The sequence below is a fragment of the Ewingella allii genome (assembly GCF_044430645.1).
GTDB lineage: Bacteria > Pseudomonadota > Gammaproteobacteria > Enterobacterales > Enterobacteriaceae > Ewingella > Ewingella allii.
Genome location: NZ_JAWUDN010000011.1, coordinates 1 through 56609 on the forward strand (window position 1 = coordinate 1; position 56609 = coordinate 56609).

General features: G+C 53.7%; 57 protein-coding genes (1 of these 57 running past the window's edge). 18 read left to right on the forward strand and 39 right to left on the reverse strand.

Features of this window, described 5'->3' with window-relative positions; genetic code table 11:
• Positions 1-123: 123 nt before the first annotated feature.
• Genes hemG through pepQ form a run of 4 tightly spaced genes read right to left on the reverse strand, consistent with a single transcriptional unit; the run spans position 124 to position 4127 of the window.
• Complete coding sequence (hemG, locus tag SBO83_RS19300) at positions 124-663, reverse strand: menaquinone-dependent protoporphyrinogen IX dehydrogenase (protein WP_396132623.1); 540 nt, start codon at positions 661-663, stop codon at positions 124-126.
• A gap of 30 nt (positions 664-693) precedes the next feature.
• On the reverse strand, positions 694-2145 hold the full coding sequence (trkH, locus tag SBO83_RS19305; RefSeq protein ID WP_353504431.1) for a Trk system potassium transporter TrkH: 1452 nt from the start codon (positions 2143-2145) through the stop codon (positions 694-696).
• A gap of 39 nt (positions 2146-2184) precedes the next feature.
• Positions 2185-2796 carry an IMPACT family protein gene (locus SBO83_RS19310; protein ID WP_396132624.1) on the reverse strand — a complete coding sequence of 204 codons (612 nt, stop codon included), beginning with the start codon at positions 2794-2796 and terminating at the stop codon, positions 2185-2187.
• Positions 2796-4127, reverse strand: a complete 1332-nt coding sequence (gene pepQ / locus SBO83_RS19315) for a Xaa-Pro dipeptidase (protein ID WP_396132625.1) — start codon at positions 4125-4127, stop codon at positions 2796-2798. Before pepQ ends, SBO83_RS19310 begins: the two co-directional genes overlap by 1 nt.
• Before the next feature lie 186 nt (positions 4128-4313).
• Between pepQ and fadB the strand changes: the two genes are divergently transcribed.
• Both fadB and fadA read left to right on the forward strand, forming a co-directional pair.
• Positions 4314-6494 (forward strand): fatty acid oxidation complex subunit alpha FadB, encoded by a 2181-nt coding sequence (gene fadB / locus SBO83_RS19320; protein WP_396132626.1) that lies wholly within the window; start codon positions 4314-4316, stop codon positions 6492-6494.
• An 11-nt stretch (positions 6495-6505) separates the two neighbouring features.
• Positions 6506-7669: an acetyl-CoA C-acyltransferase FadA gene (gene fadA / locus SBO83_RS19325; protein WP_396132627.1), complete on the forward strand. Its 1164-nt coding sequence runs from the start codon at positions 6506-6508 to the stop codon at positions 7667-7669.
• Positions 7670-7970: 301 nt separating this feature from the next.
• On the opposite strand, the gene fre is transcribed toward fadA, so the two are convergent.
• The 3 genes from fre to pepE form a co-directional block, all read right to left on the reverse strand.
• Positions 7971-8672, reverse strand: a complete 702-nt coding sequence (gene fre, locus SBO83_RS19330; protein WP_353504426.1) for an NAD(P)H-flavin reductase — start codon at positions 8670-8672, stop codon at positions 7971-7973.
• A 71-nt stretch (positions 8673-8743) separates the two neighbouring features.
• Positions 8744-10252, reverse strand: coding sequence for a 4-hydroxy-3-polyprenylbenzoate decarboxylase (gene ubiD, locus SBO83_RS19335; RefSeq protein WP_353504435.1), 1509 nt, complete (start codon positions 10250-10252; stop codon positions 8744-8746).
• A gap of 165 nt (positions 10253-10417) precedes the next feature.
• Positions 10418-11143: a dipeptidase PepE gene (gene pepE / locus SBO83_RS19340; protein WP_396132628.1), complete on the reverse strand. Its 726-nt coding sequence runs from the start codon at positions 11141-11143 to the stop codon at positions 10418-10420.
• A 126-nt stretch (positions 11144-11269) separates the two neighbouring features.
• Between pepE and rfaH the strand changes: the two genes are divergently transcribed.
• A complete protein-coding gene (gene rfaH / locus SBO83_RS19345; RefSeq protein WP_034794942.1) occupies positions 11270-11758 on the forward strand; it encodes a transcription/translation regulatory transformer protein RfaH in 489 nt (162 codons plus the stop codon).
• 36 nt (positions 11759-11794) lie between these two features.
• Here the strand turns inward: rfaH and tatD are convergent, their stop codons facing one another.
• The 12 genes from tatD to katE form a co-directional block, all read right to left on the reverse strand.
• Entirely contained in the window at positions 11795-12574 is a 780-nt protein-coding gene (tatD, locus tag SBO83_RS19350) for a 3'-5' ssDNA/RNA exonuclease TatD (protein WP_396132629.1), read from the reverse strand.
• Between the two features lie 57 nt (positions 12575-12631).
• On the reverse strand, positions 12632-13396 hold the full coding sequence (tatC, locus tag SBO83_RS19355) for a Sec-independent protein translocase subunit TatC (RefSeq protein ID WP_353504423.1): 765 nt from the start codon (positions 13394-13396) through the stop codon (positions 12632-12634).
• A gap of 3 nt (positions 13397-13399) precedes the next feature.
• Complete coding sequence (gene tatB, locus SBO83_RS19360) at positions 13400-14068, reverse strand: Sec-independent protein translocase protein TatB (RefSeq protein ID WP_396132630.1); 669 nt, start codon at positions 14066-14068, stop codon at positions 13400-13402.
• Between the two features lie 3 nt (positions 14069-14071).
• The gene (tatE, locus tag SBO83_RS19365) at positions 14072-14341 is read right to left on the reverse strand and encodes a twin-arginine translocase subunit TatE (protein WP_353504434.1); all 270 of its coding nucleotides are present in this window, start codon (positions 14339-14341) and stop codon (positions 14072-14074) included.
• A gap of 109 nt (positions 14342-14450) precedes the next feature.
• The gene (gene ubiB, locus SBO83_RS19370; RefSeq protein WP_396132631.1) at positions 14451-16082 is read right to left on the reverse strand and encodes a ubiquinone biosynthesis regulatory protein kinase UbiB; all 1632 of its coding nucleotides are present in this window, start codon (positions 16080-16082) and stop codon (positions 14451-14453) included.
• Positions 16079-16687 (reverse strand): ubiquinone biosynthesis protein UbiJ, encoded by a 609-nt coding sequence (gene ubiJ, locus SBO83_RS19375; protein WP_396132632.1) that lies wholly within the window; start codon positions 16685-16687, stop codon positions 16079-16081. Before ubiJ ends, ubiB begins: the two co-directional genes overlap by 4 nt.
• 13 nt (positions 16688-16700) lie before the next feature.
• Positions 16701-17456: a bifunctional demethylmenaquinone methyltransferase/2-methoxy-6-polyprenyl-1,4-benzoquinol methylase UbiE gene (gene ubiE, locus SBO83_RS19380; protein WP_353504419.1), complete on the reverse strand. Its 756-nt coding sequence runs from the start codon at positions 17454-17456 to the stop codon at positions 16701-16703.
• 138 nt (positions 17457-17594) lie between these two features.
• Entirely contained in the window at positions 17595-19151 is a 1557-nt protein-coding gene (gene rmuC / locus SBO83_RS19385; RefSeq protein ID WP_396132633.1) for a DNA recombination protein RmuC, read from the reverse strand.
• A gap of 157 nt (positions 19152-19308) precedes the next feature.
• Positions 19309-19836 carry a DedA family protein gene (locus SBO83_RS19390; RefSeq protein ID WP_353504417.1) on the reverse strand — a complete coding sequence of 176 codons (528 nt, stop codon included), beginning with the start codon at positions 19834-19836 and terminating at the stop codon, positions 19309-19311.
• Between the two features lie 58 nt (positions 19837-19894).
• Positions 19895-20677, reverse strand: a complete 783-nt coding sequence (locus SBO83_RS19395) for a tyrosine-protein phosphatase (RefSeq protein ID WP_396132634.1) — start codon at positions 20675-20677, stop codon at positions 19895-19897.
• 105 nt (positions 20678-20782) lie between these two features.
• Positions 20783-21544, reverse strand: a complete 762-nt coding sequence (gene udp / locus SBO83_RS19400; protein ID WP_185688811.1) for a uridine phosphorylase — start codon at positions 21542-21544, stop codon at positions 20783-20785.
• 277 nt (positions 21545-21821) lie between these two features.
• Positions 21822-24098: a catalase HPII gene (gene katE / locus SBO83_RS19405; protein ID WP_396132635.1), complete on the reverse strand. Its 2277-nt coding sequence runs from the start codon at positions 24096-24098 to the stop codon at positions 21822-21824.
• A 181-nt stretch (positions 24099-24279) separates the two neighbouring features.
• Here katE and SBO83_RS19410 point away from each other — a divergent pair, with 181 nt between their 5' ends.
• Positions 24280-25119: a dienelactone hydrolase family protein gene (locus SBO83_RS19410; RefSeq protein WP_353504414.1), complete on the forward strand. Its 840-nt coding sequence runs from the start codon at positions 24280-24282 to the stop codon at positions 25117-25119.
• Between the two features lie 55 nt (positions 25120-25174).
• Here SBO83_RS19410 and SBO83_RS19415 read toward each other — a convergent pair whose 3' ends face one another.
• A complete protein-coding gene (locus tag SBO83_RS19415) occupies positions 25175-25939 on the reverse strand; it encodes a glucose 1-dehydrogenase (protein WP_396132636.1) in 765 nt (254 codons plus the stop codon).
• Between the two features lie 157 nt (positions 25940-26096).
• Complete coding sequence (gene metE / locus SBO83_RS19420; RefSeq protein ID WP_396132637.1) at positions 26097-28373, reverse strand: 5-methyltetrahydropteroyltriglutamate--homocysteine S-methyltransferase; 2277 nt, start codon at positions 28371-28373, stop codon at positions 26097-26099.
• 103 nt (positions 28374-28476) lie between these two features.
• Here metE and metR point away from each other — a divergent pair, with 103 nt between their 5' ends.
• Positions 28477-29430 (forward strand): HTH-type transcriptional regulator MetR, encoded by a 954-nt coding sequence (gene metR / locus SBO83_RS19425; RefSeq protein WP_353504411.1) that lies wholly within the window; start codon positions 28477-28479, stop codon positions 29428-29430.
• Here the strand turns inward: metR and SBO83_RS19430 are convergent.
• On the reverse strand, positions 29318-30217 hold the full coding sequence (locus SBO83_RS19430; RefSeq protein WP_396132638.1) for a carboxylate/amino acid/amine transporter: 900 nt from the start codon (positions 30215-30217) through the stop codon (positions 29318-29320). The genes metR and SBO83_RS19430 overlap by 113 nt on opposite strands.
• 200 nt (positions 30218-30417) lie before the next feature.
• Between SBO83_RS19430 and SBO83_RS19435 the strand changes: the two genes are divergently transcribed.
• Complete coding sequence (locus tag SBO83_RS19435; RefSeq protein WP_353504409.1) at positions 30418-30717, forward strand: DUF2756 domain-containing protein; 300 nt, start codon at positions 30418-30420, stop codon at positions 30715-30717.
• A 43-nt stretch (positions 30718-30760) separates the two neighbouring features.
• Here SBO83_RS19435 and SBO83_RS19440 read toward each other — a convergent pair whose 3' ends face one another.
• On the reverse strand, positions 30761-31684 hold the full coding sequence (locus tag SBO83_RS19440; RefSeq protein WP_396132639.1) for a LysR substrate-binding domain-containing protein: 924 nt from the start codon (positions 31682-31684) through the stop codon (positions 30761-30763).
• A gap of 246 nt (positions 31685-31930) precedes the next feature.
• Here SBO83_RS19440 and SBO83_RS19445 point away from each other — a divergent pair, with 246 nt between their 5' ends.
• Genes SBO83_RS19445 through SBO83_RS19480 form a run of 8 tightly spaced genes read left to right on the forward strand, consistent with a single transcriptional unit; the run spans position 31931 to position 37894 of the window.
• Entirely contained in the window at positions 31931-32545 is a 615-nt protein-coding gene (locus tag SBO83_RS19445; protein ID WP_396132640.1) for a hypothetical protein, read from the forward strand.
• A 27-nt stretch (positions 32546-32572) separates the two neighbouring features.
• On the forward strand, positions 32573-33352 hold the full coding sequence (locus tag SBO83_RS19450) for an AfsA-related hotdog domain-containing protein (RefSeq protein ID WP_396132641.1): 780 nt from the start codon (positions 32573-32575) through the stop codon (positions 33350-33352).
• Positions 33345-34178, forward strand: coding sequence for a hypothetical protein (locus SBO83_RS19455; RefSeq protein ID WP_396132642.1), 834 nt, complete (start codon positions 33345-33347; stop codon positions 34176-34178). The genes SBO83_RS19450 and SBO83_RS19455 overlap by 8 nt, the downstream gene beginning before the upstream one ends.
• A 9-nt stretch (positions 34179-34187) precedes the next feature.
• On the forward strand, positions 34188-34418 hold the full coding sequence (locus SBO83_RS19460; RefSeq protein ID WP_396132643.1) for a tautomerase family protein: 231 nt from the start codon (positions 34188-34190) through the stop codon (positions 34416-34418).
• Positions 34415-35089 carry an HAD-IB family hydrolase gene (locus SBO83_RS19465; RefSeq protein ID WP_396132644.1) on the forward strand — a complete coding sequence of 225 codons (675 nt, stop codon included), beginning with the start codon at positions 34415-34417 and terminating at the stop codon, positions 35087-35089. Before SBO83_RS19460 ends, SBO83_RS19465 begins: the two co-directional genes overlap by 4 nt.
• Before the next feature lie 8 nt (positions 35090-35097).
• A complete protein-coding gene (locus SBO83_RS19470; protein WP_396132645.1) occupies positions 35098-36312 on the forward strand; it encodes an MFS transporter in 1215 nt (404 codons plus the stop codon).
• Positions 36309-36701, forward strand: a complete 393-nt coding sequence (locus tag SBO83_RS19475) for a carboxymuconolactone decarboxylase family protein (protein ID WP_396132646.1) — start codon at positions 36309-36311, stop codon at positions 36699-36701. The genes SBO83_RS19470 and SBO83_RS19475 overlap by 4 nt, the downstream gene beginning before the upstream one ends.
• A gap of 14 nt (positions 36702-36715) precedes the next feature.
• The gene (locus SBO83_RS19480; protein WP_396132647.1) at positions 36716-37894 is read left to right on the forward strand and encodes an acetyl-CoA C-acyltransferase; all 1179 of its coding nucleotides are present in this window, start codon (positions 36716-36718) and stop codon (positions 37892-37894) included.
• A 97-nt stretch (positions 37895-37991) separates the two neighbouring features.
• On the opposite strand, the gene SBO83_RS19485 is transcribed toward SBO83_RS19480, so the two are convergent.
• From SBO83_RS19485 to SBO83_RS19535, 11 genes are all read right to left on the reverse strand, one after another.
• Positions 37992-38990, reverse strand: a complete 999-nt coding sequence (locus SBO83_RS19485; RefSeq protein WP_396132648.1) for an aldo/keto reductase — start codon at positions 38988-38990, stop codon at positions 37992-37994.
• Between the two features lie 135 nt (positions 38991-39125).
• The gene (ugpQ, locus tag SBO83_RS19490) at positions 39126-39866 is read right to left on the reverse strand and encodes a glycerophosphodiester phosphodiesterase (protein WP_396132649.1); all 741 of its coding nucleotides are present in this window, start codon (positions 39864-39866) and stop codon (positions 39126-39128) included.
• Between the two features lie 2 nt (positions 39867-39868).
• Positions 39869-40942: a sn-glycerol-3-phosphate import ATP-binding protein UgpC gene (locus SBO83_RS19495; protein WP_353504403.1), complete on the reverse strand. Its 1074-nt coding sequence runs from the start codon at positions 40940-40942 to the stop codon at positions 39869-39871.
• A 6-nt stretch (positions 40943-40948) separates the two neighbouring features.
• The gene (ugpE, locus tag SBO83_RS19500; protein WP_396132650.1) at positions 40949-41794 is read right to left on the reverse strand and encodes a sn-glycerol-3-phosphate ABC transporter permease UgpE; all 846 of its coding nucleotides are present in this window, start codon (positions 41792-41794) and stop codon (positions 40949-40951) included.
• Positions 41791-42678 (reverse strand): sn-glycerol-3-phosphate ABC transporter permease UgpA, encoded by an 888-nt coding sequence (ugpA, locus tag SBO83_RS19505; protein WP_396132651.1) that lies wholly within the window; start codon positions 42676-42678, stop codon positions 41791-41793. The genes ugpE and ugpA overlap by 4 nt, the downstream gene beginning before the upstream one ends.
• 183 nt (positions 42679-42861) lie before the next feature.
• Positions 42862-44178 carry a sn-glycerol-3-phosphate ABC transporter substrate-binding protein UgpB gene (gene ugpB / locus SBO83_RS19510; RefSeq protein ID WP_185688829.1) on the reverse strand — a complete coding sequence of 439 codons (1317 nt, stop codon included), beginning with the start codon at positions 44176-44178 and terminating at the stop codon, positions 42862-42864.
• A 193-nt stretch (positions 44179-44371) separates the two neighbouring features.
• Entirely contained in the window at positions 44372-45073 is a 702-nt protein-coding gene (gene livF / locus SBO83_RS19515; protein ID WP_353504401.1) for a high-affinity branched-chain amino acid ABC transporter ATP-binding protein LivF, read from the reverse strand.
• A 13-nt stretch (positions 45074-45086) separates the two neighbouring features.
• Positions 45087-45857: a high-affinity branched-chain amino acid ABC transporter ATP-binding protein LivG gene (livG, locus tag SBO83_RS19520; protein WP_100935239.1), complete on the reverse strand. Its 771-nt coding sequence runs from the start codon at positions 45855-45857 to the stop codon at positions 45087-45089.
• Complete coding sequence (locus tag SBO83_RS19525; RefSeq protein WP_100935238.1) at positions 45854-47143, reverse strand: high-affinity branched-chain amino acid ABC transporter permease LivM; 1290 nt, start codon at positions 47141-47143, stop codon at positions 45854-45856. The genes livG and SBO83_RS19525 overlap by 4 nt, the downstream gene beginning before the upstream one ends.
• Complete coding sequence (gene livH, locus SBO83_RS19530) at positions 47140-48066, reverse strand: high-affinity branched-chain amino acid ABC transporter permease LivH (RefSeq protein WP_034794855.1); 927 nt, start codon at positions 48064-48066, stop codon at positions 47140-47142. Before livH ends, SBO83_RS19525 begins: the two co-directional genes overlap by 4 nt.
• 87 nt (positions 48067-48153) lie before the next feature.
• On the reverse strand, positions 48154-49269 hold the full coding sequence (locus SBO83_RS19535) for a high-affinity branched-chain amino acid ABC transporter substrate-binding protein (RefSeq protein ID WP_396132652.1): 1116 nt from the start codon (positions 49267-49269) through the stop codon (positions 48154-48156).
• Between the two features lie 420 nt (positions 49270-49689).
• On the opposite strand from SBO83_RS19535, the gene panM reads away from it, so the two are divergent.
• The gene (gene panM / locus SBO83_RS19540; RefSeq protein WP_396132653.1) at positions 49690-50073 is read left to right on the forward strand and encodes an aspartate 1-decarboxylase autocleavage activator PanM; all 384 of its coding nucleotides are present in this window, start codon (positions 49690-49692) and stop codon (positions 50071-50073) included.
• A gap of 90 nt (positions 50074-50163) precedes the next feature.
• Here panM and rpoH read toward each other — a convergent pair whose 3' ends face one another.
• The 4 genes from rpoH to ftsY all read right to left on the reverse strand — a co-directional run bounded on the left by rpoH (position 50164) and on the right by ftsY (position 54632).
• A complete protein-coding gene (gene rpoH / locus SBO83_RS19545) occupies positions 50164-51021 on the reverse strand; it encodes an RNA polymerase sigma factor RpoH (RefSeq protein ID WP_034794850.1) in 858 nt (285 codons plus the stop codon).
• 410 nt (positions 51022-51431) lie between these two features.
• Entirely contained in the window at positions 51432-52412 is a 981-nt protein-coding gene (gene ftsX / locus SBO83_RS19550; RefSeq protein WP_353504397.1) for a permease-like cell division protein FtsX, read from the reverse strand.
• The gene (ftsE, locus tag SBO83_RS19555; protein ID WP_396132654.1) at positions 52402-53073 is read right to left on the reverse strand and encodes a cell division ATP-binding protein FtsE; all 672 of its coding nucleotides are present in this window, start codon (positions 53071-53073) and stop codon (positions 52402-52404) included. Before ftsE ends, ftsX begins: the two co-directional genes overlap by 11 nt.
• A gap of 5 nt (positions 53074-53078) precedes the next feature.
• Entirely contained in the window at positions 53079-54632 is a 1554-nt protein-coding gene (ftsY, locus tag SBO83_RS19560; RefSeq protein WP_396132655.1) for a signal recognition particle-docking protein FtsY, read from the reverse strand.
• A 225-nt stretch (positions 54633-54857) separates the two neighbouring features.
• Between ftsY and rsmD the strand changes: the two genes are divergently transcribed.
• Together rsmD and SBO83_RS19570 are read left to right on the forward strand one after the other, a co-directional pair.
• Positions 54858-55475 carry a 16S rRNA (guanine(966)-N(2))-methyltransferase gene (gene rsmD, locus SBO83_RS19565; protein WP_396132656.1) on the forward strand — a complete coding sequence of 206 codons (618 nt, stop codon included), beginning with the start codon at positions 54858-54860 and terminating at the stop codon, positions 55473-55475.
• A gap of 1 nt (position 55476) precedes the next feature.
• Positions 55477-55755 carry a DUF1145 family protein gene (locus SBO83_RS19570; protein WP_034794836.1) on the forward strand — a complete coding sequence of 93 codons (279 nt, stop codon included), beginning with the start codon at positions 55477-55479 and terminating at the stop codon, positions 55753-55755.
• A 13-nt stretch (positions 55756-55768) separates the two neighbouring features.
• Here SBO83_RS19570 and SBO83_RS19575 read toward each other — a convergent pair whose 3' ends face one another.
• Positions 55769-56140: a DUF2500 domain-containing protein gene (locus SBO83_RS19575; RefSeq protein WP_396132657.1), complete on the reverse strand. Its 372-nt coding sequence runs from the start codon at positions 56138-56140 to the stop codon at positions 55769-55771.
• 194 nt (positions 56141-56334) lie between these two features.
• Here SBO83_RS19575 and SBO83_RS19580 point away from each other — a divergent pair, with 194 nt between their 5' ends.
• Positions 56335-56609 carry the 5' end (the start) of a lysoplasmalogenase gene (locus tag SBO83_RS19580; protein ID WP_396132658.1) on the forward strand. The gene runs 352 nt beyond the window's last position, so the window shows 275 of its 627 coding nt (coding positions 1-275); its start codon is at positions 56335-56337; its stop codon lies beyond the right edge, outside the window.

The window sequence follows — 56609 nt, forward strand, 5'->3', positions numbered from 1 at the left end:
TCTCAGTCGTTGTTCCCGGTCAGTGGAGGCGCATTATAGGGAGTTCTCAGAAGGCCGCAACCCCTAATTTCAAATAATTTTCCAACCGCGTTTTTTTTCAACGATATGCCCAGAGATCCAGCATTACAGCGCTTTTTTGTACGATAACTTGGAAAAATCCTCAGCAAACCTCTTCACTTGCTCCCAATCGGTGTATTCCACTTCTTTACTGGTATCCGTTTCGCCGCCGGTCATACGCATAATAAGTTGGATCATCACCTTATCTATCCAGCGGTAACGCGGGTAACGCAGCGCCCCGGCGAAGACACCACATAAAGCTGGCTGCCAAGGCGTCGCCAACAGGAACTTGCGGACATAAGGATTGGTCTGGGGCGTGCGCTTCTCAGGTTTGCGGGCGGTGAGGTTTACGCAGAAGAAAGCCGAAGGCATGTTGTTGAGCTGGTCGACGTTACGCTTGATGAATTTATCCAGCACGGCATTGAAGTGTCCATAGCGGATAGAAGCGCCAATCAGCACTTGGTCATACTGTGAAAGATTGACGTGCTCGCCGTGAACCAGATCAATCACGTCACACTCGGCCTTCTCTTTCATGCAACTTGCTATATAAGAAGCAATGGCATGGGTTTGCCCATCACGTGTTGAATAGAGTACCAGTGCTTTCATATCAAGTTCCCTCCTAAATAAGACAAGTCATTACTCACGCCAGAAGGTTGGAGTAAACAGAACCAACAGCGTAAAGACTTCAAGGCGACCAAAAAGCATGGTCACAATCAGAATCCACTTCGCAGTGGGGTTCATCGAAGCAAAGTTATCAGCCACCACGCCCAGCCCCGGCCCGAGGTTATTGAGGGTGGCAGTCACGGCGGCAAAAGCAGAGAAGTTATCCACCCCCGTCGCGACGATAGCCAGCATACTGACGATAAACACCAAAGCGTAGGCGGAGAAGAAACCCCATACCGCTTCGATAATACGTTCCGGCAGTGCGCGGTTACCCAGTTTAATGGTGTAAACCGCGTTCGGGTGGACCAGACGTTTCAGTTCACGCGAACCCTGTAAATAGAGCAGCAGGATACGGATAACCTTCAAGCCGCCGCCGGTCGAACCCGCACAGCCGCCGATAAAGGCAGAACATAGAAGAAGGATTGGCAGGAACAGAGGCCATTTCGAAATGCTATCCGTGGTGTAGCCCGCGGTAGTCGCCATCGACACCACCTGGAAGAACGCCTGATTGAGCGTCTCTAAGCCGGAGCTATAAACATTGTGCAACCACAGCACTGAGGTACAGACAATCACCAGCGTCAGCTGCACGCCAATGAACATACGGAATTCGGGGTCGCGCCAATACACTTTAAGGTTACGGCCGCTGAGCATCGCGAAGTGCAAACCGTAGTTACAGCCGGAGATCAGCAGGAACACCGCGATAATGGTGTTAATAGTGCCGCTGTGGAAATAGCCAATGCTGGCGTCATGGGTAGAGAAGCCGCCGATGGCGATGGTGGAGAAGCTATGGGAGATGGCGTCGAACACCGGCATCCCCGCGCCCCACAGTGACAGAGCACAGGCAATCGTCAGCAAAACGTAGATTAGCCACAGGGTTTTTGCCGTCTCGGCGATGCGCGGGCGCATTTTGTTATCTTTCAGCGGCCCTGGCATTTCTGCCCTGTAGAGCTGCATGCCGCCGACGCCCAATATAGGCAGGATAGCCACGGCGAGCACGATGATCCCCATACCGCCAAACCATTGCAGCATCTGCCGATAGAATAGAATGGCCTTCGGCAGTGAGTCCAGCCCGACCAGCGTGGTCGCGCCCGTGGTGGTCAAGCCGGAGAAAGATTCAAAGAAAGCATCGGTGAGGGAAAGGTTTGGGCGCTCGGAAAACAGAAACGGCAATGCCCCCACGCTGCCCAGCACGGTCCAGAAAAGCACCACGATGAGGAAGCCCTCTCGCGGCTTTAGCTCGCTTTTTTGCTTTCTATTGGGCAACCAGAGGAACAGGCCAATGGTCAGCGCCACGAAGAAAGTTTGGCTAAACGCGCGCCCTGCGCCATCGCGGTAAATCAGTGCGACCAATCCGGGAATAATCATCGTTCCGGAGAACAGGATGACAAGCACCCCCACGATGCGAGTTATGGCACGAAAATGCATGCTGGCGTGTTCCTCAGCGAATGAGTCATTAGAGAGTAATTATAAAACCGGCTGCAAATTGAGCGTGCCGCGACTGAGATCGTATAAACGGGTGACAATAGCCGAGGCTTCTGTGGCCGGTAAGGCCAGGCGCATGTCGACTCCCGCCCCGTAATTGCTTTGTAAAATATGTCCGCCCACCTGCTGCAACAGGTTTTCCACCAGCGTTAACTGAGCGTAGTCACATTGCAGCGTAAATTCCCTGAGTGGGACTTTTTCATGTATCGAAAGCAGCTTTAATGCCTGCTGAACACCACCGCCGTAGGCTTTTACCAAGCCGCCGGTGCCTAACATAATGCCGCCATAATAACGCACCACGACGGCGGTTATCTCGCCGACGCCGCTGCCTAGCAACTGGGCCAGAATCGGCTTGCCCGCCGTGCCCGCTGGCTCGCCGTCATCAGAGAAGCCGAGCTGCTGGGAGTCCGTTGGCGTGCCTGCCACGAAAGCCCAGCAGTGATGCCGAGCCGTCGGATGCTGACTTTTTACATCATTTATAAAGGACTTAGCCGCCTCTACCCCTTCGGTATGCGCCAAAAGGGTAATAAAGCGGCTTTTCTTTATCTCTTCACTGAAACTGACAGATTCAGCAGGTACGGGATAAGGCTGCATCAGACAAGTTTCAAATCACGCGTCATATTTTCAATGTGATTGTCGTGAATGACAATATTGTCTTCGATACGAATGCCGCCATAAGGTTTCAGCGCTTCAATGCGATCCCACGCAAAGTGCTTGCTGAACTGCCCGTCGCGCCAAGGCGCAAGCAAAGACTCGATGAAGTACAGGCCCGGCTCAATGGTCAGCACCATTCTCGGCTGGATAATGCGGGTACAACGCAAGAACGGATATTTTGACGGCGCGGCCAGATGAGTGCCGGTTTCATCCTGCATGAAGCCTGCGACATCATGGACTTGCAAGCCCAGCGGGTGCCCCAAACCATGTGGCAGGAAAGGCCCCGTCAGGTTCTGCTCCACCATGGCTTCTTCGCTGATATCCACCACCAGCTTGTGCGCTTTCAGCAACTTAGCAATGCGATGGTGCATCTGCACATGGTAATCGGTGTAGCTGACACCGGCTTTAATCGAGTCAATCAGCGCCAACTCTTCGGTATTTAAATCTTTAATCAGATCGGCGAAGTCGTTGTTCTGCTTGGCGGCGTAGGTACGCGTCAAATCCGCCGCGTAGCCGTTGTACTCAGCCCCGGCGTCGAGCAGGAAGCTGCGCATTTCGGCTGGCGGTTGGTGGTCAAGCTTGGTGTAATGCAGCACCGCCGCGTGCTCATTCAATGCCACGATGTTGTCATAAGGCACGTCAGTATCGCGATGGCCGGTCGCCGTAAGGTAGGCAAGGTTGATGTCGAACTCGCTCATGCCGGACAAAAAGGCTTCCTGCGCGGCGCGATGACCACTGACCGCCACCTTTTGCGCTTCACGCATACAGGCAATTTCATAGTCAGTTTTATAAGCGCGGTGGTAGTGCAGGTAGTCCAGCACGGCTTTCGGGTTGACGTTATCTGCCGCCACGCCCAGATTAATCGCTCGCTGCGGGCTTGAGCCAATGTAAGCCACGCGCTTCAAATCAGCAGGAAGTTGGTTTTTGATGTCGTCGGCTTTGGCCAGCGGCGACAGTGACACTTCGTGCGTCCAGAAAGAGTCAGGCAGAGGCTCTACCTTGTGCCAGTAGTCCACCGGCGAGTAAAACCAAAGTTTTGGTGCATTAACTCCATCGACCCACAGCCAGCAGTTCGGCACTTTGGTGACCGGCACCCAGGCTTTGAATTGCGGGTTCACTTTGAACGGATAGCTGTGGTCATCGAGGAAGGTCGTTATTAGATCACCGGAGTGAATTAATAACGCATCAAGTTGATTACGTTGCAGTATTTCACGCGCACGTTGCTCTAGCGTGGCGATATGTTCTTTGTAAAGCGTAGTAAGCGATTCCATCAAACGGTCCTTTTTTCCTGCAAAACGATGGCGCATCTTATCACAGCCGCGCACAGGTCGTAGCCCCGGAAGGTTTGTGATCCCTCCAGCAAATTACACTCATCTCATTTGCAAATTATTAACATAAAAACCACACTCCATTCATCTGGTCATACCAGATCATCCCAGATGATTCAGGAGAGACACATGCTCTACCAAGGCGAAACATTACACCTGCACTGGCTCCAAGACGGCATTGCCGAGCTGGTGTTTGATGCTCCAGGCTCTGTTAACAAGCTCGACACCCGCACCGTGGCTAGCCTCGGCGAAGCCATTAGCGTGCTTGAGAAGCAAACTGATCTGAAAGCTCTGCTGCTCAGTTCGGCCAAACCGGCGTTTATTGTCGGGGCTGACATCACCGAGTTCCTTTCCCTGTTCAATGCGCCAGCCGAAAAACTGCATCAGTGGCTTAATTTTGCCAATAGCATCTTTAACCGTCTGGAAGATCTTAACGTTCCGACGCTTTCCGCTATTACTGGCTATGCGCTGGGCGGCGGCTGCGAATGCGTGCTGGCGACGGATTTCCGTATCGCCACGGCGGACGCCCGTATCGGCCTGCCGGAAACTCGTTTAGGCATTATGCCGGGCTTTGGTGGTTCAGTGCGCATGCCGCGCCTGCTGGGTGCCGATAGCGCGCTGGAAATTATCGCCGCCGGTAAAGACATCAGTGGCAAAGACGCATTAAAAGTCGGATTGGTCGATGCCGTGGTGGAAGCGGATAAATTGCGCGACGCCGGGCTGAACATGCTCAAGCAAGCCATTGCCGGCAAGCTCGACTGGCAGGGCCGCCGCGACGTGAAGCGCCAGCCGCTGAAACTCAGCCAGATTGAAGCCACCATGAGCTTCAGCGTGGCCAAAAGCATGGTGCTGCAAACCGCAGGCAAACACTACCCTGCGCCAATGACCGCGGTGAAAACCATTGAAGCCGCGGCCAAGCTTGGTCGCGACGAAGCCCTGAAACTGGAAACCGCCAGCTTTGTTCCCCTCGCGCAATCCAAAGAGGCCCGCGCGCTGGTTGGTATCTTCCTCAATGACCAGTTTATCAAAAGCAAAGCCAAGAAATTGGCGAGCGAAAGTGAGAAAACCACGCAGGCTGCGGTACTGGGTGCTGGGATCATGGGCGGCGGCATTGCCTATCAGTCAGCCCTGAAAGGCGTGCCGGTCATTATGAAAGACATTAATGATAAGTCGCTGACGCTGGGAATGAATGAAGCGGCCAAGCTGCTGAATAAACAGCTGGAACGCGGCAAACTCGACGGCCTGAAGATGGCGAAAGTGCTTTCTACTATTCAGCCAACCCTGAGCTACAGCGGCATCGAACGCGCCAAAGTGGTGGTTGAAGCTGTGGTTGAGAATCCAAAAATCAAATCGGCGGTGCTGGCCGAGGCCGAAGCCCTGCTGGACAGCGACACCGTGCTGGCGTCCAACACCTCGACCATTCCCATTGACCAGTTAGCCACGGCGCTGAAGCGCCCGGAAAACTTCTGCGGCATGCACTTCTTCAACCCGGTGCACCGTATGCCGCTGGTTGAAATCGTCCGTGGGGCCAAAACCTCCGAAAAAACGCTGTCGCGCATCGTCTCTTATGCTCTGAGCATGGGGAAAACGCCAATTGTGGTGAATGACTGCCCGGGCTTCTTCGTCAACCGCGTGCTGTTCCCTTACTTCGCGGGCTTCAGCCTGCTGCTGCGCGACGGCGCGGACTTCCGCCAAATCGACAAAGTGATGGAGAAGCAGTTCGGCTGGCCGATGGGCCCGGCTTACCTGCTCGACGTGGTGGGTATTGATACCGCGCATCACGCCCAGGCCGTCATGGCGGCGGGCTTCCCGGACAGAATGGCGAAAGACTATCGCGATGCGATCGACGTGCTGTTTGATAGCCAGCGCTTTGGGCAGAAAAACCAGCTGGGCTTCTATCGCTACAGCGAAGACAGCAAAGGCAAGCCGCGCAAAGAGAATGACGAGCAGGTGGATAAGCTGCTGGCGGGCCAAAAAGCCGAGTTCGCGCCGGATGACATTATCGCCCGCATGATGATCCCGATGATCAACGAAGTGGTGCGCTGCCTGGAAGAAGGCATTGTCGCCAGCCCGGCCGAGGCCGATATGGCGCTGGTGTACGGCATCGGTTTCCCTCCGTTCCACGGCGGCGCGTTCCGCTATTTGGACACGCTGGGCACCGCCGCGTACCTGAAACTCGCCGAACAATATTCGCATCTGGGTGCGCTGTATCAGGTGCCAGAGGGTTTGCGCGCTAAAGCGAAAACCAATGACACTTACTATCCGGTCGCAACTCCGCTGGAAGACTTCAGCACCGGCACTCAGGCATAAGGACCGAAATCATGGAAAACGTAGTCATTGTTGATGCAGTCCGCACCCCGATGGGCCGCTCCAAAGGCGGGGCGTTTCGCAACGTGCGCGCTGAGGACCTGTCCGCGCACCTGATGCGCGCCATCGTCAGCCGCAATGCGGCGCTCGACCCGAAAGAAATTGATGATATTTACTGGGGCTGCGTCCAGCAGACGCTGGAACAAGGCTTCAATATTGCCCGTAACGCCGCCCTGCTGGCGGAGATCCCGCGCAATGTACCCGCTACCACGGTGAACCGCCTGTGCGGATCTTCCATGCAGGCGCTGCACGACGCGGCACGCGCCATTATGGTGGGCGATGCACAGGTCGGCCTGATTGGCGGCGTTGAGCACATGGGCCACGTGCCGATGAATCACGGGGTGGATTTCCATCCGGGCTTGAGCCGCACCGTCGCCAAAGCGGCGGGGATGATGGGGTTGACCGCCGAAATGCTGGCGAAAATGCACAATATCAGCCGCGAAATGCAGGATGAGTTTGCCGCACGCTCTCACCAGCGCGCTCACGCGGCGACCGTAGCCGGGCACTTCGCCAATGAAATCATTGCCACCGACGGCCATGACGCCGACGGCGTGCTTACCAGCTATAGCTATGATGAAGTGATCCGCCCGGAAACCACGGTAGCAACCCTGTCTACACTGCGCCCGGCGTTCGCCCCGGTGAATGGCACCGTGACGGCAGGCAGTTCGTCGGCGCTGTCCGATGGCGCTTCAGCGATGCTTATCATGAGCGAGTCCAAGGCCAAGTCTCTGGGTTTACAGGCTCGCGCGCGCATCAAGTCGATGGCGGTGGTCGGCTGCGACCCTTCAATCATGGGTTACGGCCCGGTTCCGGCAACACGTTTAGCATTGAAACGTGCCGGATTGAGCGTGCAGGACATCGGCCTGTTCGAGCTGAATGAGGCATTCGCCGCGCAGGCTCTGCCATGCATGAAGGATCTGGGCTTGCTGGAAACCATGGAAGAGCGCGTGAACCTCAACGGCGGCGCGATTGCCCTCGGCCACCCGTTAGGCTGCTCCGGCTCGCGTATCTCCACCACCCTGCTCAACCTGATGGAACGCAAAGACGTGCAGTTCGGCGTCGCCACCATGTGCATCGGTTTGGGTCAGGGGATTGCCACGGTATTCGAAAGAGTCTGATAATCTGATGAAAAGCAAAAAGCGGGCAATAGCCCGCTTTTTTAATGACGATTTGATGCTCATTCGTGTTGTATCAAGGCGGCAAATGAGAGAACCCCCAGGAGCTTACATTAGTAAGTGACTGGGGTGAGCGAAGGCAGCCAACGCCGAGACAACGCGAGGGATGGCTCAATCTCTTTCCTTAAATCATTCGTGTTGTATCAAGGCGGCAACTGAGAGAACCCCAGAAGCTTACATTAGTAAGTGACTGGGGTGAGCGAAGGCAGCCAACGCCGAGACAGCACGAAGGATGACGGGAAAGTTAGATGAAGGAGAAAGCGTCTCCAAACATCCGATCTTCCTGCGCTGCGCGCTCGGCAACAAAACGCTCGCGAGCGATTTTCGCCATTTCAAAACGTCCGGCAATGTAGATATCGTGACCCGCCAGCGAGGAGAAGTCCTGTAAAACGGCGCTCAGGACGGTGCCGCTTCGGCCCTGCCAACCTGCTTCCGGCTGTTCGACCACCGGGATCACTTTCAGATTCGGGTGATTCACGCTCAGCGCTTCCAGCTCGCCCAAGTCATAAAGATGCTTCAGCTCGCGGCCACCCCAGTAGATGGAGATATCGCGGTTTGGCTGCTGCTCGAGCGCGGCGACCAGAATGGAGCGCGCATAAGAGAAGCCCGTGCCACCGGCAATCAGCACCAGCGGACGCTCGCCGTCTTCGCGCAACCAGGCATCACCGTGGGGAATATCCACGGTAATAGATTTCTCTTTCAGGATGCGATCCATTACTGCCATGGCATACAAATTCAGCTCGGAGGCACCGATGTGTAACTCGATATCGCTCCCCTCGCCGGGCGTAGAAGCCAGAGAGAACGGGCGCTTGTCGCGCTCGTCCATCACCACCATCAGATACTGACCGGCACGGAAAGAAAAAGGCGTTTCCGGCGATAACCGAACCCGATACACAGTATCAGTAATGGCCTCAACCGAGGTGACTTTACAGCTCAATGTGGTCATGCATTCCCTCTGTGGGTCATTTTGCAAAGCGTTAGGGCGCGGCGAGAGTGATCACCAAGCCGCAGCCTGCGTTATTTTTTAGGCTTAGGCGCTTTATGCGCGTATTTCTCGTCAGCGAAAATACCCAAGTCATCCCAAATAGCGTCTACTCGCGCAGTCACTGCGGGATCTTTCACAATCGGACGTCCCCACTCGCGCTGCGTCTCACCCGGCCATTTGTTGGTGGCATCAAGCCCCATCTTGGAGCCGAGCCCGGAAACCGGAGACGCAAAGTCGAGGTAGTCGATTGGCGTATTTTCTACGAGCACCGTGTCGCGCGCAGGGTCCATCCGCGTAGTGATTGCCCAGATAACATCATTCCAGTCACGAGCATTCACATCGTCATCACAGACGATAACAAACTTGGTGTACATAAACTGACGCAAGAATGACCAAACACCCATCATGACGCGCTTGGCATGGCCTGCGTACTGTTTCTTCATCGTAACGACAGCAAGGCGGTAAGAGCAACCCTCTGGCGGCAGATAAAAATCAACAATTTCTGGGAACTGCTTTTTCAGAATGGGCACGAAGACTTCGTTTAGCGCCACACCCAGCACTGCTGGCTCATCCGGCGGACGGCCGGTATAAGTCGAATGGTAAATCGGGTTTTTACGCTGCGTGATGTGCGTGATCGTAAAGACCGGGAAGCTGTCTACTTCATTATAGTAGCCCGTGTGGTCGCCATAAGGCCCTTCGGGTGCCGTTTCGGCCGGGTCGATATAGCCTTCAAGCACGATTTCAGCACTGGCGGGCACTTCGAGGTCGTTGGAAATACACTTCACAACTTCGGTTTTATTGCCGCGCAGCAAGCCCGCAAAGGCATATTCTGACAGGGTATCTGGCACTGGCGTGACCGCGCCGAGAATGGTGGCCGGGTCGGCACCCAAGGCGACGGAAACCGGGAAACGCTGCCCCGGATTTTGCTGGCACCACTCTTGGAAGTCTAACGCGCCGCCCCGATGGGACAGCCAGCGCATAATGACTTTGTTCTTTCCCAGCACCTGCTGGCGATAAATACCCAAGTTCTGGCGCTGCTTGTGCGGGCCGCGAGTGACCGTCAGGCCCCAGGTGATCAGCGGCGCGGCATCTTCTGGCCAGCAGTGCATAACCGGAATGCGCGTCAAATCAACGTCATCCCCTTCCCAAACCTGTTCCTGACAAGGTGCTGAGTGCAGCACCTTGGTCGGCATATTCATCACTTGTTTGAATTTGGGCATTTTGTCGTAGAAATCGCGGAAGCCGCGCGGCGGCTCAGGCTCTTTCAGAAACGCCAATAATTCACCGACTTCGCGCAACGCACTGACATCCTCCTGCCCCATCCCTAACGCGACGCGCTCGGGGGTGCCAAAAAGGTTGCACAGCACCGGCATGTCGTAGCCTTTAGGATTTTCAAACAGTAATGCAGGGCCACCGGCACGCAGGGTGCGGTCTGCAATTTCAGTCATTTCCAGATAGGTATCGACAGGCTGAGTAATGCGTTTCAGCTCGCCTCGCTTTTCAAGTAACGAGATGAAGTCTCGTAAATCACGGTATTTCATGCTGATTTTTATCGCCAAATTGAAGGAGAGCATTATAGAGCCTCTCCAGGGTTGTTGCTGCCTTTTTGTTATCAGTAGGTAAAAAGTAATAACAAAAAGGCAGGGTAACCGTCAGTCAGCACGCTGGCTAAACTGACGGTGCGAAAATTTCATGCGCCTAGCCTATTAGAGACATTCAAACGGAACCAGCGCGCTAAGTGCCTTGGTGTCCTGATATTCCTTCGTCTCGTGGCCATGGCGGAAGACTTTAAAGCCCTGACCTTTGGCGCTGAAATAGCTCAGTTGATCACCCGACACGTGCAGCAGGCTGCCTTCACGCAGCGCCACCACGGACTCACTTGGGTTTACCGCGCAGAACTCGGCAAGACGCTCGTCGCGCGTTTCACCCATGTGGCCACTCAGGTGGGCATCAATGTAGTGCGGGTTGATTTGCACCGGGAACAGGCCCAGCGCGGGCAGCACGACGGAGTTGCTCACTGGCATATCATTGGTGGTGCGAATGCTTGGCGTAGCCACGTTGCAGCCCGCACTCCAGCCAATGTAAGGCACGTTGCGCTCACGCACGGCGCGCTGGATCGGCACGATCAGGCTGTTGGCGTGCAGCATATGGTTCAGCATCCAGGTATTCCCGCCGCTAATCAAAATGCATTCGGCGCTGGCGATAGCCTCGGCCGGAGAATCAGCGTGGTGAATGCTTTTCACTTTGATACCCAGCGCCTGCTCGAGATCTTGCGCTCGGGCGTCGTAATCGCTGCGGATTAAGGCGTAAGGGATAAGGATGGCTGAGGAAATCTTGCGGGCTTTCAACATCGCCTGAATGTGTTCGCTAGCGTAACCTAACAGGGTTGACTCATCTGAAAGCTTACCGTTACTCAGCAAAAACAACTCCATGATGCTTCTCCGTATTGTCATTTGATTCAGAATGTAGAGACCAGATCTCGCGAGTTGGCGAGGCATCTGTCTATCGCTAGCCACTTTTGCTATGCTTCATGGCTAAGTTTGAAGGCGTATGAAACTATGGAATCCTGGTACTTATTATATTGCAAACGCGGTCAGCTTCTGCGCGCTAAAGAACATTTAGAGCGCCAACAGGTTAACTGTTTAACTCCAATGATCACACTGGAAAAAATGGTGCGTGGACGCCGTACTCCGGTCAGTGAACCCCTGTTTCCAAACTACATGTTCATCGAGTTTGACCCAGAGAGCATCCATACTACGACCATTAGCGCCACGCGCGGCGTTAGCCACTTTGTTCGTTTTGGCAACCGACTGGCGACGGTACACCCCGAGGTTATCAAACAGTTGATGACCCAGCCTATGCCGGATGTGCAGGACCCTGATACCCCTCACCCCGGTGACGTGGTGGTTATCACCGAAGGGATGTTCGAAGGTCTTGAAGCCATTTATACCGAACCGGACGGCGAAGCCCGCTCGCACCTCTTGTTGAATTTGATTAACCAGCAAGTGAAGCAAAGTTTAGATAACAAACACTTCCAAAAACTCTAACCAGCTCAAAGGCGCATGATTGCGCCTTTGCCTCGATTACAGGCCAAACAGGCCGCGCGCATTACTCTCTGTTTTCTCCGCCAGCCACGCTGGATCCTCTCGGCGCCACGTCGCGACCTGCTTAATGATATGCGGTAAGAACGCTGGCTCATTGCGGCGGTTCTTCGGCTTTTCGGGCATATCACGAGGTAATAGATAGGGCGCGTCGGTTTCCAGTAATAGCCGGTCAGCAGGAATGCAGCCGAGCATGTCGCGCAGTTTCAAACCGCGCCGCTCGTCGCACACCCAGCCCGTGATGCCGATATACAGCCCCAGCGATAGATAGAGCTCCAGCTCTTGCTGGCTGCCAGTAAAGCAGTGAACCACGGCGCCGGGAATTTTTCCCAGCCAAGGGGTTAACAGCTCAGCAAAGCGCGGATGGGCATCACGGCAATGCAGAAACAGCGGCATGCTCAGCTCCGCGGCTAAAGCCAACTGGGCGCTAAAGGCAGACTCCTGCTGGTCGGCCGGGGAGAAGTTACGGTTGAAGTCCAAACCACACTCACCCAACGCGACCACCTGCGGCTTAGCGGCAAGCTCCCTTATGGCTTCTTCAGTTTGGATGTTCCATTCACTGGCCTGATGGGGATGAACCCCCGTCGTCGACCAGCAAAAGTCAGGATACTGCGCGGCAAGCCGTTGAGCTTCAAGGCTCTCTTCGGCCGATGTCCCGGTGATTAACATCCCAGAAAGCCCAGCCTGTCTTGCTCGCGCAACGACATCATGGCGGTCTTTATCAAACTGATTGCTGGTCAGATTTACGCCTATCTCAAACATATAACGTCCTAAAAAAGAAACCGCCCTGCTGGGCGGTTTTTTACTTCAATGATTCTGTTACGACGCTGAGTCTTGCTCATCATCTTCGACGTCTGAACGACGGCGTTTCCCCACATAGAAACGGGCAAAGAACACGCCGATTTCAAACAGCAGGTACATCGGGATCGCCAGCAGCGTTTGCGAGAAAACGTCCGGTGGCGTCAGCAACATACCGACAACGAAAGCACCTACCAGCACATACGGACGCTTTTTCTTCAGATCTTCCGGCGTGGTCACGCCGCTCCAGCACAGCAATACGATAGCAATCGGCACTTCAAACGACACGCCGAAGGCCATAAACAGAGCCATGACGAAATCGAGATAGTTGTTGATGTCGGTCGCTATCTGCACGCCGGCCGGGGCCGTTTTCGCAAAGAAAGCGAAAGCCAGTGGGAAGACGATGAAGTAGGCGAAAGCCATACCGAGATAGAAGAGCGCGGAGCTGGAAAACAGCAGCGGCATCATCAGGCGGCGTTCATGCTTGTACAGAGCTGGCGCAACAAAGCCCCACACCTGATACAAGATGAAAGGGGCAGACACGAACACCGACACAATCATCGTCAATTTTATTGGCGTGAAGAATGGCGATGCCACGTCGGTGGCAATCATGCTGGCGCCCAGCGGCATCTGTTTGATGAGCGGAGCTGAAACCAGATAGTAAATGTCGTTAGCAAAGTAGGCCAACGCCAAGAACACCACCAGAATACAGATGATGGAGTTCAGCAGACGCTTACGCAGTTCTATCAGATGGCTGATAAGCGGTTGGGTATCTTCAACAGCCATGTTTTAACGTTCGCCTGTAGATTGAGTGGAAGGAGCCGGTTTAACCGTATTGACCACGTCTTCAGTAGCCACAGAGGTATCCACCGTTTTTGGCTTATCCGCCGGCGCTTCAGGTGAAACCTCTGCCGCGTGAGTCACCTGATTCTCAGCAACTTGCGCGGCATGCGCCGCCTCAGCCTGTTGAACAGGTTTATGCGAGGCTACGGCAGCTTCAACGGCATTGCTTGGTGCCTGAGCCGGAGCAGATGCAGTATGTTCCGCCGTCGCCGGGGAGATACCTTCGTCATGCAGCGCTTCTGCTTCCTGAATGGCCGGATTGTGAATGGTATTGCCTGCGGACTTAGCAGCCTCGATAGATTGCTCCAGCTCGCTCTTTTCCGTGGCGAAAGAGCGTTTCATTGACTCAGCGGCTTCTTTCAGCTCATCCATTGAGGCTTTGATTTCTGGCGTCAGATTCTTAAGACCGGCTTCTTCAGCTTTCTTAAGGCTATCCTGCAATTCCTGAAGTTTCAGTTCTTGCGATAACTCATTCTGTACAGAGGCGGCCATGGCGCGCAGTGCGCGGATCCAGCCAGCGACTGTTCTGACGGCCACTGGTAAACGTTCCGGCCCCAGTACTACCAGGCCAATCACCAATACCAGTAACAGTTCACTAAATCCAATGTCGAACACGGCTTATACCTGCTCTTTGTTTTGGCTCTTGGTCTCTTCTGCTTTAACTTCCGGTTTTACCTCGATAGGTTTTGCCGTGAAGTCAGCATCAGCACTCTTTATATCGCTCTCTTTTTGCGCTTTGGTGGTGGTGTCATCGTCATTCATGGCTTTCTTAAAGCCTTTGATTGAAGACCCCAGGTCCGAGCCCAAGCCACGCAGTTTTTTGGTACCGAACAGAAGTACCACGATCACCGCGATGATCAGAAGTTGTGTAATGCTAATACCGCCCATTTTCTTCACCTCAATATGAAGGGAACTACATCCATTACCGCCAGAGGCGGCGCTTAATTTCAAAATCGAAGAATTTCACAATCCAAGAGTTACCGCGCGCGAAATTCAGTTAGCGGCTGCGTCTCCAGCCGATAATCCATGAAACGACTCCTGCGGCGATAAGCCAGGCAGGATAAACCTCTACTTTACCTAGCAACAGCGCAGTACCGCTAAGCAGCAGGGTGGCACCAATACCCAAAAGATATCTTGATTGCCCCTGCCTCACTCCCTGCTGTTGCATCTGCGTAGAGAGCTTTTCGAGGTTGAACTGCAAAAGCTTGTGCTGCTGAAGGCTTTGGTACACCAGATCTGGAAGTTCAGGCATTTTTTCTATCCAGAATGGCGCTTTCTCTTTGAACGCTCGCAGCATGGCGGGTAAACCCACCTGGTCTTTAACCCAACTTTCAAGGAAGGGTTTTGCCGTGGTCCAAAGATCGAGCTGAGGATAAAGCTGACGCCCTAAGCCCTCAACATACAGCAGTGTTTTTTGCAGAAGAACCAGCTGCGGCTGTACTTCCATATTAAAGCGGCGTGCCGTGTTAAACAGGTTTAACAAGACATTGCCGAAAGAGATTTCCGCCAGCGGCTTCTCGAAGATAGGTTCACAAACGGTACGAATAGCGAACTCGAACTCTTCGACATTGGTATCACGAGGAACCCAGCCAGAATCGACATGTAACTCTGCCACTTTACGGTAGTCGCGGTTAAAGAACGCGATAAAGTTCTCAGCCAGATAACGTTTGTCATCTTTGTTCAAAGAACCAACTATGCCGCAATCAATGCCTATGTAGCAAGGGTCTTCCGGCGTGTCGTAGCTGACGAAAATGTTACCGGGATGCATATCAGCATGGAAGAAACTGTCGCGGAAAACTTGGGTAAAGAAGACCTGCACGCCGCGTTCTGCCAGCAGTTTCATATTGGTACCCTGCTTTTCTAACGCAGCAACGTCAGAAACCGGGATACCGTAAATACGCTCCATGACCATCAGGCGCTCGCTGCAATAATCCGGATAGACTTCCGGTACATAGAGCATCGGGCTGCCGCTGAAATTTCGGCGCAGTTGAATGGCGTTAGCCGACTCGCGCAGCAGGTTCAACTCATCCAGCAGCGTCTTTTCATATTCACGCACCACTTCACGCGGTTTAAGGCGACGGCCATCAGGCAGCAGGACCGGCACCCAGCCCGCCAAGCGCGACATCAGGCGAATATCGGCCTTGATGATTGGCAAGATATCCGGGCGAATCACTTTCAGCACCACCGGCTTGCCATTCTCTTTCAGCGTGGCGGTATGCACTTGGGCAATAGAGGCCGATGCCAGAGGAGTTTGGTCGAAATCGTCGAACCAATTTTCCAGCGGGCCACCCAAGGCCACCTCAATTTGCTTACGCGCCAAGGCACCGTCGAATGGCGCAACGTGGTCTTGCAATAGCGCCAGTTGGTCAGCGATATGAGGAGGGAAGAGGTCGCGGCGAGTCGAGAGCATTTGGCCGAACTTGATCCAAACCGGGCCAAGCTGCTCCAACGCCATACGCAGACGCGTGCCCAGCGGCTTATCTTTGTGGCGATGGGGCAGCCAGAAGAACAGGTATCTGCCTAAACGTAACGGCAGCGTGAGGCGAATCTTGGGGATTAGCTCATCCAGGCCGTAAGTCAGAAACATGCGAATGATCAGGTACAGGCGTCGCATTTCACCTGGAGTCATAGTTTGTCCTCCAGTTTTTCGAAGCGTTTATCCAGCGCGTCAAGTTCGCGGGTTAATGCAGAGACTTCTTCACTAAACCAGACGACTTCTAACGGGCCGGGCGCCAGCTTCCACTCTTCCGTCAAGGTCTGAGCAACATAGCTTTGCTGCTGCTTAACGCCATGACGCAGAAAACGCAAACCACCGCTGATAGCTTGCGAAATGCCCTGAGCCGCAACATCCCCCAGATAAGGAGCCAGCAGCTCGGCAGGCTCCCACTCGACCAGTTCAAACAACGCAGAAAATTGCTGCACGACGGAGATATCACCTTCAACGATAAGCTCGCCGCTGCGCATGAGGGGAGAAAGCTGCTGTCTGTCGCGCAGTTTTTGCAGGACGGAGAGCTTTGTTGTCACGGTGCAATCCGCCTCGCCGTCCCACTGCCCGAGCACATCGATTTTCTGCTCGCTGAACACGAAGGTCAGCGGAGCATTCAGCTCTTGAAGCTCAATTCGCAGCACTTTTCCTACTAAGCGAGTGCGTGCAGCCTTCAGCCCACGCTCTCTAAACAGCAGATAATTCAGCGAGGTTTCAATCCCAGCGGTCAGTAACGGCGTCAACAACATCGGCTTATCCATCTTAGAACTTGAAACCACGGTGCAGAGCTACGATGCCGCCAGTCATGTTGCTGTAGGTCACATTCTCGAAACCGGCATCCGCCATCATCCCTTTCAGAGTTTCCTGATCAGGGTGCATACGGATAGATTCCGCCAGATAGCGATAGCTTTCCTCGTCCTGAGCAACCCATCCGCCAATACGCGGTAAAATATGGAAAGAGTAGGTGTCATAGGCTTTGCTCAATGGGGCCAGCAGGGGCTTGGAGAATTCCAGCACCAGCAGACGGCCACCCGGCTTCAGCACGCGGAACATCGAGCGCAGAGCTTTTTCTTTTTCGGTGACGTTACGCAAGCCGAAAGAGATGGTGATGCAGTCAAAGTAGTTGTCTGGGAACGGCAAGGCTTCGGCGTTGGCCTGCACGTAATTGACGTTACCGACGATGCCCAGATTGCGCAGCTTCTCACGGCCCATTTTCAGCATAGAGTCATTGATATCAGCCAAAACGACTTCGCCCTGCTCGCCCACTAAGCGCGAGAACTTGGCCGTCAGATCGCCGGTACCGCCAGCTAAATCCAACACGCGCTGGCCGCGACGAACGCCGCTGCTATCAATGGTGAAACGCTTCCAGATACGGTGAATGCCGAAGGACATCAGGTCATTCATCAAGTCATATTTAGCGGCAACGGAGTGAAAAACCTCTGCGACCATTTCTGCTTTTTCATCTTTGGCTACGGTACGAAAACCGAAATGGGTGGTTTCCTGCGTCTGCTTTTCCATATTTTATGCCCGCTTATTCAGTCAAACTATTGGGGAAAGTGTACCAGAACCCCAAGGAAAGCCCCATCACCGATGCTGATAGAAAAGCCAAAGATATTCACTAATCGCATCCTTGGCTAATAGCAGTGAGTGAAGCCGTTATTCGCGCGCCGGGAAGTTCTCCTCCGGCTGCTGGTCTGAACGACTCAATGGAAGATTGTTTTCGTCATCGGCCAGCGGCTCGTCGAGAGCCTCCGTGGCTTCTGGCTCATGCTCAGAAACAGCCTGTTCAGCCAGAGAGGGGCTGATGGGGCGCTTAACTTCCACACCCAGGGTACGGAAACTTTCCACCTGCCCGACCAGATTGCCCCTGCCCTGCGCCAATTTATTCATAGCCAGTCGATAACTGCCCTGCGCTTTCTCAAGGCTTTGACCAATAGACTCCATGTCATCAACAAATAGCCGAAGTTTGTCATAAAGCTTGGCAGCGCGGTCGGCGATGCGTTTGGCATTCTGACTTTGATGCTCGTAGCGCCACAGGTTGCTGATGGTGCGCAGGGCCACCAGCAGGGTGGTTGGGCTGACCAGCATAATATTGTGCTTGAGCGCCTCGCTGATAAGCTCCGGCTCGCGGTCAATCGCCAGCAGGAACGCCGGCTCCACCGGGATAAACATCAAGACGTAATCCAGACTGCGTAGCCCCGGCAGTTGCTGATAATCTTTACGGCCCAGTAGGCGAATGTGCCCGCGCACCGAAGCAATATGCTCGTTCAGGGCGATTTCACGCTCGGTGTCGTCCTGACTGTTGAAGTAGCGCTCATAGGCTACCAGCGTCATTTTGGCGTCAATCACCACGTCTTTGTTTTGCGGCAAACGGACAATCACGTCCGGCTGCATGCGGCTGTTGGTATCAACCTGCACGCTGACCTGCGTTTGGTACTCATAGCCTTCGCGCAGGCCAGAGGCTTCGAGCACCCGGCTGAGTACCACTTCACCCCAGTTACCTTGGGTTTTATTGTCGCCTTTCAAGGCCTTGGTGAGGTTGATAGCTTCGCGCGCCATCTGCTCATTCAGCTGCTGGAGGTTGCGAATTTCATGGGAAAGGGTATGGCGCTCGCGCGCTTCCTGCCCAAAGCTATCCTGCACCTGACGGCGGAACCCATCGAGCTGTTCGCGCAGGGGCAGCAGAAGCTTATCGAGGCTCTGCTTGTTTTGCTCGTCGGCCCGACGCCCATTGTGTTCAAAGATACGGTTAGCCAGATTTTCAAACTGACTGGTGAGGCGTTGTTCACTGTTGATCAGCAAACGCTGTTTATCTTCAGCGGCCATTCGGGTTTCATCCAGACGGGTAGAAACTTCGCGCAGCTCCGCCTCTTGGGCGCTGTTAATTTCGCGCTGGGCGCGCAGCTCCTGATTGAGCTGTTCACACTCACTTTGCCAGTGAGCCAGCCCTTGCAGCTTTTCACGGTTAGCCGCGACTTGGCTATGCAGTTGGCGAAGCTCAAGCTCGGCCTCGCGCTGTTGCTGCTGCGACTGCTGGCGCTCGGCTTTCAGCTGGTCGATCTCCGCCTTTTGCTGGTCAACGGTTTGCTGAATCAGCCGACGCTGAGTCTCATGCTCACTTTGATTCTTTTGTTGGCGCAAACTGGCAATCAGCCAGCCTAATAGCAAGCCCGCCAAAGTCCCGCCCACGAGGTATAAAATGCTGATATCCACGCGTTCTCCATCTCAATCGATTCTAGCGGTCAAGGTAATGTCACACTGTATGCATGTCCAGCACATTATGCATCAGTGAGAAGCTTTGCGAGGCTTCTCGCAAGAGTGGATTTATCCCACTCTTCCCCCTTGTGCCGCAGCATTCCCGACGGCAGGATTAGAACCAGTGACTGAGCCACTGGATGCCAAAAGCGCCCGGCGCCAGCACGCCAAAGGCCCAAATCAGTGCTGATGAAATGTTGGCGATTTGGAAATAACGTTGCGGCATGCCGCAAATTCCCGCCACCAGCGGCACCACGGCGCGCAGTGGTCCGAAGAAGCGGCCAATAAAGGCCCCCGGCATGCCCCACTTTTCAAAGAAGGCGTGCCCGCGTACCAGCATTTGCGGGTGTTTGGAGAAGGGCCAGAAGTTGCCGACGCGATCCTGAAAATGCGCGCCAACCCAATACGAGAGCCAATCGCCGAAGAAAGCACCGGCGGCCGCAGCTGCCCAAATCGGCCAGAATGGGATGCCGCTTTCGCCAATCAGCGCCCCAAGCCCGAGCAAAATCACCGTGGCAGGCAAAAGCAGTGAGAGGAAGGCCAATGACTCACCGAATGCCAGAAAGAAGACAATGGGTATGGCCCACGGCTCGTGCGCCCGAACAAACTCAGTAGTGAGGTGGATTACGTCATTAATGGTCAAAGGGCTTCCTTGTGAGTATCGTCAGGCAATATCAATAATATCAGCAAAATAGAGGCAGTTACTCGAGATAACGGTCGCGCAGGTTCTGGCGCAACTCAGCCGTTAATCCGTACTCTTTCTCTAACCAAAGGTCGGTTGAGCCATAGAGGTCATCAATGGATTTTAACGCCGTGTCCATAAACGCTTCCCGCACGGAGAGGACATAACCGAACTTCTCCAGCGCCTTGTCGTTGAGCTTTATCGACATCTTGTTGAGCATGTAAGTGCGGAAAGGCGCGAGGGTGGTTTCTGTCAGCAGATAATCTTCCAGCACCGTGTTGCGATCGGCCCCCAGCGCGAACAGCACCAGCGCCGAGCCTATGCCCGTGCGATCTTTACCCACGGCGCAGTGCTGAACAATCGCGCCGCCATTAGGCTGGGTCAGCAGGGTTGCCAACTGCTGATAAGCCGGATTATTAAAAGGCAAGCGACGATACAGCTCGAGCATAAAGGTTTCAGGGTCGAAGGCGTCGATGGTCTGCTGGGTCAAATGTTCGAGGTTGGCGCTCACTTCGTGACTCAGAGGGTTGGCGGGCGCGTGGTGATACTGGACACCTTGCCAAAGCACGTCGGGCTTGGCCGCCACTTCGTCGGCGTCGCGATAGTCGAGAATATGGGCCACCGGCACCTTGCTTAAGAAGTCGCAATCTTTCGGCGTGAGTGAGTCGAGGGAGCCTGAACGATAGAGCCAGCCGCGCTTGATGCGTCGGCCATCGGCAGCCGTGTTGCCGCCAAGTTCGCGAAAGTTAATGCCTCCCTCAAGAGGAGTCAGCGAAGGATGAAGCAGGATAGTTGCTGTCATAACAGGCCCTTTTGTTGGAATTTTTCTTCCCAGACCTTAACAGATTCGGTTTATAAGATAAAAAAATGGGCCGCCGAAGCAGCCCATAGAAATGTTACATTTCGCTTAGATCAGGCGACGTGCAGCTTCAACAACGATTTTAACCGCGTGGCTCTCGGTCTTTTTCATGGTTTCAGCATTTGGGATCTCTTGCTGAGTACGGTTGACGATAACGCCCGCCACCATACCGGCACGTAAGCCCTGACTTGCACACATGGTCAGCAAGGTGGCTGATTCCATTTCGTAGTTCATCACGCCCATCTCCTGCCACTCTTTCATCGACTCTTTAAAGCGACGAACCACGCGGCCGGAGTAGGTGTCGTAACGTTCCTGACCCGGATAGAAGGTGTCAGAAGAAGCCGTCACGCCAATGTGAGGTTCAGCGCCCACTTCTTTGGCTGCTGCTACCAGCGCAGTGGTACAGGCGAAATCAGCCACCGCTGGGAATTCCATTGGTGCAAAGTGCAGGCTCGCGCCATCAAGACGGACAGCCGCGGTAGTCACCAGTACGTCACCCACATTGATGTGTGGCTGAATGGCACCGGTAGTCCCGACTCGCAGGAAAGTACGGATACCCAGCTGGGCCAACTCTTCAACCGCGATAGAAGTGGATGGGCCACCGATACCAGTAGAACACACGATCACTGACTTGCCATCCAGCTCGGCACGCCATGAAGTAAATTCGCGATGAGAAGCCAGACGCACAGGGTTCTCCATCAGGTTGGCGATTCTTTCAACGCGCTCAGGGTCACCTGGGACGATTGCCAAGGTAGCGCCATTCAAATCTTTTTTGGTCAGGCCAAGGTGGAAAACATCAGACTGAGACATAACAAACTCCTCTTATTTAAGGTCATCTTTTCGCAGGAGGACACCCAGCTACTCTACCGTTCATTGTGACGTTTTTTCGTGACAAAGGTCACTTTGATGTAATAACCCAAACATCGCATACATTAAAAACGTGATGCAAATCACATTAGAGAGCTGATTTGATGATTTTTCAAACGACGTCAGACACTGCGTCCAGACAAACAATTAAGGCATTGGCGTTAGCCGCCAATGCCTTGTCCTTGTAAAACAGAGAGTATAGAGATCTTAATGCCAGAAATCAGGCTGGAACGCTTTCAGCCTTAGCACTTCTGGACCAAATACGGTGTTTTGCCATCTCTTGCAGGAAGCTTTTTAGTAACGCCCCCTCGGCTTTATCCGCTTCTACTATCCCCTCTTCCGCCGCCTTATCTTCCAGACCCAGCAAAGGTTTGAAGCGACGAGCATCACCACTTAAACCAATGACTTTCAGGTGCTTATAAGCCTCGAGGACATAATGGCGCGCATCACCACTCATCAGCAGCGCATCAATATGACCATGTGGCACCAGCACGGCGTCAACGGTAATGGACGGCGAACCGGCAAAAGTGGCATCAATCGGCAAGGTTGAGCCGTCGTCCGCAACAATATTGCCTAAGTGACTGGCTAACAGTTTCGGATGTACGCCCTCGGCCTGAAGAGCCTGCAACGCATTGAGCACGTCGGCGGCATTAACGCCGTCGCTGAGCAGAATCGCCACCTGACGCCCTTTGATCACCCCTTTGCCACTGGCATACAGGCTGAGCGATTCATCCTTGGTCAAACCATTAACCGGCTTCGGCGGCTGAGTCTTCAACGCGTCGTCAGACAGCGCGATACCCAGATTTTTCGCCACTTTTTGTGCCAGCGTGACATCAATGTGGGTCAGCAAATCGACCACGCGTTCGCGAATATAAGGCCGGGCCACTTTGGATAACTCAAAGGAGAACGCCGCGACAATGTGATCCTGCTCGGTTGGCGTCTGGCTAAGCCAGAACAGGCGCGGCTGTGAGTAAAACTCGCCAAAGGATTCGCTGCGCTGGCGCACTTTGTCGCCATCGACTCGCTCATGGTAGCTCTCAAAACCGCCACCTTTAGCCGCCGGAGGGGTTTCGCGCGGCCAGTTGTCATTGAGTGAATTCGGCTCGTAGTTGGCCGGATTGGTATCAATGTCCTGCCGATGCATGCCGTCGCGCTGGAAGTTGTGGTACGGGCAGGTCGGGCGGTTAATCGGGATTTCGTGGAAATTCGGCCCGCCAAGTCGGCTGATTTGGGTGTCGGTGTAAGAGAACAGACGCCCTTGCAGCAGTGGGTCATTACTGAAATCGATGCCCGGCACCACGTGGCCTGGGTGGAAAGCCACCTGCTCGGTTTCCGCAAAGTAGTTGTCCGGGTTGCGGTTGAGCACCATTTTGCCGACGATTTCGACTGGCACCAGCTTCTCAGGGATCAGCTTGGTGGCGTCGAGCAAGTCAAAATCAAATTTGAATTCATCCTCTTCCGGGATCAGCTGCACGCCCAGCTCATACTCTGGGTAATCCCCGGCTTCAATGGCTTCCCACAGATCACGGCGATGGAAATCAGCGTCTTTCCCCGCCAGCTTCTGCGCCTCATCCCACAGCAGCGAGGCTTTACCCGCCAGAGGCTTCCAGTGGAATCGCACGAAGGTCGATTTCCCTTCGCCATTGACGAAGCGGAAGGTGTGAATGCCAAAGCCTTCCATGGTGCGATAGCTGCGCGGGATGCCGCGATCTGACATCGCCCAGAACACGTTATGCAAGGTTTCAGGTTGCAGAGAGATGTAATCCCAGAAGCTGTCGTGGGCGCTGGCCCCCTGTGGGATTTCGTTGTGCGGCTCGGGTTTAACCGCGTGGACGAAATCGGGGAATTTGTGCGCATCCTGAATAAAGAACACCGGCGTGTTATTGCCGACCAAGTCATAGACGCCTTCTTCGGTATAGAACTTAGTGGCCCAGCCGCGAATATCACGCACTGAATCCGCCGAGCCGCGCGAGCCTTGTACCGTGGAGAAACGGACAAAAACCGGCGTTTTCTTATTAGGATCGGAGAGGAAATCCGCCTTGGTGACATCGGCAAGGCTGCGATAAGGCTGGAAATAGCCGTGAGCCGCCGCGCCGCGCGCGTGAACGATACGCTCGGGGATGCGTTCGTGGTCAAAATGGGTGATTTTCTCGCGCAGGATAAAGTCTTCGAGCAGCGTCGGCCCGCGCGAACCTGCGGTTAATGAGTTCTGATCGTCAGAGATTTTGGTGCCTTGGTTGGTGGTCAGGGCACGCTTTTCACCATTCTTACGGTGGACTTCAAGGGAATCTAATTTTGCATTGCTGTTCTCAGGGCTTTTGGCACTGCCGGGAGCAGTGGGTTCTTTTCCTGGCGGTGTAGGTTTAGCGCTGGGCTTCTGTGAGCCGTCAGCCGGGGCAAGGCTTCCTAGACCGGGTTGTGTAGATTCAATGCCCGTGGCGGGGGCGCGGCTGACCTGTTTCTTCTCACTCTTTTTATTAGATGTAGATTTCGACATTGAACATGACTCCTCTTGTTTCGGCTTCTATTCGTTCGGGATTTGTGAGCACCTGTCTTGAGACTTTTTTTGCTCAATCTCTAACTATAGGATATGTCTAGTACCTTGCCGTCGTAGGTTTGCAGCTATAGTTTAAAAACAATAGCGCCACTCATTAGATAAGAAATGCATGGAGACCGAGATGAAGAACGACGATTTACCTGTACCCACTCCACAAGTAAAACAGGCTCCAACAAGCTTCGCACCTGCCGTAACTCCCGTGGCCAGCACCACGCTACACACAGATACTGAAGGGCTGCACGCCGGGCAAACCACTATTCCCTCTCAAGGAGAGGACATGCCGGCCTATCTGGCGCGCCCGGAAAACTACACCGGAAAATTACCTATCGTGCTGGTAGTACAAGAAATTTTTGGCGTCCACGAGCACATTCAAGATATTTGCCGCCGACTGGCGAAACAGGGCTATATGGCAATCGCGCCTGAGCTTTATTTCCGTCAGGGCGACCCGCGTGACTACACCGAGGTCAGCGACATTATCAGTAAAGTGGTCGGCAAAGTGCCGGACAAACAGGTGCTGGCTGACCTCGACCACACCGCGCACTGGGCCACTCAGCACGGCGGCGACAAGTCAAAACTGGCGATCACCGGCTTCTGCTGGGGCGGTCGCATCACTTGGCTGTATGCCGCACACAACCCGCAGCTGAAAGCCGGCGTGGCGTGGTACGGCAAGCTGGTGGGCGATAAAACCCTGACCAGCCCGAGCCATCCGGTTGATAAAGCAGTGGATTTGAGTGCGCCAGTGCTGGGCCTGTACGGCGGCGCGGATGCGGGTATTCCACTCGAAAGCGTAGAAACCATGCGTCAGGCACTGCGCGCGGCAAACGCCACGGCTGAAATCGTGGTCTATCCAGAAGCAGGTCACGCTTTCCATGCTGACTATCGCCCAAGCTACGACGCAGAAGCCGCCGCCGATGGCTGGCAGCGTATGTTGCAGTGGTTCGCGCAATACGGAATCAAGTAAAACGTGGGAAGGGCTGCCCGCCGGACAGCCCTATTAACCAGATTAAGTCACCTGATTAAGCCTGCTGCGGCTGGCCGTTGGAGGCCATCAGGCCACCATCGACCGGCAGGTTAACCCCGGTAACAAAGCGCGCATCGTGGCTTGCCAGAAAGGCAATCACGTCGGCAATCTCTTCTGGCTCGGCGCCGCGCCCCATCGGAATGCGTTCTGCAAATTTATCCAACAGCGGCTGGTTGTCTTTAATGTCTTCAGCCATATCGGTAAAGGTCAGCGACGGACATACCGCGTTGACCCGCACGCCGTCTTTGCCGTGGTCCATCGCAATTGAGCGCGTGAAGTTACTCACCCCGCCCTTCGCCGCATTATAGAAGCTCATGCCCCAGTCGCCGCCCATGCCGGAGACCGACGAAATATTCACAATATTGCCCTTGCTCTTAATAAGCGCTGGCATGAAGAAGCGGGTGCAGTAAAAGACGCCGCTGAGATCGATTTCAATCACCTTATGCCAGTCTTCGAGGCTGGCCTCGGTGACTTTACCCTGCGCCACCACGCCCGCGCCGTTGACCAACACGTCAACCCGGCCAAATTTATCGTTGATAACCGCCGCCATGCGCTCGACGTCCTGCGCTTTCGACACGTCGGCAATATGAATGTAGTACTGCGTGCTGCTCAATGACTGGGCGACTTTTTCCAGCTTCTCTTTGGTGCGCCCGACCAGCACCACAATCGCACCCTCACTGGCAAAACGCCTTGCCGTTGCTGCCCCCATACCTGAACCAGCCCCGGTCACGACGACAACTTTGTCTGTGAATCTGCTCATTGTTCTCTCCTTGGTTAGTCTCAGTAAAGTCTTTACTAAGCCTAGCGGGGAATAAGGGAAAACGAGCGAAATCGGCGGCTTTTGGGAGCATTCCGGCCCATAAAAAAGGAGCACCGGAGTGCTCCTTAACATTCATAGGGACGGTTTTAGTGCCAGATTAGAGCTGCTCGGCGCGCAGGCGTTTTGCCGCTTTCACCATGTTTTCCAGTGACTCGCGGGTTTCGGCCCAGCCACGGGTTTTCAGGCCGCAGTCTGGGTTAACCCACAGCCGCTCGGCCGGAATGCTGTCGGCGGCTTTGCGCAGCAGGTTCTCAATCCACTCGACGCTTGGCACGTTGGGTGAGTGAATGTCGTAAACTCCCGGCCCGATTTCGTTGGGGTAATCGAACTCTTTGAAGGTTTCGATCAGCTCCATATCCGAACGTGAAGTCTCAATGGTTATCACATCCGCATCCAGCGCGGCGATGGAATCCATGATGTCGTTGAACTCGCAGTAACACATATGGGTGTGGATCTGCGTGTCATCTTTGGCAATCGCGGCGTTCAGTTTGAAGGCGTCGACGGCCCAGCGCAGGTAGGCATTCCACTCCGACTGGCGCAGCGGCAGCCCTTCGCGCAGCGCGGGTTCGTCAATCTGGATGATGCCGATACCCGCGTTTTGCAGATCTTCAACTTCGTCGCGCAGCGCCAGGCCAATCTGCTTGGCGATGGTTTCGCGGCTGACGTCTTCACGCGGGAAAGACCAGCAGAGAATGGTGATGGGGCCAGTCAGCATGCCTTTCACCGGGCGCTCGGTCAGAGACTGGGCGTACTTGGCCCACTCCACGGTTATAGCCTGCGGGCGGCTAACGTCACCAATAATCACCGGCGGCTTAACGCAGCGGGAGCCGTAGCTCTGCACCCAACCGTTTTGGGTGAAGACGAAACCGTCCAGATGCTCACCGAAGTATTCCACCATGTCGTTGCGCTCGGCTTCGCCATGAACCAGCACGTCGATATCCAGACGCTCCTGCTCTTTAATCGCCTGTTTGATGTGCTCGCTGATGCCAGTGCGGTAGTTGGCGTTGTCCAAACGGCCTTGTTTGAAGTCCAGGCGCAGGCCACGGATTTCAGTGGTTTGCGGGAAAGAGCCAATGGTGGTGGTTGGCCATAAAGGCAGTTTGAAGCGCGCCCGCTGGGCTTCGGCGCGTGTGGTGTACACACTCGGCCGCTCAATGTCTGCGGCAGTGATGGCGGCGACGCGTTGGCCAACGGCGGCGTTATTCACACGCTTGGAGTCACGGCGGGCGCGGATTGGCGCGCTGTATTGGGCCAATTTATCCAGCGTCTCTGTTTTCGGGTCATTGAGAGCAGAAGTCAGCAGCGCCAGCTCGGCACATTTTTGCAGGCCGAAGGCGAACCAGCTTTTCACTTCTTCATCCAGACGCGTTTCGACGCTCAGGTCGATTGGGCTGTGCAGCAGTGAGCACGAGCTGCCTAGCCAGACATTGCGGCCAGCCACCAGCGGCTTGAGGCGCTCGAACCAGGTGCTAAGATCGGCGCGCCAAACGTTACGGCCATTGATCACCCCAAGAGAGAGCAGCCACTCTTTTGGCAGTTGGTCAGCCACGGCGGCGAGATCGTCGCGCCCCGCCACGGCGTCGATGTGCAGCCCCTGCACCGGCAGTTGGCGAATGGTATCAATGTTGTGGCCCACGCTGTCGAAATAGGTGGTCAGCAGCAGTTTGGTTTTGCCCTGAAGCTGCTGGTAAGCAGGCTGATAGGCATCCAGCCAGGCTTTTGGCAGTTCCAGAACCAGCGCGGGTTCGTCGATTTGGACCCACTCGATGCCGCGCTTAGCCAGTTCAGCCAGCACTTGCTGGTAAACCGGCAGAATGTCGTTGATCAGGGAAAGACGGTCAAACTGCTCGCCTTTCACTTTACCCAGCCACAGATAAGTCAGTGGGCCGAGAAGCACGGGTTTTACTTTGTGGCCGAGCGCCAGCGCCTCGTCCACTTCCTCCAACAGTTGCGTCCAGGTCAGTTTGAATTGCTGCCCCTTCACGAATTCAGGGACCATATAGTGGTAGTTGGTATTGAACCATTTGGTCATTTCCGCCGCCGCAGCGGGTTTCCCAGTAGGTGCGCGACCGCGCCCCAGACGGAACAGGGTATCGAGATCGACAGAGCCGTCGGCGTTCTGATGACGCGCTGGCACGTTACCCAGCAGCAGGCTGGTGGTCAGAACGTGGTCGTACCAAGCGAAATCGCCGACGGGGACCAGATCCACGCCAGCGTCGGCCTGCTGTTTCCAATGACGGGCGCGCAGTTCGCGGCCGGTAGCCAGTAATTCTTGCTGAGTGCTGTTGCCAGCCCAGTAACTCTCTTGTGCTTTTTTCAGTTCACGACGCAGACCGACACGAGGGAAACCGAGGGTATGGTTCAAAATGGTCATCTTTATCTTCCTGTTTAGCCGTCCAGATGTTTACACATCCATAATCCGCAGGTACTGTATATTCCACAAGCGCAAATAATTCATGACACGGTGAAGGACTCTCATGATTGAACTGAAACACCTGCGGACCTTACAGGCTCTACGTAATACCGGGTCGCTGGCCGCTGCCGCCGCGCAGCTACACCAGACACAGTCTGCCTTATCGCATCAGTTCAGCGATTTGGAGCAGCGTCTGGGTTTCCGCCTATTCGTGCGAAAAAGCCAGCCGCTACGCTTTACGCCGCAGGGTGAAATCATGCTTAACTTGGCTGAACAGGTGCTGCCGCAAATCCAGCAGGCGCTACAGGCTTGCAGCGAGCCGCATCAGGCGTCATTGCGTATCGCGATTGAGTGCCATAGCTGCATTCAGTGGCTGACACCGGCACTGGATAACTTCCGCCTGCGCTTCCCCAATGTGCTGATGGATTTCAAATCTGGCGTCACTTTCGACCCGCAGCCCGCGCTTCAGCAGGGCGAGCTGGACTTGGTGCTGACCTCCGACATCCTGCCGCGCAGTGGTCTGCACTATTCCCCAATGTTTGATTTTGAAGTGCGTCTGGTGCTAGCGCCGGACCATCCGCTGGCCAAGCAGGCGATTATCACGCCGGAAGATTTAAGTGCGGAGATCCTGATGATTTACCCGGTGCAGCGCCAGCGTCTGGATATCTGGCGTCACTTCCTGGAACCGGCAGGCGTCAGCCCGGCGCTGAAAAGCGTCGATAACACGCTGTTGTTGATTCAGATGGTGTCGGCCCGCATGGGGATTGCCGCGCTGCCCCACTGGGTGGTGGAGAGCTTTGAACGTCAGGGACTGGTGGTCACTAAAACGCTGGGAGATGGCTTGTGGAGCAGGTTGTACGCCGCCGTGCGTGATGGCGAGCAGCGCCAACCTATTGTGGAAGCTTTTATTCGTTCGACCCGGCAGCACGCGTGCGACCATCTGCCGTTTGTCCGTGATGCCCTAAAACCCAACGTCGGTGCACCCACAGTGAAGCCATTATCACTGCCGCACCAATAATAAAGCTCGGCCAGTGCGGCTGCTGTTGCCAAATGGCGAGGTTAACCAGCAGCCCGGCCGGGACGTGGAAGTTGTTCATAATCCCCAGCGTTCCCGCGTCCACCTGCGTCGCGCCGTAGTTCCACATGAAATACCCTAAAGCCGAAGCCCCCACGCCGAGCCAGATCAGAATGCCCCATTGCAGGCCGGTGGTGGGCAGCTTTTGCGGATTGCCCCACAGGAACCACGCCACCACGGCGCAAATCAGCGCGCCGATGTAGAACCATGAAAACGCCGTGTGCTGCGGCATCGGGTGGGTTTCCATCAGGCGTTTGTAGCCCACCTGACCAATGGCGAAGCAGATATTCGCCGCCTGCACCAGCAGCAGGCCAATAATGAAATGTTCGCTGATATGGTCATAGCGAATGATAGCCGCGCCGACCACTGCCAGCAGCGCGCACAGGGCATAGCCTTTGCGGATTTTACGCCCGCTGATCAGGTCATAAATCAGCGTCACGTAGAGCGGCGTCATCACCGTGAACAGTAGGAATTCCGGCACCGACAGGTACAAATAGGCTTCGAAGCTAATCAAATACATGATGCCGAGCTGCATCGCGCCGACAGCCATGTACATCAGCAGGGTTTTTACCGGATAGCCCTTCCAGCGCAGAAACGGCAAAAACACCAGCGCGGCGAGGCTCAGCCGCATCAGCACGGAGAATACGCTGTCAACCTGACCCGCCAGATAGACGCCGATGAGGCTAAATGAAAAAGCCCACAGAATGGTGGTAATAACGAGTAACGGCACGAAGTTCAGCCTGAAAAAGTAAAAGATAGGCTGATTGTAACGGATGTTGCAAAGCAGAGAACCTGAAAGTGGGTTTACCACTGTTCGTTTATTGACCTAATGAGACCTGACCCACGCTTTGAGCGTTCCGTGCCATGGGGGACCACACAACCCGGTGATATGTCGTAGACTTAAATCATGACTGACTGGAGGATCACCTGATGAAACGTTGTTATGGGCTCGTAGCCGCTATTCCCCTGCTTTTCGCCGTTCAGGCCGCCTCGGCGAACACCGTGTCAGTGCCTGACCGCAACCAACAGCTGCTGAGTAACCCTTCGCAAGAACGGATGCAGCAGCAGCAACAAACCAATTCGCAGATCCAGCAGCAGAAATTGCAGCAAGACCTGCGCAATAACCAGCAGCAGCAACAGCTCAAACTGCGCTCGCAAATTCAAAGCAACCAGCAGCGTCTGCAGACCCAGCAGCTAAATCGTCCGGGCCAGCCGCTGCAGCAGAATTAAGTCAGAGTTTTACCCCGCTGTTTAAGGCGGCGGGGCAAAAAACTCACTGATTTTCAGTAATATTCCCCAGCGGCAGAAATGTCTTCACCGCCTCCAGCACATGTTCCCGCTGCTCATTTTTCCGCGTCGCCAAATAGACATCAATATTCAGCTGGCTCGAAGTCTGCTCATCCAGTTTGCGATAACACAGCCCTTCTCTGGTCGATAAACACATGGATTGTGGCATCAGCGCCATACCGTTTCCCCGTGCCACGTTGGCCAAAGTCAGCAATGAATCCTCGGACTCAGGTTTGAATTTCAGGGTAAAAGGTAATTTGCTGAATACTTTATCGCACTTGTCATAAAAGCTTGGGTTGGCACTACGGGTAAACCAGTACATGGGCAAGTCAGCCACGTCCTTCAGCGACACCCGCTCCTGAATACTTGCCGGGTGCGATGAAGGCAAAGCCAGCATCAGGGGTTCTCGGTGTACCCAGAAAAAATCGAACTCGTCGTCATGTCCTGAAGATTTTTCCCCCGTCAATACAATATCCAAATTACCCTGCGCCAGAATTTGTAATAACTTTCTGGAGGTCATTTGATAAGAAGAAATATCGTCAGCATCAACCCACTGCTCTAAATGGGCATTTATTGTCGGTATTAAGGTGAAATCCAGCGTGCGCGTTACGCCAAATCTTAGCTTTTGATTGTCGATTTTTAACGTTTTAATTAATTTTGATAATTGATCAATCAGCTGTTTTGCCTCACTTTCCAGGCGCACACCGGCCTCAGTTAAATGCACCTGATGGGTATTACGGGCGAAAAGCTCGCACCCAATGACATCTTCCAGACATTGTATCTGGCGAGTTAATGGGGGTTGAGTCATCCTCATACGATCGGCAGCGCGGCGGAAATTTAGCTCATGTGCGACAGCAATGAAGCACTGCAATTGTTTGATAGTAGGAAGTTTTTCTCTAAAGTAACTCACTTGTTCACTCCGCCATTATTACTCATTGCATCAACAGGAAAGAGGCAGGGGTAACGACCGAAAATACCGCCCCACCGAAAATGTCGGATAGATCACAAATCTTCTTTTTTTGTAGATTACAGCAACGAAAAAAGACTTTCCATATTCCTGTGATACCAAATCTATATTACAAAACTAACAATTCTCTAAACAATGCCAATTGATATTGTGAAGTCTCTCACACACCGATCCTAAAGAGGCTTTACTATGTCAGCTAAATATGTCCTGATCACCCGTTTACCGTTAAAAGCAAATACCGATAAAACGCCTTTCACTTCTTTAGCAAACAGCGAGAAAAAGAAATATTTCATTTCGGACGAACAAGGTATCAATGAGCTATTAGAATTACGCGCCTTTGATTCCATAGCTGAAATTTCGACTCAAGAAGAAGAACTGGAAAATGCTTTTAAAACATTTTCGACCGTATTGGCTGGTGACGTTCGCCGCGAATTGGTTAAATATGTTGAAGCTCCAATTGACTCCGCTAATGATCTCCCTGCTACCGAATATGTACAACTCCGCCACGTTGAAGTTCCCGCTGAAAACTATAGCCAGTATCGCCAGTGGCGCGAAGAAACCATTTTTAATGTAGTGCGCGACAATAAAGATAAAATCGTCAGTTTTGGTGCTTATCACTCCTTGATTAGCGGCCAACCAGGCGTAATGTTTATTTCAGCATTCAATGGCAATAAAGAAGCCTATAAAGAAGCATTTACCAATGAACGCTATCAGACCATCATTCAACAAGCTGGCGACAATTATATTACCGGCGGTAATGACGGTCTGTACACGAGATTCTATCGTTCTATCTCTAGCTATTAATATAGCAACTTCATGTAGGTATTAATCATGACAAAAAATATTATTGTCGTTGGAGACAAGTTTAGTGAATTCTCTAATGGAAAAGATGTTGTCACTATTAGCCAATTAGATCTTATCACTCAGATCCCGGCTCATATCATTGACACGGACAGTCATTTCATTGTGGGTCAGGGAGTTCGTGATGATTATGCCGGCAAAGTATTAGACAATCAGCGAAGAAACAAAAATCACGATAATAAGTTAGATCTTTCTGAATTGCAGCAACTCACCACATCATCCAAAAATGCATTTTCTCACAAGAAAATGTATCACAACACGTTAATTGGCACAGCAGAAAAAGTTTCAGAAGAACGGTATGCCTTGCCATTACTTATTGACGAACGTTGCGAGTTAATGTCTGACCACCAAACAGGACAGCACATTCAGGGAATGATATTGGTTGAGGCATGTCGCCAAACCTTTATTGCTATTACTGAAGAGTTTTATATGGCAGATCAGGTCGGGCGCTCTTATTACGTCATTAATGATATGAACATAAAATTTGAAAGTTTTCTTTTTCCACTGCCTGCTCTGGTTCATTACGAGGTGCTGGAAAAGGACATTAATGAAAGACGGTCTAGATTTAAAGCGAATATTCGTATTTCACAGCACACAACATTATGTTCCACCATGTCAGTCTCTTTCACTGTTTATCCTTCAAACGTTATTAGTCAGAAGGAAGACCTGTTAGCAACTGATATGACGCACTCCATTTTGCAGTCGCAATTAACCCAAAGCTTGTTGGCTGACGGGAGCGCACATGTCTGATAAAAACGGTCACCATTATACACTGGCCGTGACCACGCAGGGGCCGCTGTACCCCCCTGCGGAGGTCGTGGATGCTCAGGGCAATTTCGTCGTGGTCGGGCAAATCCCTTCAGAAAGCGGCATAGCATGGGGAAGTGCCATTGTGGATAAAAACAGCCCTCTGCCAACTTTTGGCAAAGCGCTACCTTACAAGATTATTCATAATATCAGTGAATTAACCGAGGATCAGCTGGAAGAAATCACTCTTCACACGCTGCCTCTTCCTCTACCGCTTAACAACTATCCGATGCTATTTGCACCCGAGCAGAGACCACAGGCAGCAGCAGACAGGCGCCCATCACGACCATTGCATGATGCCTATATTGCAGATTATCGCACTGCCGATGGCAAAAGACATTTACCGGCGATCACACTCGGTAATTGGCTCAAAGCGGAAGGCGAGCTGGTGGTGATGCTTAGTAGCGATCAACGTACGGCCAGATTTGATTTTATTTTCAAAAATTTGGTTCCAGACAGTCTTTATACCGTCATGAGTTTACGGGAAAGAGATTTGGCGGTTGAAAATCCAACCCGCCCGGGGCCATTGGGGATTCCCAATGTATTTATTACTGACGCGGAAGGCAACGCCACTTATTGGGCAGAATTACCTAATCCCTTCCCCGCAGCCGGGGAGAGCCGTAATCGGGTAATTAATGTTGTGGTGCTCTATATGAGCAGCCAACAATCTTATGGTGGTGCTATTGGGTTATATGGTTTGGGTGGAGATATTCACGCCCACCTTAAATTACCAACATTATCCTTCAATGAATTTACTACTTTAGAATAAGGATCCTTTATGCCATTCGTACAGATAACCACGTGGAAAATGAGTGATGAGCAGAAAGTTAAAAAACTCGTCGAAGAAATAACGCACTCAATTCACCTTCACTGTGGTGCACCACTGGATAAAATATCCGTAGTGATCAGCGAATTAACGCCCGACCGTTGGTCAGATGCGGGAGTATTAGGTAATGATAAGGACTTCCCAATAAAAAGCCGTCGAAAAAATTATGAGGAGGGGCAGTGAGTGCTATTGCCGCTTTCTTTGATGTCGATGAAACATTGATAAAGATGAAAAGTATGTTTCATTTTTATCAATACTGGAGCGAATTAAACGGTTGGAAAATCAAACACCAAGCATTTGATAAGAAATTTAAAGAAGCATTAGCACAAGGTACGCCACGAGAAGAACTCAATCTAATGTATTACCGTGAGTTTTCAGGTGTCAATATCCAAGACCTAAATCGGGCAGGTGAAGCTTGGTTTAAAGAGTTTTTGGGGCAAGATGATATTTATATTCTTCCAGCAGTTAAGGCACTAAAGCAACATATAAAACAGGGTCACATTACCGTCTTCATCTCAGGCTCGATGCAACCTATTTTACAGCCTTTAGGCCACTATTTAGGCGTGGACACTATTCTTGCTGCGCCATTGGTCATTAATGATGATGGAATATTGAGCGGAGAAATTGGACAGCCGCAAACTATTGGCATGGGAAAACAACATGCTTTGTTGGCCTTTAGCCAGAAAAATAATATCAACCTCTCCGGGAGTTATGCCTATGGTGATGATCTCTCTGATATTCCGATGTTGGAAGTAACAGGCAACCCAATCTGCGTCGGAGCGAATTCAAAACTCGCTGAATATGCTCAGCAACATCACTGGAATATTCTCGATATGAATATTCTAGAAAAATAAGGAATATTATGAAAACCTCAGATAACGAACATCAACCCCTCAGCCTGCAAACCTGGCTGGCATTGATTATTCTGGCTCTTTCGACCTTTACTATTGTGACCACTGAATTAGCCCCTATCGGCTTATTAACGCCAATGGCTGAAGGCTTAGGTCAGTCGGAATCCATGATTGGTCTGACAGTCACCTTATATGCTTGGGTCGGTGCGATTAGCGCCCTGCTCTCTTCACTTTTCTTAGGCAATTTGCCAAAGAAATTACTCCTGTTGATTTTAACTTTCATTATTTTGGTTTCCAACAGCCTGTGCGCGACAGTGCAAAGCTATGAATGGTTACTGGTCGCTCGCGTCATTGGCGCGCTTGCTCACGGTGCATTCTGGGCAATGATTGGCGCGACAGCGGTATCCATGGTACCAGCACGCTATATCGGCGTCGCGACGTCGATAGTCTTCGGCGGCGTGTCTGCTGCCAGCGTTTTTGGGGTGCCACTGTCCAACTACATCGGTCTGAATCTTGGCTGGCGTCCTGCTTTCTGGCTGATGTCATTGCTCAGCGTCATTGCCTTTGTTGGCATCGCTCTGATTGTCCCGAAAGTAAAAAGCAGCAGCGCCCTGGGGCTAGAAGCCTTGGGCCGCGTACTGCGTTCAGGAACATTATGGAAAATCTATGCCGCCACCCTGTTGGCTATCACCGCCCATTTTGCTGCCTTCACCTTTATCGAACCTTGGTTGCACAACGTTAATTCCGTCTCTGCCAGCATGATCCCTGTGATGCTGTTTGTCTTTGGGATCGCCGGTTTAGCCGGAAACTTTGTCACCGGCATGTTTATTGATAAATGGCTGAAACCCTTAGTCTCCCTCTCCGTTCTACTGATCGCCGCAGCGCTAATTACCCTTGGTCAATGGGGAGAGAGTTTGGGGGGGAGTCAGATTCTGGCCCTGATCATCGTGTGGGGCCTGGCGGTTTCTGGCATTTTCGTCGGCTTCCAGACTTGGGTATTACGCATTGCCGCAGAGAATGCTTTCCCCGCCTCGGCAATCTATGTCTCGTTCTTTAATGGCGCTATCGGTTGTGGTGCGCTGGTCGGCGCCTGGCTGGTGTCGGTGCTCAGTATTCCGGTATTGATGAGCATTGCCGGAATCGCTATCGCCCTCTCCTTGCTGCTGATTGCCATTATTCCGGTGAAAACCGAGCAAGCGCCCCTTCTTTCTGGAGAAGCAGCATGAAATCAGGTAACGAACTGACCGAACACGGCCGCTCTATCATGAATCAGCTAGAGCCGGGCCTGGCGGATAAAGTCACAGGCCGTCTGGCTGAACTCGACAGCGACCTACCAAGGCTGCTCACCGATTACGCATTCGGTGCCGTGGTTGGCCGTCCGGGGCTGGATCTTAAAACCCGAGAGATGATCACCGTCGCGTCCTTAATTACGCTCGGTTATGCCCAGCCCCAGCTTGAGCTGCATATGCGAGGGGCCTTGAATGTCGGCGTGACGGAGGAAGAGCTGCTCGAAATTGTGATTCAAATGGCGATATATGCCGGTTTCCCAGCCTGTATGAATGGCCTTACTGCTTACCGTTTGGCCGTTGCCCATTATCAGGCGCAACACAAATAACCGAGGAGTGGCTCATGAGAGAAGTGGTGGTGGTGGCAGCAAGACGTACCGCAACGGGGAGTTTTCAGGGGGCGCTGGCTGAACAGCCCGCGGCCAACCTCGGCGCAACGGTGATTAAGGCACTTTTGGCAGAAACTGGCATTGCGGCCAGCGACGTTGAGCTGGTTGTCATGGGTCAGGTACTTACCGCCGGTTGTGGGCAGAATCCGGCGCGTCAGGCAGCCTTGCTGGCTGATTTGCCAGTGACCGTGAATGCGATGACGGTCAATAAAGTCTGCGGCTCGGGCCTCAAAGCCGTGCATTTGGCGATGCAGGCCATTCAGTGCGGAGAAGCTGAAATCGCGGTTGCTGGTGGACAGGAAAATATGTCGCTGGCCCCACATTTGCTGAGTGCTTCCCGCAAGGGATTACGTCTTGGTCACGGTGAACTAAAAGATTCGCTGGTTCACGATGGCCTTTGGGATGCTTTTCATCATATCCATATGGGTGTGACAGCGGAAAATGTCGCTCGCCAGTTCAGCATTCCTCGCTCACGTCAGGATGAGTACGCGGCGCTTTCCCACCAGCGTGCATTGCAGGCCCAGCAGGAAGGTCGATTCAATGCCGAAATTGTCCCGATTGAATCGGTGAACCGTAAAGGGGAAATCACCGTATTTGCTGCTGATGAAGGCCCACGTGAAACTAGCTATGAAAAGCTGTCTCAGCTGAAGCCAGTATTTGATAAAGCAGGTACGGTGACGGCGGGAAACGCGTCGTCCCTCAACGACGGCGCCGCCGCCATTCTGCTATGCAGCAGGGAGAAGGCTGAGGCGCTTGGGCTGACACCTCTTGCCACCCTCGGTGCTTTCACTAATTCGGGGATTGACCCGCAAATCATGGGGGCGGCCCCCATTGAAGCCATCCAGCAGTGTCTGACCAGACAGCAGTGGCAAGCAGGGGAAATTGACGTGTTGGAGTCGAACGAAGCCTTTGCTGCTCAGGCACTGGCCGTTCTCTCAGCGCTGCATATCCACCCTGATAAGGTGAATCCTTCCGGCGGAGCCATTGCTTTAGGCCATGCCATTGGCGCATCAGGATGCCGAATTCTGGTCACGCTGTTACATAACATGAAGCGCAACGATTTACATAAAGGCATCGCAGCCCTCTGTATTGGTGGCGGTGAAGGCGTAGCGTTGGCCGTTCAGCGCAACTAACTTACTCCTTGTTATATAAACCCTAGGGTTATCAAGATCCATCTGGCAATAAAAAAAGGGCTGATAATTCAGCCCTTTCGCACTATTTCTTCTGTCTTTAAGCATTCACGCCTTTCATACCCTCCAGCGTGTAACGCTCTCCTTTAATTTCGACCCGGTCTTTAAGGCCATTCAACAGCAGCAGGTCCTGATGGCTTAAAGCGACCTCAACGGCACCTGCATTTTCCCGCGCATAACGGCTACTTTTGGTTCCTGGGATTGGCACGATATGTTCGTATTGCGCCAGTAGCCATGCCAGAGCCAGTTGCCCTAAAGTGCATTGATACTTATCAGCTAGGGGTTGCAGTTCGTTGAGGATCTGCGCGTTGAAACGAAGATTTTCATCGCTGAAGCGCGGGTTATTTTTGCGGAAATCTCCGTCAGTAAAATCGCTATTGCTGAGGTATTTTCCGGTCAGGAATCCGCGCCCAAGTGGTGAATAAGGCACAATACCAATGCCCAGTTTGGTCGCCGTCGGCAAAATGTCTTGCTCAATGTCTCGCGTCCACAGCGAATATTCAGTTTGCAGTGCACTAACTGGGTGTACGGCGTGCGCTTTTGCCAGCGTCACTGCCGAAACTTCACATAGCCCGACGTGCGCAATCTTGCCTTCCTTCACCAAATCGCTCAGGCAAGACATGCTTTCTTCGATAGAAAAATCAGGGTTTACGCGATGCAGGTAGTAAAGGTCGATACGCTCAACCCCCAGGCGCTGCAATGACTCATGGCAGCAGCGACGGATGTAATCGGGGTGATTGTTTATGGTGCGCTCATAGGCAGCATCAGCAGGCCGATCAATACCACACTTGGTCGCTATTTTTATCTGCTCGCGCTGTGCGCTATCGAGCGTTGCCAGAAAATGCCCCACCAACCTTTCATTGTGACCACGACCGTAAACATCTGCCGTATCGATCAGATTTACGCCGGTGTCGATCACCGTTTTCAGGACATCAAGGGATTCGGCATCTTTGGCTTCTCCATAGAACTCACTGAGTCCCATTGCGCCATAACCCATTGCGGAGACTTGTAAGCCCTCGCCTAATGTTCTTATTTTCATCTTAACCTCTCCTCCAAAATTGAAGAATGAGTATGAATCAGGGCTATTACCGCGAGAATTCCAAAGATATTAATATAGAAAAGGTATCACCGGGATACCCATAAAGCAGGTATCCCTTTGGCTCAGAGCCCGTTTTTACGCAAAATCTGGCCCGATGTCGTCAATAGCATCAGTACAGATACAATCAACGCCCCATGCCAGCAGGGTGCGGGCGCTTTGTGGCGAGTTAACGGTGTACACCAGAATGTGCAAACCGGCGTCTTTCAAGGCTTTCACACGCGCTTCGGTCAGCTCTTTATAGTTGATATGCAGGGAAACGCATTCCAGTTGGTCCGTCAGCGTTTTCCAGTCATCACGCCACTCGTCGAGCAGTAAACCGCGCGGCAGCTCGGGAACGGCCTGCTTGGCCGCCAGCAGAGCGTCGAACTCGAAAGAAGAGAGCAGCGGCGGCGCGGGGTGGTCGCGCCATAGCTCTTTGGCCGCCAGCGCCACTTTGCTCCCCGTCTCGGTATTCGTGCCGGTCGTCGGTTTAATCTCAATGTTGGCCATCATGTTGTGGCGCGCGCAGCGCTCGGCCACTTCGGCCAACAGCGGCAGTTTTTCACCTTTGAACGCCGCGCCGTACCAGTCACCGGCGTCCAGTTGGCGCAATTTGTCCCAGCTCAGCTCACCCGCCACGCCCCAGCCGTTGCTGGTGCGGTTCAGTGTGTCGTCGTGCAACAGGAAAATTTCGCCGTCCTGCGCCAGCTTGGCGTCGAACTCAATCATGGTGTGGCCGTACTTGGCGCCGACATCAATGGCAGCAAGGGTGTTTTCAGGGGCCAAAGAACCACCGCCCCGATGCGCCACAATCCGTGGATAAGGCCAAACTGTCATGTTTACTCCATTCTTAAACCGCTATTTGAATCGAAAAAGTGTAGCGCGTTCGTCGGCAAAACCAAACGCAACTGCGTGCCCGGCTCAGGGCAAACTTCGTGATTAAGACGCACCACCACACCCGCACCGGCCCATTTTCCGTGCGCCAGGTTGTCGGCGCCGAGCAGTTCCAACGTGTTGAGGTTCATTGGAATACCGGCCTGCGGATCGTCAGTCAGCTGAATATGCTCCGGTCGAATACCCACCGTCAACTCTCGTCCGCCCCACTCCGGGCGCGGCTGGCTGAGGGGCAGCTCAAAACCGCCCTCCATCACCAGCGAACTGCCGTTGCTGGCTAGCGTGCCCGGCAGCAGGTTCATGGCCGGGGAGCCAATGAAGCTGGCAACAAATAGCGTTGCCGGGCGGCGATAAACTTCTGACGGCGTACCAATCTGCTCGGCAATGCCTTTGTTCATCACGATCACCCGCTCGGCCAGCGTCATGGCTTCAACCTGATCGTGGGTCACGTACAAACTGGTGGTGCGCAGGCGGCGGTGCAGCTGTTGCAGCTCGAGGCGCATCTGCACGCGCAGCTTGGCGTCAAGGTTAGACAGCGGTTCGTCGAACAGGAAGACCGCCGGTTCACGCACGATTGCGCGCCCCATGGCGACGCGCTGGCGCTGGCCGCCGGAGAGTTCGCGCGGCTTGCGTTTGAGTAGCGGGCCGAGCTCCAGAATACGCGCCGCTTCTTCAACTCGCGCCTGAATCTGCGCCTTGCCGAAGCCGCGAATTTTCAGGCCATAGGCCATGTTGTCATACACGCTCATGTGCGGGTAAAGCGCGTAGTTCTGGAACACCATCGCGATGCCGCGATCTTTGGGTTCCAGCTCGGTAACGCGCTGATCATTAATATAAATATCGCCGCTGGTGGTGCGCTCTAAACCGGCTACCATGCGCAGCAGAGTGGATTTCCCACAGCCCGACGGACCGACCATCACAATGAATTCGCCATCGGCGACGTTCAGGTCGATGCTTTTAATAATCTGATTTTTACCGTCGTAGGACTTGGTGACTGCCTGTAGTTTTAAATTTGCCATGTCGTATTACTTCTCACTGTCTACCAGACCGCGCACAAACCAGCGCTGCATCAGGAGCACCACCGCAAGCGGGGGCAATAAAGTCAAAATCATCGCTGCCATGACCTGATTCCACTGGGTGGAACCGTCGCCGGAAGAGATCATGCTTTTAATTCCCGCCACCGCCGTGCCCATCGAGGCGTCGCTGGTGATGAGAATTGGCCACAGATACTGGTTCCAGCCGTAGATAAAGGTGATGACAAACAGCGCCGCCAGATTGGTTTTCGATAACGGCAGAACGATGTCCCAGAAGAAGCGCATGGCGCTCGCGCCGTCAATACGCGCGGCTTCTAGCAGCTCGTCCGGCAAGGTCATAAAGAACTGGCGGAACAGGAAGGTGGCGGTGGCCGAGGCCATCAGGGGCAGCGTCAGGCCGGTGTAGCTGTCCATCATGTTCAGGTTGGAAATCACCTGAATGGTCGGGAAGATACGCACTTCAACCGGCAGCATCAGCGTCAAGAAAATCAGCCAGAAGAATAAGTTACGCAGCGGGAAACGGAAGTAGACGATGGCGTAAGCCGACAGCATCGACACCGAAATTTTGCCGATGGTGATGACCATCGCCATGATAAAGCTGTTCACCAGCATGCGACCAAAGGCCGGGCTGCCCTCGCCGACGCCCTGGTTCCAGATAGTGCGGATGTTTTCCCACAGGTGCGAACCCGGTATCAGCGACATCGGCACGTCGAAAATCTGTTTGTTATCCAGCGTTGCCGCGACAAAAGCCACGTACAACGGGAACAGGATCACCAGCACGCCGAGGATAAGCATGGTGTGGCTGAAAATATCCAGCCCTTTACGGTTCTCAATCATTGGTAACGCACCTTACGCTCGACAAAGCGGAACTGAATAAACGTCAGGCCGCATACCAGCACCATCAACACCACTGACTGCGCGGCGGAGCTGGAGAGATCCAGACCGGAGAAACCTTCGCGGTACACCTTATAAATCAAGGTGGTGGTCGCCTGAACCGGGCCGCCCGCGGTCGCCGCATCAATCACCGGGAAGGTGTCGAAGAAGGCGTAAACCAAGTTAACCACCAGCAGGAAGAAGCTCACTGGCGAAATCAGCGGCAGCACCAGATTGAAGAAGCGGCGCACCGGGCCCGCGCCGTCAATGGCGGCGGCTTCAACCAGTGATTTAGGGATAGATTGCAACGCGGCGAGGAAGAACAGGAAGTTGTAGCTCACCTGCTTCCAGACCGAGGCCAACACCACTAAGAACATCGCCTGTCCGCTGTTCTGCGCGTGGTTCCAGTTATAGCCGATTGCCCCAAGGAAGTGGGTGATAAGGCCGAGGCCGGGGCTAAACAGGAACATCCAGAGCACGGCGGCCACGGCGGGCGCGACGGCGTACGGCAGGATCATTAGCGTCTGGTAAATACGGCTGGCGCGCACCACGTGGTCCACCAGCGCGGCAAAAAACAGCGAGACGGCCAGTCCGATAAACGCCACGAGGAAACTGAATCTCAGCGTGGTGTAGAAAGAGTCGAGGTAGTAGGAGTCCTGAAACAACTGTTTGAAGTTGCTCAGCCCGACAAACTCACTCGATAAACCGAAAGGATCCAGCGTTTGCACCGAATACCACAAGGCTTGACCGGCAGGCCATAAAAAGAAAATCACGGTGATCAGCAGTTGCGGCAACACCAGCGCGTAAGGCAGCCAGCTACAACCAAAACCGGGGCGATGTGAACTCATAGTGGGTTACTCGTTAAAGCGAAAAGACAAGAGATAGAATCGAAGAAAGGCAACTCGGTACGAGGCGTAGCGAGCAAAGCCAGACTGGGTGCGGACAGCGCGCAGAAACCGCAGTGGACATTGAGTCCATGAGGATTTCGAGCACTGCCCAATCCCAGACTGGCGAAGCGCAGTAGCCGATAGTTACTTAGTGGAAGCTTCGAAGCGACGCAGTAACAGGTTCCCGCGCTCTACAGCTGAATCCAGAGCCTGCTGAGCCGTCTTCTTGCCGCTCCACACGCTTTCCAACTCTTCGTCTACGATGGTACGAATCTGTGGCATGTTGCCCAGACGCAGACCCTTAGTGAACGGCAATGGTGGCTTGTTCAGCATCTGGCGAGTGGCGACGTCAGAACCCGGGTTCTTCTCGTAGAAGCCTTGTTGCTTAGTCAGCTCATACGCCGCAGTCGTCACTGGCAGGTAACCGGTTTTCTGGTGCCATTCAGCGGCGATAGCCGGCGTGGTCAGGAATTGCAGGAACTCAGCCACGCCTTTGTAGGTTTCTTTATCTTTACCGTTCATCACCCACAGGCTTGCACCGCCGATGATGGCGTTCTGTGGCGCGTCTTTCACGTCAGCGTCGTACGGCATCATGCCTACGCCGTAGTTGAATTTGGCGTACTGACGGATGTCAGCCAGTGAACCTGAAGACGCGGTGGTCATCGCGCAGTCGCCGTTGTAAAACTTGGCGGTAGACTCGTCTTTACGACCCAAGTAGGTGAAATCACCCTTCTTGTTCATGTCTTCCAGCATCTGGATGTGCTTAACCTGCAACGGTTTGTTGAATTCCAGAACCGCGTCAGTGCCATCGAAGCCGTTGTTTTTGGTGGCGATTGGCAGTGCATGCCATGCGCTGAAGTTCTCAATCTGAATCCAACCCTGCCAGCCGCTGGCGTAACCGCACTTCACGCCTGACTGACGCAGCTTCTCGGTGTAAGCCGCCATGTCCTGCCAGGTTTTTGGCGGTTGGTCAGGGTTCAGGCCAGCCTTCTTAAAGGCGTCTTTGTTGTAGTACAGCACCGGCGTGGAGCTGTTGAAAGGCTGTGACAGCAGGCGCCCTTTAGAATCCGAATAATAGCCCGAGACAGTCGGAACGAACTGGGAAACGTCTTCTTTGATGCCCGCGTCGGAAAAGACTTCGTAGACCGGCTTGATCGCTTTACTCGCCATCATGGTCGCCGTGCCTACTTCATAAACTTGCAGAATCGCCGGGGCTTTGCCGCTACGGTAAGCCGCGATGCCTGCTGCCAGACTTTCGTCATACTTGCCTTTGTAAACTGGCACGATTTTGACGTCTGGATGAGCCTGGTTAAAACGGTCGGCCAGAGAGTTAACCTCTTTGCCCAACTCGCCGTCCATTGAATGCCAGAAAGGTATTTCCGTTACCGCCATCGCCTGGGTGCTGAACGCGAATGCCAGCGCAATGCAAAGTGTCGTTTTTGTAACAGCGTGCTTAAGCATGCTTGTCTCCTGAAGAGGGCTGTGTAGTGACGGTGTCGTAAGGATCTTCTTATTCGGGAGCTAACATGACATGCATAAATGACAGAAAAATAATGATTTGGTTACAGGCAGGTGACAGCAGAGTTACGAAAGAGAGAAAAATAAAAGTAAAAAGGACATCCGGAGATGTCCTTTAAGTGGCAGCGAATTTTAATTAAGCGCCGAGATAAGCAGATCTAACAGCTTCGTTGGCTAATAGAGCTGCGCCACTGTCCTCCAGCACCACGTGTCCGTTTTCCAGCACGTAGCCACGGTCCGCCAGCTTCAAGGCCTGATTGGCGTTTTGCTCGACCAGGAAGATAGTCATCCCCTCTTCGCGCAGCTGTTGGATGGTGTCGAAAATCTGCTGAATGATAATTGGTGCTAAACCTAGCGAAGGCTCGTCGAGCAGCAGCAGGCGCGGCTGGCTCATCAATGCCCGGCCAATCGCCAGCATCTGCTGTTCCCCGCCGGACATGGTGCCGGAACGCTGAGCGCGACGCTCTTTCAAACGTGGGAACAGCTCGAACACGCGCTGGAGGCGCTGCTGATACTGGTCGCGGGTGGCAAAGAAGCCGCCCATCGCCAGATTCTCCTCTACCGTCATGCGCGAAAACACCCGACGCCCTTCCGGCACGATGGCGATATCGCCACGCATGATTTTGGCGGTCGGCCACTGGGTGATGTCCTGACCTTCAAAAACAATAGAGCCATGGCTGGCGCGAGGCTCGCCGCACAGGCTACCCAGCAGCGTGGTTTTGCCCGCGCCGTTGGCCCCGATAAGGGTAACAATTTCACCCTTATTGATGTGCAGGCTGACTTCGTGCAGCGCCTGAATTTTGCCGTAATGGGCGGATACCTGATTAAATGACAACATCGCGTTCTGCCCCTTACCCTTCGCCCAAGTACGCACGAATGACGTCTGGGTTATTACGAATTTCTGCCGGAGTGCCCTGTGCCAGCGGCGTTCCCTGATTCACCACATAGATGCGGTCTGAAATTCCCATCACCAGCTTCATGTCATGTTCGATCAATAAAACTGACACCTTATGCTGGTTACGCAGCTCGGCGATCAGCTGGTTTAGCTCTTCCGTTTCGCGCGGGTTAAGCCCGGCAGCGGGTTCGTCGAGCATCAGGATTTCAGGGCGCGTCACCATACAACGGACGATTTCCAGACGGCGCTGCTGGCCGTAAGCCAGATTCCCCGCCTGACGGTTGGCCAGTTCGAGCAAGCCGACGCGTTCCAGCCAGTCCGCGGCGCGGTCCAAGGCTTCGGCCTCGGCTTTACGAAAGCCCGGCGTCTTAAACAGGCCAGCCAGCATGCCGCTTTTAAGGTGTTGATGCTGGGCTACCAGCAGGTTTTCAATCACGGTCATTTCGCGGAACAGGCGCACATGCTGGAAGGTTCGCACCACGCCCATGCGGGCAATCTTCTGGCCCGGCAAACCCTCGAGATGCTGGTCGCGCAGCTTGATGGTGCCGCCGCTTGGCTTATAAAAACCGGTCAGGCAGTTAAACACCGTGGTTTTACCAGCGCCGTTGGGGCCAATCAGCGAGACGATTTCGCCCTGATTGAGGTTTAACGCCACGTTGTTCACCGCCAGCAGGCCGCCAAAACGCATCATCAACCCTTCGACTGACAAGAGAGGTTGCGTACTCATGCTTGCTCTCCTTTGTCAGCGATTTGTCTTTTCGACAACTTCAATTTTAACTGCGGGCGTTTCATCGGCAACAGGCCCTGTGGACGCCAAATCATCATCAGAACCATCAATGCACCGAGCAGCAACATGCTGTATTCATTCAAATCACGCATCAGTTCGCGCGACACCACCAGCAGGATAGCCGCCAGAATGACCGCAAACTGCGAGCCCATGCCGCCCAACACCACGATAGCCAGCACGAAGGCAGACTCGACGAAGGTGAAGGATTCCGGGCTGACGAAGCCCTGACGCGCGGCGAACAGTGTCCCGGCGAAACCGGCAAACGCGGCGCTGATAGTAAAGGCGGTGAGCTTGATGCGCGTCGGGTTAAGGCCCAGCGAGCGGCAGGCGATCTCATCTTCACGCAGGGCTTCCCACGCGCGGCCCAGCGGCATGCGCAACAGGCGGTTGATGACGAACAGGGTCAGGACCACCAACAGCAGCGCTACCATATATAAGAAGATGATGCGATCGCTCGGGTCATAGGCCACGCCAAAGAAGTTACTGAAGGTGTCCCAGCCGCCGTCGCGCGGGGTGCGGCTAAATTCCAGACCAAACAGCGTCGGTTTTGGAATTTGGCTAATGCCGTTCGGCCCGCCGGTGATCGAGGTGTTGTTCAGTAGCAGAATGCGGACGATTTCCCCAAAGCCGAGGGTGACGATCGCCAAATAGTCGCCGCGCAGCCTGAGCACCGGGAAGCCGAGCAGGAAGCCAAAGGCGGCGGAAACCAGCCCCGCCAGCGGCAACGCTTCCCAAAAACCGATGCCATAATAGTGATTCAGCAGCGCGTAGGTGTAGGCACCGATGGCGTAAAAACCGCCGTAGCCCAGCACCAGCAGGCCAGACAGGCCAACCACCACGTTCAGCCCAAGGCCAAGCATGATGTAGATCAGGGTCAGGGTGGCGATGTCCACCGTGCCGCGTGAGACAATAAAGGGCCACGCGATAGCGGCAATAATCAGCACCAGCGCCAGCAGTTTCTGCTTCGGCGTTGAACCGTCAAAGCTCGGCAGGACAAAGCTTGGGCCAGAGATTTTCTTCAGGCCGCTGCTCATCAGTGGGCGGAACAGTTGGAAGACGAACACCACGGCACAGCCGATGGCAATCCACGTCCAGCGCACTTCGCCTGCGCCATTCACCACCAGCTTGGTGCCATCAAGGCTCAGTTGCAGCCCCATGATAAAGGAGGCTAAAACCAGTAAAACGAAGGCGGAGAGCAACGCGTTAAACAGGTTGAGATGCTTCATACTTTCTCAACCTCCGGGCGACCCAAGATGCCAGTTGGCAACACCAGCAACACCACGATCAGCAGGGCAAACGACACCACGTCTTTATATTCGGTGCTGAGATAGGCCGAGGTCAGGGCTTCGGCTACGCCTAAAATCAGGCCGCCAATCATCGCGCCCGGAATGCTGCCGATGCCACCGAGAACCGCCGCGGTGAAGGCTTTCATCCCCGCCATAAAGCCAATGTACGGGTTAATCACGCCATAGAATTGCCCCAGCAGCACGCCCGCCACCGCCGCCATTAATGCGCCGATAACGAAGGTCAGGGAGATCACGCGGTCAGTGCTAATGCCCAGCAGGCTGGCCATTTTCAAATCTTCGGCGCAGGCGCGACAGGCGCGACCCATGCGGGAATAGCGGATAAACAGCGTCAGGGCCAGCATGGCGACAAAAGTCACAATCCAGATGATGAGCTGCATGGTGCTGATAGTCGCGGCAAAGCCGTTGGCGACACCGAGCGTCCACTGGCCGGTGACCAAGCTTGGCAGCGCGAGGTCGCGCGAGCCTTGGGTCAGGCTGACGTAGTTTTGCAGGAATATCGACATCCCGATGGCGGAGATCAGCGCAATCAGGCGTTTAGAATTTCGCACTGGCTTATAGGCCACGCGCTCAATGCTCCAGCCGTAGGCACTGGAGATCACAATCGCGGCGATGAATCCGGCGCCGATCAACAACCAGCTGGCGTCGATCCCCATCATCATTAACGCGGCGATGACAATAAAAGAGACATAGCTGCCGATCATATACACCTCGCCGTGGGCGAAGTTGATCATGCCGATAATGCCGTAAACCATGGTGTAGCCAATGGCGATCAGCGCATAGGTGCTGCCCAACGTCACGCCGTTGAACATCTGCTGAATGAAATATAGGAACTGCTCTGACATACCCTATCCTTTTACTTCAAGGGTTTGATAACTGGTGCAACTCCCTCCCCTTTTCAGAAGAGGGAGCGAAGAACCACTTTGCTGCGGTTATGGTTTAATTGGGGTAGAAGTACCGTCTTTGTGCCACTCGAAAATACCAAACTCGAAGCCTTTCAGGTCGCCCTTCTCATCCCAGCTCAGTGGGCCCATCACGGTGTCCACGGATTGAGATTTCAGGTTTTTGGCGATGTCAGCCGGTTCCATACTTCCGCTGCGTTCCATACCGGTCGTCAGAGCTTGCAGCGCGGCGTAGGTGGTCCAGACGAATGGGCCAGTTGGGTCTAGCTTTTTGGCTTTCAGCGCATCAACGATTGGCTGGTTAGCAGGAACCTGGTCATAACGTTTTGGCAGAGTCACCAACATGCCTTCGGAAGCATCACCGGCGATGTTGGACAGGGAAGAGTTACCCACGCCTTCCGGACCCATGAATTTCGCATTCAGACCGGCTTGTTTTGACTGGCGCAGGATCTGGCCCATTTCCGGATAGTAGCCACCGAAGTAAACGAAATCGACGTTCTCTTTCTTCAGACGCGCCACCAGCGTGGAGAAGTCTTTGTCGCCTGCAGTGATACCTTCGAACAGCACCACGTTACCGCCGTTTTTCTTCAGGCTATCCTGCACGGAGCGCGCCAGACCTTCGCCGTACTGCTGCTTGTCATGAACCACGGCAATGCGCTGTGGCTTGATAGTATTGAGGATGTATTTCGCCGCCGTAGGGCCCTGATCGGAGTCCAAACCGGTAGTGCGCATAATCAGCTTGTAGCCACGGGTGGTCAGGTCAGCGTTGGTTGCCGCCGGGGTAATCATAAGCACGCCTTCATCTTCATAGATGTCAGAAGCGGGCTGAGTAGAAGAAGAGCACAGGTGGCCGATAACATAACGGATACCGTCGTTAATCACTTTGTTGGCCACCGCCACGGCTTGTTTCGGGTCACAGGCATCGTCGTATTCCACGCCAATCAGTTTGTCACCCTTGATGCCGCCTTTAGCATTGATATCAGCGATAGCTTGTTTTGCGCCGGTGAATTCCATGTCGCCGTATTGCGCTACCGGGCCTGACATGGCGCCGACGATGGCGACTTTGATGTCTTTCGCCACGGCGGCTTGGCTCATTGCCAATGCGATACAGCCGGCCAGCAATACTTTTCCTGATTTCATATTCATCCTGATACCCCATCTAATGATTTGTGATGTGTGTTTGTTGTGTTGTTTTGGCATTTCTCGCCTGCTTAAAATATCGTCACTTAAGAAATTTGTTATAAGTTATAATACGTTAGCGGCTTATCGGGTCTTATTTTCAAATAAGACTTTATTTTTCATGCCATTAAACAGGAATATTCTGCTGCAAATCAAATGTCACAATCAGAAACAAGAGGTGTAAACAGAATTTTATTTGGGTATAAATGCGGCTATGGGCAACGGCTACAGCGGTTAACGCTGCCTTTACTGATTAAAGCCAACATTTATCGCTTATAGTTGGATCGCCGAAAAAGTTTTTGCTCTGTTACTGTACAAAAAAAGTTACGCGCCCGGCGGGTGGGCAATCCGCTATAATGTGCGCCTGTTTATCTGCCTGTTCGCCTCATGAAATTAACCATTCAAAAACTCGATTCGCTTAGTGCGCAAGACTTGATAGATCTGGCAAAAATCTGGCCGGAGCAGTCTCCTGCCGAGTGGCAAAGCTGGCTCAGTGGGAACCGCGCCCTGTTTGCTGCAAAATTTAACGAGCGTCTGTTGGCGGCGGTTAAAGTCAGCCTGACAGGCGAAAGTGCTGAACTGCAGGATTTGCTGGTGCGCGAAGTCACCCGTCGCCGCGGCGTGGGTTTATATCTGGTAGAGGATACGCTGGCACAGATGCCGGAACTCACCCACTGGACGATGAAAGCCGAAGCTGACCCAGTCCTCGATGCCTTTATGCTGGCCTGTAAATTCCATAAAACCGCCGATGGCTGGGAATGGAATCGCTAAACGGCTTGAACGCTGAAATTTAGGCATAAAAAAAGCGACCCGCAGGTCGCTTTTTCTTTATTTGCTGAAGTACAGCGGCTGAAGTGCTGCTTAGGCTTCAATCGCCAGACGCAGTTTCTTCATCGCGTTCTTCTCAAGCTGACGAACACGCTCTGCGGAAACGCCGTACTTGTCGGCCAGCTCCTGCAAGGTGGTTTTGTTGTCGTCATCTAACCAGCGAGCGCGGATGATGTCCTGGCTACGCTCGTCCAAACCTTCCATTGCATAGGTCAGTTTGTCGGTCGCGTCGCGATCCCAGTTATCTTCCTCAATGCTTTCTGCGAAGTCTGAACTCTTATCTTGCAGGTAAAGCATCGGCGCCATCGCGGCACCGTCGCGTGGTTCATCATCTGGAGTCGGGTCAAACGTCATGTCCTGTGCGGCCATCCGTGATTCCATTTCCAGAACGTCTTTGCTGGTCACACCCAGCTCGCGAGCAACGTGCTCCACTTCGTCATGGCTGAACCAGCCCAGACGCTGTTTGTTTTTACGCAGGTTGAAGAACAACTTACGCTGCGCCTTAGTGGTAGCAACTTTCACGATACGCCAGTTACGCAGCACGTATTCGTGAATCTCTGCTTTGATCCAGTGCACCGCGAAGGAGACCAGACGCACGCCCACTTCTGGGTTGAAGCGGCGAACCGCTTTCATCAGGCCGATATTGCCTTCTTGGATAAGGTCAGCCTGTGGCAGACCGTAGCCTGAATAGTTGCGGGCGATGTGAGCAACAAAGCGCAGGTGAGACAGGATCAGATGTTTCGCTGCTTCCAGATCACCATCGTAATGCAGCCGTTCAGCCAGCGCCCGTTCTTCCTCTGCGGTGAGCATAGGATAAGTGTTGGCGGCCCGAATATAGGCTTCCAGACTACCTTGGGGAACTAATGCTAAAGTTTGCATTTCTTTTGTCATTCAAAGCCTCTCATGTATGACGTTATGCAGGTTTTATACTGCGTTGCTGCGGAGTGAATACCGCATTGCCCTAACGGCGTACTAACAAAAACAACGCAGAGCCCTTCATATTTACTGCTTTTCTGAATACTGCTTTTCTCACTCATCTTTGCTGCATGTCTGGCGAGAGTCAGTGCGCCCATTCACCGCCAGCGGGTAAATTTTTACCACACTCTAAGACCGCGAATTGCACGTAAAGTTCCTAATCTGCGCAATTGCAACTTAGCGACTTTATGTGACGAACTGGCTACCGGATAGGGAATTCGTGCTTTCAGGGAGGAAGAGATGTAAGACAAGATGTTGGAACGCTAAATCAGCTCTTCCCCTGCACAGGATCCTTTGCAGCAGGAGAAGAGTATACCAAAAAATCGCTATTGTGGTGTAAATCGCCGTAAATGTTGTACGGTTGCCAGCCAGGCTGCGATCCAGCCAATCATCGCGGAAATCAGCAGTAATAGCAGGCTTTCATCCCACGCGAGACCGTGCAGGTCAAAGGTGGTGCCGAACACTTTCGCCACCTGCGTCACCACGCTTTCTAAGCGCAAGACTAAGGCTTCGGAAAGGATCAGTGACAGCAAGGCACCACAGAAACCGAGCATCGCGCCGCCGTTAAGGAAGGGCCGCAGGATAAAGCCGTCGGTCGCGCCGATGAGCTTCATCACGTTAATGGTGTCGCGGCGGCTGAAGATGCTTAACCGCACGCTGTTACCGATAACCAAGAACACCGCGACAATCATCAGCACGCCAATCATCGCCGCCACCTGCCCGACGAGGCCAGTGAGCGCCGCCAGCCTTGCGAACCAACTGTCATCCATTCGCACTTCATCGACCCCCTGCACGGCCGCCACGCGGTCGCGTAAGGTGTTGAGCGTGTTGGAGTCCTGGAAATTCATCTTCGGCGTAATGATAGCCACGGCGGGCAGTGGATTCTGCTCCAGCATGTCCATCGCGCCGCCAAAGCCAGACCAGTTGCGGAACTCGCCCATGGCTTCGTCGCGTGACAAGTAGTTGACCTTGTCGACACCCGCCTCGGCTTTCAATGCCTTGATGACATTTTCGGCCGCGTTGTCATCCAGCGCTTTGTCGAGGTAAACCGTCAGCTGTGGCGTCGGATACCACTGCTCGGCGGCGGTACTGACGTTTTTCCACACCAAATAACAGACGCTCGGCAGAGTCAGGGAAATTGCGATAACCATGATAGTCAGCAAGGTCGCCAGAGGCTGACGCATCATGTCGGCCAAGGCGTTCATCCACGCGTAGCGCCACTGCTCACGCCAGCCGCCCTGTAGGGCTTTGCTTTTCGCGACGCGCGCGCTTTTGGCTGTTTTGGTCGGCTTAGGGCTATTGGCCATAATGCGAGCCTCCCGCCATACGCCCCTGACTCAGGGTCAGAGTACGGTAGTTACGACGGGCAATCAGTGCCATGTCATGAGTTGCCATTAAAACGGTCACGCCTACACGGTTGAACTCTTCAAACAAACGCAAAATGCCTTCCGAAAGCGCATCATCAAGGTTACCGGTCGGTTCATCCGCCAGTAATACCGCAGGTTTATTCACCACGGCGCGGGCAATGCCGACGCGCTGCTGTTCACCACCGGAGAGTTGGATCGGGAAGTTCTTCGCTTTGTCGAGCAGCCCCACTTTGTCCAAAGCGGCGGAGACGCGGCGGCGAATATCTTCACTGCTGGCCCCGGCGATGATCAGCGGCATCGCCACGTTGTCATACACCGTGCGGTCCATCAGCAGGTGGTGGTCCTGGAAAATCATGCCAATCTGGCGGCGCAAAAACGGCACTTCGCTGGCTTTCAGGCGGCTGATGTCGTGACCGCCAAACAAAATGTGTCCGGCACTTGGGCGTTCAATCCCACATATCAATTTCAGCAGGGTACTTTTACCCGCGCCGGAATGACCTGTCAGGAAAGCCATCTCAGCTTGCTGGATGTGAAAATCGACGCCTTGCAGCGCCTGTCGCCCGCCTAGATAAGCTTTACTGACCTGTTCAAAGCGAATCATCCGTATTAATCCTCTCGGGCAAAAAGTGCCTCAATAAAATCGTCAGCCTTAAATGGCCGTAAATCTTCGATGCCTTCACCTACCCCGATGTAACGGATAGGAATTTCAAACTGGTCGGCGATGGCGAAGATAACCCCACCTTTAGCGGTACCGTCCAGTTTAGTCAAAGTAATACCGGTCAGACCCACGGCTTCATTGAATAATTTTGCCTGACTCACCGCATTCTGGCCGGTGCTGGCATCGAGCGTCAGCATAACCTCATGAGGGGCGTCTTCGTCCAGTTTTTTCATGACGCGGACAATCTTCTTCAGCTCTTCCATCAGGTGCGATTTATTCTGCAAACGCCCGGCGGTGTCGGCGATCAACACGTCGATGCCACGGGCCTTGGCGGCCTGAATGGCGTCGAAAATTACCGAGGCAGAATCTGCACCAGTATGCTGGGCAATCACTGGGATCTTGTTGCGCTGTCCCCACACTTGCAGCTGTTCTACTGCCGCCGCGCGGAAGGTATCGCCCGCCGCCAGCATCACGGATTTGCCTTCGGCTTCAAACTGGCGCGCCAATTTACCGATAGTGGTCGTCTTACCCACGCCGTTTACGCCAACCATCAGAATGACATACGGGCTTTTGCCACTGACATCCAGCGGTTGATCGACTTTGGCCAGAATTTCGGACATTTCTTCCTTCAGCTTGCCGTACAGCGCGTCCGCGTCTTTCAACTGCTTGCGGCTGGCGTGTTCGGTCAGCGAAGTGATGATTTTACGGGTGGTTTCGACGCCCACGTCGGCAACGATCAGCTGCTCTTCCAGCTCCTCGAACAAATCGTCATCAATCTTCTTGCCGCGGAACAGGCTGATAAAGCCTGAGCCAAGATTTTGCTTAGTTTTAACCAGACTGCGCTTAAGACGGGCGAAGAAGCCCTCTTTGGTCGGGCGATCTTGCTCAGTTTCGCTGGCTGGCAGGGTGATGATAGGTTCCAGCGCGACAGGCAGCGGCTCTTCTTGCGCCAGCTCTTTGGCAATAATGGCATCGTCGATGGTGTCGAGGTCGTCCTGATGCTGGTCAGCGGCGATTTCCTCAGCGGATTCAACGAACTCGTCTTCCACCAGTTCTTCATGCTGCTCGACGGCAACCTGCTCGGTGACAGCAACAATCTCTTCTGCCAACTCTTCAGCGGCTAAATCTTTAGCCACTGCTTCTTCGGCAGACAGTTCATCAAGCACCGGCTCGGCAGGAAGTTCATGCACGGGTTCATAGATAGGTTCGATTTCCACCGCGGCTTCGGCGCTGGTGGTGGTGTCCCACTCGCCGGGGCGATCCTCGACCGGAACGCCGGGAGCTTCGACTTGTTGAGTCTCTTGCGGATGGGCTTCTACAGGGTGAGCGTCATCTTGCAGAAGTTCTTCTTGCGGCAAGCTGTCTGACGAAGGGGATTCAACAACCGGCTCTGGCTGTTCAATGTGAGCTTCTTGTTCCTGCGCTTCGGTTTTTTGCTGCTCTTCTTCCTGACGGCCACGCCCAAACCAGGAGAAAAAACCGCGTTTTTTATCTTTTGCCATTTTACAACTTCACTCCTCGCCGTTAATTCAGGGCGAACGGATTGTTAATAGGATAATGCCTTGCAGTCTATCACTTTCCACCCGCCCCCTACACACCTGCGTATTGATTTACGGAGAGTATTCAATCAGGAATGTTAAATGTTTCCCCAACGGCGGCACACCAGTAGAATAGCGGCAACTGATTTACTAGCGCGCTGCACTGACGGCGTAATATTGAAGTGAAATATGGCGAAAAAACCTAATACCGCCGCCGCAGGTCAAATTCGACTGATTGGCGGCCAGTGGCGCGGACGAAAATTGCCTGTGCCGAACAGCCCCGGCCTGCGCCCGACCACCGATCGCGTGCGCGAAACCTTATTTAACTGGCTGGCGCCGATGATTCAGGGAGCACGCTGCCTGGACTGCTTCGCGGGCAGCGGCGCGCTGGGTATCGAAGCCCTCTCCCGCTATGCCGGCAGTGCCACCCTGCTAGAGTTCGAACGCCCGGTTGCTCAGCAGTTGGAGAAAAACCTGGCGGTGCTCAATGCCAAAGACGCCACCGTGGTTAACACCAACGCGCTAAGTTGGCTGGCCAAGAACGGCACGCCCTTTGATATCGTGTTTATCGACCCGCCTTTCCGCAAAGGCATTTTGTTAGAAACGCTGACCTTGCTGGAACAACAGGGCTGGCTGGCTGACGAAGCCTGGATTTATGTCGAAGCGGAAGTCGAACACGGCGCAATCCCCGTGCCCGCAGGCTGGCGTCTGCATCGCGAAAAGGTCGCCGGGCAAGTGGCTTACCGTTTGTACCATCGAGATATTGCGCCAAACGCTGGCGAAGAAGATTCTGAACAGGAGCAGTAATATGTTAATTAACGTGGGTCGCTTGTTGATGCTGTGCATCTGGGCATTTTTGCTGATGAATATCATTCATCCGTTTCCAAAACCGATGAAATATTTCCTCGACGTCGCCATGGTGTTCATGTTCTTCATGCACGGCCTGCAAATCATGCTGCTCAAAGCCACCCAAGGTAAAGATCAGAACAAGATTGGTGGCTGGCTCCAGCTGCGCATCTTCCTGTTTGGCGTGTTCGAATTGCTGGCGTGGCAGAAAAAGCAGCCACCGCTGCCGCCGAAGAAGTAGTTATTTCAACTGGTTATCGCTTTTGTGTGTCGTCATCTGCCGCGAAAGCGATAAACCTTGTCCCTTTCACCTGCAAGACTCCCTTCTGGCCCTTCGCCAAGCCGTCGTAATCTTTCATTTCGATTTTTAACTTTATCTCACTGCCACCGACCAGAGGCTTGAAGTAGGCTTCATAATTACGGTCTTCCACCGGGATCTCCTCCCGCTGGCGCGAACGACGATTAGGGGAGAGATAGTCCCGTTTGGCCGTCACTTCCACGGCAATCTCTTTCAGCGGAGCCGCATCGTTATCCGCATTTTCACGGCGCTGGTGCAGGTATTGGCGGGTGGCAAAAAAGGCAATCACCACCAAAACCAGCAGGAAAATCATCGGCGGTTTGCTCATGGTTCAGGTTTCTTCTCTGATGATGGGAACAGTTTTGTTCCGTCACTTTAGCGGCAAATGTAGGGCAATTGCACTAATGCGCGGTGGATTCTGATTGTCGGCGAGGCGCGCTGTCTCCTACACTGAAATCAACACAGGACGGTTTCCTGACAGGCAGCAGTTTGCCTAGGTTTTATTTTAAATAAGGATAAACAATGAGTTGGCCATTTCTTGCCGTATTTTTCTCTGGCTGGTTATACGTGGATGCCAGCTACCGTGGGCCGCGCTGGCAGCGCTGGCTGTTCAAACCCGTCACCTTATTACTGCTGCTGCTTTTAGCCTGGCAAGCGCCGGAGCTGAATGTTTACAGCTATCTGATTTTACTGGGTCTGGCGGCGACGCTGGTGGCAGACGGCCTGTTGCTGCTGCCGGAGGAGCGATTCCTCTACGCCATCGGCGCCTTCTTCCTGTCGCATCTGCTCTATACCCT

Coding starts and splice junctions, on each gene's coding strand:
- hemG (WP_396132623.1), bottom strand. CDS start 663: ATGAAAGCACTGGTACTCTATTCAACACGTGATGGGCAAACCCATGCC.
- trkH (WP_353504431.1), bottom strand. CDS start 2,145: ATGCATTTTCGTGCCATAACTCGCATCGTGGGGGTGCTTGTCATCCTG.
- SBO83_RS19310 (WP_396132624.1), bottom strand. CDS start 2,796: ATGCAGCCTTATCCCGTACCTGCTGAATCTGTCAGTTTCAGTGAAGAG.
- pepQ (WP_396132625.1), bottom strand. CDS start 4,127: ATGGAATCGCTTACTACGCTTTACAAAGAACATATCGCCACGCTAGAG.
- fadB (WP_396132626.1), top strand. CDS start 4,314: ATGCTCTACCAAGGCGAAACATTACACCTGCACTGGCTCCAAGACGGC.
- fadA (WP_396132627.1), top strand. CDS start 6,506: ATGGAAAACGTAGTCATTGTTGATGCAGTCCGCACCCCGATGGGCCGC.
- fre (WP_353504426.1), bottom strand. CDS start 8,672: ATGACCACATTGAGCTGTAAAGTCACCTCGGTTGAGGCCATTACTGAT.
- ubiD (WP_353504435.1), bottom strand. CDS start 10,252: ATGAAATACCGTGATTTACGAGACTTCATCTCGTTACTTGAAAAGCGA.
- pepE (WP_396132628.1), bottom strand. CDS start 11,143: ATGGAGTTGTTTTTGCTGAGTAACGGTAAGCTTTCAGATGAGTCAACC.
- rfaH (WP_034794942.1), top strand. CDS start 11,270: ATGGAATCCTGGTACTTATTATATTGCAAACGCGGTCAGCTTCTGCGC.
- tatD (WP_396132629.1), bottom strand. CDS start 12,574: ATGTTTGAGATAGGCGTAAATCTGACCAGCAATCAGTTTGATAAAGAC.
- tatC (WP_353504423.1), bottom strand. CDS start 13,396: ATGGCTGTTGAAGATACCCAACCGCTTATCAGCCATCTGATAGAACTG.
- tatE (WP_353504434.1), bottom strand. CDS start 14,341: ATGGGCGGTATTAGCATTACACAACTTCTGATCATCGCGGTGATCGTG.
- ubiB (WP_396132631.1), bottom strand. CDS start 16,082: ATGACTCCAGGTGAAATGCGACGCCTGTACCTGATCATTCGCATGTTT.
- ubiJ (WP_396132632.1), bottom strand. CDS start 16,687: ATGTTGTTGACGCCGTTACTGACCGCTGGGATTGAAACCTCGCTGAAT.
- ubiE (WP_353504419.1), bottom strand. CDS start 17,456: ATGGAAAAGCAGACGCAGGAAACCACCCATTTCGGTTTTCGTACCGTA.
- SBO83_RS19395 (WP_396132634.1), bottom strand. CDS start 20,677: ATGACAGCAACTATCCTGCTTCATCCTTCGCTGACTCCTCTTGAGGGA.
- udp (WP_185688811.1), bottom strand. CDS start 21,544: ATGTCTCAGTCTGATGTTTTCCACCTTGGCCTGACCAAAAAAGATTTG.
- katE (WP_396132635.1), bottom strand. CDS start 24,098: ATGTCGAAATCTACATCTAATAAAAAGAGTGAGAAGAAACAGGTCAGC.
- SBO83_RS19410 (WP_353504414.1), top strand. CDS start 24,280: ATGAAGAACGACGATTTACCTGTACCCACTCCACAAGTAAAACAGGCT.
- SBO83_RS19415 (WP_396132636.1), bottom strand. CDS start 25,939: ATGAGCAGATTCACAGACAAAGTTGTCGTCGTGACCGGGGCTGGTTCA.
- metE (WP_396132637.1), bottom strand. CDS start 28,373: ATGACCATTTTGAACCATACCCTCGGTTTCCCTCGTGTCGGTCTGCGT.
- metR (WP_353504411.1), top strand. CDS start 28,477: ATGATTGAACTGAAACACCTGCGGACCTTACAGGCTCTACGTAATACC.
- SBO83_RS19435 (WP_353504409.1), top strand. CDS start 30,418: ATGAAACGTTGTTATGGGCTCGTAGCCGCTATTCCCCTGCTTTTCGCC.
- SBO83_RS19445 (WP_396132640.1), top strand. CDS start 31,931: ATGTCAGCTAAATATGTCCTGATCACCCGTTTACCGTTAAAAGCAAAT.
- SBO83_RS19450 (WP_396132641.1), top strand. CDS start 32,573: ATGACAAAAAATATTATTGTCGTTGGAGACAAGTTTAGTGAATTCTCT.
- SBO83_RS19455 (WP_396132642.1), top strand. CDS start 33,345: ATGTCTGATAAAAACGGTCACCATTATACACTGGCCGTGACCACGCAG.
- SBO83_RS19460 (WP_396132643.1), top strand. CDS start 34,188: ATGCCATTCGTACAGATAACCACGTGGAAAATGAGTGATGAGCAGAAA.
- SBO83_RS19470 (WP_396132645.1), top strand. CDS start 35,098: ATGAAAACCTCAGATAACGAACATCAACCCCTCAGCCTGCAAACCTGG.
- SBO83_RS19475 (WP_396132646.1), top strand. CDS start 36,309: ATGAAATCAGGTAACGAACTGACCGAACACGGCCGCTCTATCATGAAT.
- SBO83_RS19480 (WP_396132647.1), top strand. CDS start 36,716: ATGAGAGAAGTGGTGGTGGTGGCAGCAAGACGTACCGCAACGGGGAGT.
- SBO83_RS19485 (WP_396132648.1), bottom strand. CDS start 38,990: ATGAAAATAAGAACATTAGGCGAGGGCTTACAAGTCTCCGCAATGGGT.
- ugpQ (WP_396132649.1), bottom strand. CDS start 39,866: ATGACAGTTTGGCCTTATCCACGGATTGTGGCGCATCGGGGCGGTGGT.
- SBO83_RS19495 (WP_353504403.1), bottom strand. CDS start 40,942: ATGGCAAATTTAAAACTACAGGCAGTCACCAAGTCCTACGACGGTAAA.
- ugpE (WP_396132650.1), bottom strand. CDS start 41,794: ATGATTGAGAACCGTAAAGGGCTGGATATTTTCAGCCACACCATGCTT.
- ugpA (WP_396132651.1), bottom strand. CDS start 42,678: ATGAGTTCACATCGCCCCGGTTTTGGTTGTAGCTGGCTGCCTTACGCG.
- ugpB (WP_185688829.1), bottom strand. CDS start 44,178: ATGCTTAAGCACGCTGTTACAAAAACGACACTTTGCATTGCGCTGGCA.
- livF (WP_353504401.1), bottom strand. CDS start 45,073: ATGTTGTCATTTAATCAGGTATCCGCCCATTACGGCAAAATTCAGGCG.
- livG (WP_100935239.1), bottom strand. CDS start 45,857: ATGAGTACGCAACCTCTCTTGTCAGTCGAAGGGTTGATGATGCGTTTT.
- SBO83_RS19525 (WP_100935238.1), bottom strand. CDS start 47,143: ATGAAGCATCTCAACCTGTTTAACGCGTTGCTCTCCGCCTTCGTTTTA.
- livH (WP_034794855.1), bottom strand. CDS start 48,066: ATGTCAGAGCAGTTCCTATATTTCATTCAGCAGATGTTCAACGGCGTG.
- SBO83_RS19535 (WP_396132652.1), bottom strand. CDS start 49,269: ATGAATATGAAATCAGGAAAAGTATTGCTGGCCGGCTGTATCGCATTG.
- panM (WP_396132653.1), top strand. CDS start 49,690: ATGAAATTAACCATTCAAAAACTCGATTCGCTTAGTGCGCAAGACTTG.
- rpoH (WP_034794850.1), bottom strand. CDS start 51,021: ATGACAAAAGAAATGCAAACTTTAGCATTAGTTCCCCAAGGTAGTCTG.
- ftsX (WP_353504397.1), bottom strand. CDS start 52,412: ATGGCCAATAGCCCTAAGCCGACCAAAACAGCCAAAAGCGCGCGCGTC.
- ftsE (WP_396132654.1), bottom strand. CDS start 53,073: ATGATTCGCTTTGAACAGGTCAGTAAAGCTTATCTAGGCGGGCGACAG.
- ftsY (WP_396132655.1), bottom strand. CDS start 54,632: ATGGCAAAAGATAAAAAACGCGGTTTTTTCTCCTGGTTTGGGCGTGGC.
- rsmD (WP_396132656.1), top strand. CDS start 54,858: ATGGCGAAAAAACCTAATACCGCCGCCGCAGGTCAAATTCGACTGATT.
- SBO83_RS19570 (WP_034794836.1), top strand. CDS start 55,477: ATGTTAATTAACGTGGGTCGCTTGTTGATGCTGTGCATCTGGGCATTT.
- SBO83_RS19575 (WP_396132657.1), bottom strand. CDS start 56,140: ATGAGCAAACCGCCGATGATTTTCCTGCTGGTTTTGGTGGTGATTGCC.